The following is a 57,671-nucleotide window of genomic DNA, read 5'->3' as shown; positions in this document are numbered from 1 at the left end:
GCCCTTGAGCATTGTCAGCCAGCCCCTACAGTCGGGAAGCCGCTCGAATGGCAGATGAACGGCCACCTATCTAGGTACAATTGACCACTGATTATTAGGTGACTGGTCATTCGAGCAAACTTTTAATTAGAAACGGTAATATTTTATGGCATTTGAGTACTGAGAAGATCGGTTGAATATTGCTCACTAGCTTCAATGGCAATTAGTTTTGAAATGAGTTGATGAAATTGCGTCGTTTAGAATTCGAGACTTTCTCATCTCAAACGAGTAGAGAAAATTCTGACAGGTTTCGTGAGGCTGCTGATTCAAAAAGTTAAATCATGGCTAAGAAAGTTTAGCAAACGTTAGAAACCAGCCTGTCAGTTGAACATCAAAATTTTCGTGTACCAAGGAACCAACGACTAATCCAACAAAAAGTTGGGCCCGCCCATGTCTGCCTTTCGAATACCATCCCGTCTGGAAGGTGTTTCTGACAATGCTCAGCGATGAAATTCCACTTAGCAAGCGTTGTGTGCTTGGTTAGTGGAAGACCAGTATTTAAGACGTGGGCTTTCGGCTTAAATCTGTGTCCATCGCGTTCCAGCGTTGTCAGAAATACCTGGAAGGCGGCGTAGGAAGCATCCACAACAGCATGTTTACGGTAACTCGCACTTTTTCCAGCGGGTCTCAGCTGGCTGTTTTTGATTTTAAGGATTGGCGCGTTTTAATCATCTTTAATGCTAAAGAATAACTAGCACAACGCGTAAGGTTATGTTTTAGGGCGGCTGGCGCTGGCTGCAAAGCACTAAAGTCGCCGTTCAGACCCAATGGACGTTGACCTTAGTAAAGTGAGCGACTAAATCATGAAAATGGCGTTGACAATTTTCAGGCCGCGTGGTTAAATAGAACCATTCTCACTTTTCTCTAATCATAATCTTATTAATTAAAACGCAGGAGGATTACATATGGAAGCAACCACTAACGCGGATACCGCGACACATAAGATGAGTACCATGGATTACGTTTATAAAGTTTCAGCCGGTGTTTCTAATGCTATTTTAGTTTGTTTGGGAATTGGCCTCTTGTTACAGTCGTTGGCGAATTTTGTTCACTGGACGGCATTATATCAAGTGGGTGCAATTGCGCAAGTGTTATTAGGGCCAGCCTTTGGCGTTGCGATTGCGACGATGCTCAATAGTAATACCTTAGTCACGTTTAGTGCGATGATTTCGTCGACGATTGGTGCGAACGCCGTCTTCTTTTCACAATCAGCGACGAACGGGGTGACGGCAACGGGCCATACTTTGGCACAAGCGGCGCAAAGTTCGATTTTTACGACTGGTCAACCGATTTCGGCCGTTGCTGCCGGATTAGTAGCCGTCTTGGTCGGTAATTATTTAACTGGAAAGACGCCGCTAGATATGATGCTGGTCCCATTGGCCGCAACTTTTGTCGGCGCTGTGGTTGGTTTAGGCTTAGCAGCAGTGACGACGCCGGCCTTGGTGTGGTTGAGCAAGTTCATTGCAACGTCAATGAAGGTGAACCCATTGATTGGGTCGATGGCAGTTTCGTTAGCTTGGGCCTTATTCTTGATGACCCCGGCCTCATCAGCTGCGCTAGCCGTGGCGGTCATGTTGGATCCCGTTTCGTCAGGGGCGGCCTTGATTGGAACGACGGCACAATTCGTCGGCTTCACGATCATGTCATTTCGGCAAAATAATCTCGGTGCTAACATTGCGCAGGGAATCATCACGCCCAAGGTCCAATTTCCCAATTTGATCGTTAACCCGCGTTTAGCGATTCCACCAATGGTCGCGGCCGTAATTTCCGCACCGGTGGCGACGATCGTCTTTCATTTTTCTACCAGCTATAAGTTGGCTGGTTTAGGCTTAAACTCGTTGATTGCGCCGATTTCTTTGGCTTCCACCAACTTCAACAGTTTCATGGTCTATCTCCTAACTGGTGTGGTCATGCCAGCAGTCATTTCAATTGTGCTCTACCGGGTACTGGTCGCTGCTAAGTGGGTCGAATCACGGCAGCTCCAGTTGGAAGTGGTTTAGACAATTAGTATCGGACTAAAAAATAGCTCAACTAAACTTATCTTTAAGTTTAGTTGAGCTATTTTTTTACAGTGATTGTCTTTCAACGATTTGAGTGGCAATTAAAACTTTCAATGGCATCCGTTGGGGATGGAGAAATTGATCTAAAAGTTGCTGAAGTGCTTGATGGGCAATTTGCTCAATTGGGACATGCACCGTTGATAATTCCGGGGTAACGAGAGTGCCTTCGTAAATATCGTCAAATCCCATGATTGCGAGTTGATTAGGAATACTGAGCTTAGCCTGACGTGCAATCTTCAACAGGCGCAAGGCGATATAGTCGTCTTCGCAAAAAATCGCACGTGGTAACTGGTGGTGCATGAAGCGATCCATATTGAGGCCGTTCGGATTGGTTTCTGTGGGCGAAATGAAATAGAAGTTATCGTTACTGATCGAGACGCCGGCTTCTTTTAATGCGGCCCGAAAACCGCGTCTACGTTCAGCAAAGTTGGACATGATCTTATCTGACGCAAAGTAGCCGATTTCGCGATAGCCCTGACTTAAGATGTACTTTCCGGCCATTTTTGCACCTTGATAGTTATCCATCGTCACAAAATCAGCATCAATATCTTCGAAGTAGGTGTCGAGAAAAACCACGTGTTTGAGATGCTTCTTTAATAGTTCAGTATTTTCTTGATTGAGGTCAGTTCCGAGCACTAAGAAGCTGGTTGCGGTCGTTTTGAGTTCGCCAATGCGCTGGTCGAGTTCCTCTTGGTTGATCGTGATCGTTTTTAAACTGCCATTAAGGGCGCCGACCTCGGCGGATAGACACGAAATCAGCGAATTAAAGAAGGGCAGCGTCCGATAATTACTCTTGACCACGCCGCTCGTTGTCACGACTAGAAAGGTGACGGTGCCGAGGTTGCTGGTAATGTCCTGACGCTTTTTTCGCAGTGGCTGGTAACCGTGTTCTTTCGCAATTTTAATGATTTTCGTTCTGGTCTGGTCGCTGATGCCAGGTTTTTCGTTAAGTGCCAATGAAACGGATGCCTTTGAGACTCCCGCCATTTTTGCAATGTCACTGATTTTAATCGCCATCTGATTATCTCCCTTGTAACTAAAATTATACTTAACTAAAGCAAAACTAGCAAATTTGGTTGAGCTATTTTAGTGGTCATTTTAGAATTGAATTTGTAAGCGATAACAAATACATTGGAGGTTTCATTATGACACAATCAATTAAGCTTGGATTTGCACCCACACGGCGAAACATTTTTTCTGCAGATGCTGCGATCGAATACGCAAATTTAACGCGGGATAAATTAGATAAAATGGGTGTCAATTATGTTGACATCAAGGAAGTCAATGATGATGGACTGCTCTACGATGACGCTGGCATGGAAAAAATTGCCGCTAAGTTTAACGCCGAAAAAATTGATGGCCTGTTTCTCGCCAATGAAAACTTTGGGACTGAATATGAATGTGCCCGGTTAGCCAAAAAATTGGACGTTCCAGTCTTGCTGTGGGGACCGAAAGATGAAGCACCGGCAGCGGACGGCTCACGTCTGCGCGATACCCAGTGCGGATTATTCGCAATCGGTAAAGTGTTACGCCGATTCCAGATTCCTTTTACGTATTTAGTTAATGTGGACATCGATGATCCCGAATTCGAACGCGGTGTTAATGATTTTATTAAAGTATGCAATATCGTCAAGACGTTCAAAAATACGCGCATCTTGCAAGTTGGGCCACGGCCGTTTGATTTCTGGTCGACGATGGTCAACGAAGGGGAATTGCTAGAAAAATTCAATATTTCATTGTCCCCAATTCCAATGACTGAACTAGTTGAAGAAATTCATGACTTACAAGATAAGCATTCAGCTGAGATTGAGACCACGATTGCGACCTTAAAGCAAGTCGCCGATATCGATATTAGTGACAAAGACTTAAATATGGTGGCGGCGTTGAAGGTTGCATTATCACATAAGATGACGGAATACGGCTGCAATGCGGGTGCCATTCAATGTTGGACGGCATTACAAGACGAAATCGGTATTTTACCGTATGCCTCTGAATCCTTACTTCAAGATGAAGGCACACCAGTGACCTGTGAAACGGATATTCATGGTGTGATTTCTGAATTATTAGTGGAAGCGGCAACCATGGGTGATCAAAAGGCGATCTTCGCGGATGTCAACTGTCGCCACCCAGAAAATCCAAATGGTGAATTATTACAACATTTAGGTGTCTTCCCATTCTCAACGGCTAAGAACAAGCCATCATTGCCAAAATCACATTTTGTGTTTGATTATCCTGGCTCAGTGGCGCTTCAAGCCCAAGATGGTGAGTATACGTTATGCCGGTTTGACGGCGATAATGGCCAATACAATTTATTACTAGGTAATGCCAAGTCCTGCGAAGGCCCTTACGAACAAGGGACGTACTTATGGCTACAATTCGCTAACTTAAATCGTTTTGAAACCAAGTTGGTCTACGGCCCATACATTCACCATATGGCAGCGGTTCGCGCGGATGTTGTACCCGTCCTATATGAAGCTTGCAAGTACCTTGGCGTGACACCTGACTTCTACGATCCAATTGAAGATGATGTCAAGGCATACTTACGTGGTGATATTAAGTCGATCGTTAAGTAAAGGAGCAGATTAATTTGAGAATTGATGAACTTAAGCTGAAAGCGGCACAAATTCGACGCGCCACCTGGCAAATGATTTATCAAGCCAAGACTGGTCATACTGGTTCGGATTTATCATGTACGGACATTTTGGTCGCATTATATTATGCGGTCATGAACCAGACGCCGGAGACTTTTAATGATGATAATCGAGATCGGTATATTCAATCGAAAGGCCATGCGGTTGAAGTTTTATATAACGTGTTGGCAGACCGGGGCTATTTCCCGAAAAGCGATTTAGCGACCTATTCTCAATATGATTCGCCATATATTGGCCATCCGACCAACCATGTCAACGGTATTGAGTTGAATACGGGATCGTTGGGCCATGGACTCGGACTAAGTGTCGGTATTGCGAAGGCGGCTAAGTTAGATCATCAGGATTATCACGTCTATACCTTGATGGGTGACGGTGAACAAGCAGAGGGTTCTGTATGGGAAGCCGCAATGGCCGCGGGTAGTTTTAAACTGGACAATTTGACGGCGATTATTGATCACAATCGATTACAAATCAGTGGGCCGACTGCTGAAGTGATGAATAGTGAACCATTGGCGGATAAATATCGGGCTTTCGGCTTTGATGTTATTGAAATTGATGGCAATGATATGGCACAGTTGGTCGATGCATTGGCAACACCGAATACGCCACTGCGGCCCAAACTGATTTTAGCTGACACGATTAAGGGCCGCGGCATTAGTTTCGCTGAAAATCGGGCAGAATGGCATCATAAAGTTCCAACTGCTGCCCAATATCAACAAGGATTAGATGAACTGGATGCGGTAATTGGGAGGTTACAAAATGACTAAGAGTGCAAAAGTCGGTTCAGTAATTTGCGATGAATTAATTACTGCGGCTAATCAAGATCATAATATTTTAGCGCTGACTAGTGATTCCCGCGGTTCAGCGTCACTAACGCCATTTGCAACGCAATTACCTGATCAACTGGTTGAGATGGGTATCGCGGAACAGAATTCTGTGACGGTCGGCGCCGGTTTGGCCCATAGTGGCAAACGGCCATTTGTCTTCTCACCCGCGGCATTTTTAACCATGCGGAGCATTGAACAAGTCAAAGTTGATGTCACTTATTCGGATACCAATGTGAAGCTGATCGGTATTTCAGGTGGTAATTCGTATAGTGTGTTGGGAAATACCCATCACTCTTTACAAGACCTAGCGATTACCCGTGCATTGCCTAATTTGGAAGTGTACATGCCCGCAGACGAGTATCAAACTCGCGGGTTGATGCGGTATTTAGCCAAGTCGGATCACCCGGCTTATGTGCGGATTGGTAAGCAAGCACTGCCAGACATCTATGACAATCAGCAACAAGCCTTTCGTGGCCCTGGTCAGGCCAATATCGTGATGGATAATGGTAACGACGTGGCCTTAGTGGCAGCGGGCGAAACCGTTCAAATCGCGGTGCGGACTGCACGCAAATTAGCTGAACAAGGCGTCCAAGCCAAAGTGATCGACTTGGTGAGTGTTAAACCATTGGATCGCGCGTTACTCAATCAAGTCGCTGACCAAGTCAACTTGATTACCACGATTGAAGAACATTCTATCTATGGCGGCCTAGGTTCGGCAGTAGCTGAGGCGCTAGCTATTCGTGGCGATACCCGCGTGGATATTGCTGGTTTCCCAGATGAACCGGCAATTGCGGGGACCCAAGCTGAAGTGTTTGCACATTACGGCTTGGATGAACAAAGCCTGACTAAACGCATTATGGCGAACTTAAATCAATAAGTGAAATTTTTGAATTGAATTAATAGGGCAGCTTCTGGATTTCAGCAGGTAGCTGTCCTTATTTGTAAGATGAAAAGGTTGGTGAAAATAATGAGTAACTATGTGATTGGCATTGACCAAAGTACACAGGGGACTAAGGCGTTATTATTTGATGATTTGGGGAACATTGTTTATAAGCAGTCACGAAGTCATGCGCAATTGATTAATAAGGATGGCTGGGTCAGTCATGATCTGGACGAAATTTATCAAAACGTGATTCTACTCATGAATGACCTGGTTCAACATGCGGGTGTCCCATTGCAGGAAATCGTTGGCGTGGGGCTGTCTGTTCAACGGGAAACAGCCGCGGCTTGGGCAAAAGGCACCGGTAAATCGCTAACTAAAGCAATCGTCTGGCAAGATGATCGCGCTGTCGATATCGTAGAACAGCTGCAGCGAGCGGGCTTGGCCGAAGCGGTCAAAGCTAAGACGGGGCTGACCTTATCCCCTTATTTCACTGCGGCCAAGTTATCTTGGATGCTGTCAAATGTGCCGGCAGTCAAATCCGCCGCCCAACAGCATAACTTGTGCATGGGAACGATGGATAGTTGGTTGTTATACCGCTTGACCCATGGCAAACAGTTCAAGACGGAACCGTCAAATGCGTCGCGGACGCAGTTACTAGATATTCACAGTGTCCAGTGGGATCAGCAGTTGTGTGACGCATTTGGCGTCCCGATTGACGCATTGGCATCGATTGAACAGTCGAATGCGCTGTTTGGTGAGACGGATTTCGATGGCATTTTTCCGAAACCATTACCGATCCACTGCATGTTAGGTGATTCTCAGGCAGCCTTGTATGGGCAAGGCTGCGAATCCGTAGGGGACGTGAAAGCCACGATTGGTACGGGTTCATCGGTCATGATGAATATTGGCGATCAACCTGTGCAATCTTCCGATGTCGTGACCTCGATTGGCTGGAAAATAAATGGGCGGATGACCTACGTTGCAGAAGGCAATATTAATTATGCGGGTGCCGTCATTCGCTGGCTGGTACACGATTTGAAGCTGATCGATTCGGCTAATCAAGCTGAATCATTGGCACGCCAGGCAGTCCCAGAAGATCAAACTTGTTTAGTACCCGCATTTTCGGGACTTGGGGCACCGTATTGGGATTCAAGAGCGAAAGCGACGTTAACGGGGATGACGCGTACGACTGGGCGACCGGAAGTCGTTCGGGCAGCACTGAATTCTATCGCGTTTCAAATCAATGATATTCTGACAGCGATTGATGAGAAACTCGGCATCAAGACGCAAATTCTGAAAGTGGACGGCGGCGTTACGGCTAATGGCTATTTAATGCAATTTCAAAGTGATATGTCAGATGTGATCGTCGACGTCCCGGATATTGAAGAATTGAGTGCGTTTGGGGTTGCTTACTGCGCCGGGCGCGCGTTAACGGTTTATGGCAACTTAAAACTTAATACAGTCCTGCGCTATCATGAATATCATCGTTCGATGGATTCGACCAGAAGACAGGCTATATTAACTCAATGGCGACAAGCGATTGCGCAAGTTTGTCAGGTGCGGAATGTTGAGGCAACGGTATGAGTGTTTTGAAGTCAGTGATTTCACTGGGTGCACCCGTCTTAATGCCAATTATTTTCTTCGTCATCGGCCTACTATTTCGCGTTAAGATTGGCAAGGCTTTTGAAGCCGCGTTATTAGTCGGCGTCGGTTTTACCGGATTAAACATGGTGATCGACTTGCTGCTTGATAATTTAGGACCGGCAACCAGTGCAATGGTGAAACGATTTGGCGTTCACTTGACTGTATTGGATACCGGTTGGGCGAATGCGTCACAGATTGGTTGGAGCTCAGCGCTCATGCCTTTAGCTGTGTTTGTATTCCTACTATTAAATATCTTATTGTTCGTGGTCAAATTCACCAAGACGATGGACATTGATATTTTTAATTATTGGATTTTCTTAGTCGTTGGGACGGTCATGTATGTTGCTTCAGGTAGCTTTGTCATTGCTTTCGTGATTATGCTGCTACTATTCGTGCTGATGTTAAAAGTCGCGGATTGGACTGGGCCAACGATTCAGAAGCAGTTCAATATGGCGGGGCTCTCATTTCCACATCTCACCAACAGCCCTTGGATTCTCTTGGCGTTGCTGGTTAATTGGGTCGTTGACCGGATTCCAGGTCTAAATAAGGTCAAATTAAGTTCAGCCCAAATTAACAAACGGTTTGATGTTTTGGGAGAACCATTAGTTATTGGCTTTATTTTAGGCGTCTTGATTGGTGTACTAGCCGGATTTTCAGCCCCCAAAGTCATGGATTTGGCGGTTAAAGTCAGTTCCTCCATGTTGTTGTTGCCTAAAATGGTGGATATTTTGATGGAAGGCCTGAAGATTATTCGTGATGCGGTTGAAAAGATGCTGAAGGCCAAATATCCGGATAGGGAAATCTTCATTGGGATGGATGTTGCTCTGATGGCTGGTGATCCATCAGTCATGGCGACTGGACTGATTCTCATTCCGATTACGCTATTGTTGGCCGTTGTTCTACCCGGCAACCGTGTTTTACCGATGGTGGACTTGTCGTCAATTATTTTCATTTTGCCAATGATGGCCGCTTATCTCAAGAAGGATTTGTTGCGAATGGTTATTGCTGGAACGATTATGATGGCGTTGATTTTGTACATCGGGACCGACGTCGCTTCGTTTTACACCGCGGCAGCGCATATGACCGGAGCAACGGTACCCGCCGGAACGTCCGAAATTATTAGTATGAATTCGGCGGTGACGAATCCGTTGGGCTGGCTCGCAATTAAGTTATCACAATTATTAGGACATGTTTTTTGATAACTGGCGAACGATTAATGTTGCTGCAGTTAATTAGTTAGGAGAAATTGAAATGTTTGAGTTATTACAAAAGAAGAATCCCACCTATCATATTTATCGAGTCACTGATCCGGAATTCGACCAGTATGCTAAAGTTCTCACACTTTCGGATACAGATGCGGCGCTGGCAGCTTTGAAGGCGACCCCAATGCCGAAGCAAGATAACGAGTATGTTGCCTCGGATAAAACCCTTGAACAGTTAGCTTTAAGTACGACGATTCAAAACAAACTATTCGGTGGCTTACCAATTCAGGTTGGTTATTGCAATGGGCATACAAGTAAAATGAATTGTTTAGAATGGCATCAGACACCGGAACTCAACTGGTTCACCAATGACGTTGTACTATTTTTCGGTGATGTCCGAGAAATGAGCAACAATCAGTATCAGACCTCTGATACAAAAGCCTTCTTGATTCCTGCGAATACCATGATTTTGTTATATGGGACAACACTACACTATGCGCCATGTCAGGTGACTGCCCAGGGTTATCGGTGTTTGGTTGCGCTGATCAAAGGTGTTAATTCGATGCTAAATGATGATGCAAATCAGGCTCAATCAGCCTTGTTGGCCACTGATAAGTGGTTGATTGCCCATGCTGAAAGTCACGAGGCCAATGAAGGTGCCGTGGTTGGTCTGTTGGGAACCAATTATGAAGTGAAGATTTAGTCTGTCGAGGTGAGTGGCCAATAGCGACTAGGCCAATGTGTGCCGGTCGCTCAATTAGGTGTCTCGCGCACTTCGATTTATTCACAATATATTTCAAATTGATAGAACAAGATTTTGCTGAGCTGACTTCCAGCTTGCAAAATCTTTTTTTAGGAGAAAATCAACTATTTTGTAAACAACTGGGAAGTTAGCAGCTGAACGACACATTTAATCAGTGATTTGCTATGGTAAATAGTTGTGATTGACGCCCTAAATCAACTATAGTAAGGGTAACTTGGTTGAAACGAGATGATCCGAATGGACTTTAAAATTAAACGGGATGGGCTGGCGTTACAAGCTCGGCTAGAGAAACCGGCAGTTGCCAGCCAGACGCTGGTCATCTTGATGCACGGTTTTACGGCTGATATGGGCTATGACTCGAGTCGAATCGTGCCACAACTCGCGCAAAGTTTGTTGGCGGCTGGATTAGCGGTATTGCGTTTCGACTTCAATGGCCATGGTCGCAGTGACGGCCGTTTTCAAGATATGACCGTGCCCAATGAAGTCGCGGATGCTAAAGCTGTGTTGGATTACGTACAGACGTTGAACTATCAGCGCTTAGTCGTGATTGGCCATTCGCAGGGCGGAGTGGTAGCTAGCATGTTAGCCGGCTATTATCCAGACTTAATTGATCACCTCATCTTGATGGCGCCGGCAGCGACGTTAAAGACGGATGCCCAAAAAGGTGTACTACAAGGGACGACTTATGATCCGCGCCATATTCCGGCGGTGTTGCCGATTCGTGATGGCTTTAAGGTTGGCGGATTCTATCTCCGGACGGCACAAACGCTGCCGATCTACGAAGTCGCTCAGCAGTATACGGGACCAGTTGATTTGATTCATGGGACCAAGGATGCAGTCGTTTCACCAGAGGCTTCTGAAAAATATCACGCGGTTTATCAACAGAGTCAGCTTCATCGATTACCTGACGCCGACCACGGTTTCACGGGCGCCGCGCGGGAACCAGCCATCCGATTGGCAGTTGCCGCAGCACAATCTGACCAGTAGTCGTGATAAAACACGGTTAACATAGCCTTTTAAATCATGACTGATTGCGCGTTATTTTTGAACACTGAAGGTAATGACTAGTCTCAACAGTTGGTTATTAGCCCGAAGTTTAGGTTTAACCAAAATTACCTTAATTTTTGGCCCCAAGACGACTATACTGAAGGTGGTTAGTTTTCTGAAAGAAAGGTGTGCATGATGAAAAGCGAAGCACAAGGTATCATTCAAGATTTGTATCAGGAATTGGCACCAACCGCGGTCAACGAAGGGATTCGCGCGGAACTCTGCAAAGCACACCAGCAGTTGCAAGCGACACCTGAGTTAGATGAAAGTTTGCTCAAAAAGTTGACGAATTATATCACTTATACGATCTTCACCCAGCAACTGCGGCTGACACCAACACAGAATTTGTTAGTGAGCGAATTGTTGTCACTAAGCCATCGCTTGAGCGCCTAGGGATGGTTCATCGGGCGTTGAATTGCATGTGAAAGGGCACTAAGGACAATCGGCTGAAAGGGTGGTTCAATGACTCGTGGACGTGCAATGTTCAAAGCGTTAGTGACGGCTAGTTGGCTGATTGCCGCGGTACTAGCCGTCTACCAAGGCGGTCGTCAGTTGGGTCGGCGTTGGTTTAAATGAAACACTAATTGGTTTTAATATTTTCACAATGATAATGGTAAGCAAAGAGCCGCATAACGGTAATTCACACAGATGGATTGTCGTTATGCGGTTTTTGAGTATTGAAGCAATAATAGTCTTGCGGGACAATCAGCAGATCAGCGTGGCCGACACAGCTGGTGGCCCCAGCAAAGCCCAATCCAATCTCCATTTTACAAACTAAATCCCCACCCAACAAACTCCACCACTGACTGTATTATTCACGAATGGAATAATACAAGTGCTGAATCCGAATTGAACCCGCTTACGTCTGGCATTATGATGGTCTTGTAAATTTTAAAGGAGATGAATTGAAATGGCAGAACAACCATGGGATTTACGCCGGGTACTTGATGAGATCAAAGATGATCCCAAGAACTATCATGAAACCGACGTTGAAGTAGATCCAAATGCGGAACTTTCTGGTGTTTATCGGTATATTGGTGCTGGTGGGACCGTTGAACGGCCAACACAAGAAGGTCCAGCAATGATGTTCAACAACGTGAAGGGTTTTCCTGACACGCGTGTCTTGACTGGTTTAATGGCTAGCCGTCGTCGGGTTGGTAAGATGTTCCATCATGATTACCAAACGTTAGGTCAATATCTTAACGATGCAGTTTCAAATCCAGTTGCACCGGAAACGGTCGCTGAAAAGGATGCACCGGCTCACGAAGTCATTTACAAGTCAACTGATGAAGGCTTTGATATTCGGAAGTTAGTTGCAGCGCCAACTAATACGCCACAAGATGCTGGTCCATATATCACGGTCGGTGTTGTCTTCGGTTCAAGCATGGACAAGTCCAAGAGTGACGTTACGATTCACCGGATGGTTCTTGAAGACAAGGACAAGCTCGGAATCTACATCATGCCTGGTGGCCGTCATATCGGTGCCTTTGCCGAAGAATATGAAAAGGCCAATAAACCAATGCCAATCACGATCAACATTGGTTTGGATCCTGCCATTACCATTGGTGCCACCTTTGAACCACCTACCACCCCATTTGGTTACAACGAATTAGGGGTTGCTGGTGCCATTCGGAATCAAGCCGTTCAATTAGTCGATGGGGTTACCGTTGATGAAAAGGCGATTGCACGTTCTGAATACACGTTGGAAGGCTACATTATGCCTAACGAACGGATTCAAGAAGACATCAACACCCATACGGGTAAAGCGATGCCTGAATTCCCAGGTTATGATGGTGATGCTAACCCAGCCTTACAAGTCATCAAGGTGACGGCGGTAACGCATCGGGAAAATGCCATCATGCAAAGTGTTATCGGACCATCCGAAGAACATGTCAGCATGGCTGGTATTCCAACCGAAGCAAGTATCTTACAGTTAGTTAACCGCGCCATTCCTGGCAAAGTGACTAACGTTTACAATCCGCCGGCTGGTGGTGGTAAGTTGATGACCATCATGCAGATTCATAAGGATAATGAAGCGGATGAAGGGATTCAACGGCAAGCAGCCTTATTGGCGTTCTCAGCGTTCAAGGAATTGAAGACGGTCATTTTAGTTGATGAAGACGTTGATATTTTTGATATGAACGATGTGATTTGGACCATGAATACCCGTTTCCAAGCTGACCAAGACTTGATGGTCTTATCTGGCATGCGGAACCATCCATTGGATCCATCAGAACGGCCACAATACGATCCAAAATCGATTCGTTTCCGTGGGATGAGTTCGAAGTTGGTTATCGATGGCACTGTACCATTCGATATGAAAGACCAATTTGAACGGGCTCAATTCATGAAGGTCGATGACTGGGAAAAGTATTTGAAATAAACCTTAATACTTGCTACGACTAGTTATGCCGTCAATAACGAATCGCACAAGTTAACTTTAATAACGTGAGGAGCCGCCAGACCACGGAAGCGTCCTGGTCGGGTGGCTTTTTACTGTCAAAATGAAGGGAGCATTTAACTCGTGAACAAGAAAACGATTGGCTTTTTGAGTGGGATCGCTGTGTTTGCTATTATCTACTTCCTACCGATTGCCGGCTTATCTGCTAAGGGCCAAATGGACTTGGCACTTAGTCTGATGACCGTTGTGTGGTGGGCGACCCAGATTGCTCAACCAGCATATGTCGGTGGGATTTACCTGATGTTACTGATTATTATGAACGTTGCGACACCTAAGCAAGTCTTCTCGTCGGCGTGGACCGGTTCGATCATGTGGCTCGTGATTGGGGCTTACTTGATTGCCGGTGCCGTTAACGAATCTGGTTTGGGCCAACGAATCGCATACGCGTTTATTATTAAATTTGTGCGCAGTTGGAAGGGAATCGTGATTTCCATTTTCGCGTTGACCTTCATCTTAGCGCTCTTGATTCCACATCCATGGCCACGTGCATTCATGATTATGTCGGTCATTACGGTGGTTGCCGAAACGGCTAACATGCCAAAACGGGATTTAGCCAAACTAGGACTGGCCGTCTTTGCGGCTTCCTGTCCACTGTCTGGGGTCTTCTATACTGGTGATACGTCTTTGAACCCATTAGCTGTTCAAGCTTCTGGTCAAAGTGTCAACTTTGTGTCTTACTTCGTCTACATGGGTGTCCCAATGATCATTGCGGCCGTCTTGACGATGTTCTTGTTCCTATTCTTGTTCAAGCCTAGTCAAGAAGTTCACATTGATGTTGAAGCTTTGAAGCAACAACAATCTCAACTCGGCGCCATGACTGGTAAAGAAATCCGGACGATCGTTTGGTTGGTTATTGCGATTGCGCTATGGTTAACCAGTGGGATCACTGGCCTAGATGTTGGTTGGTTGACCTTGATTGTCGCCTTAATGATGAGTCTACCGGTTATTGGTGGTATTTTGACTGCTAAGTCATGGGAAGGTGTTCCCGTCAATGTGCTGGTCTTCTTGACCTCAGCCATTGCGATTGGGAATGTCGGTGGCGTTACCGGGATGAACAACTGGATTGCCAAAACGTTGATTCCAAGCAACTTGCCAACGAACATTTACTTGTTAGCAATCGTGATTACGGTCTTCGCCATGATTATCCACATGTTCATGGGTTCCGTTATCGCGGTTATGGGGATTACGATCCCTGCGTTTGTGGCAGCGACTGCTCACATGGGAATTTCACCATTGGCAGTTTCACTGTTGGTCTTCTCAGTTACCAACTTGCATTACATCTTACCGTTCCACAACTTAGCCGTCTTAGTTGGTAGCGACCCCGATACCGGTGGTGGCTATACGCAAAAAGACGTCATGCGGTTGGGGATTCCGTTGACTGCTGTGGTCTTCGTCGTCGCCATCGTTGAAATGTTCTGGTTCCACTTAGTTGGTTTGGCATAAGCCACGGTTTAGCACCAAAATTGAGAATTGAATTGATTAAAAAACGCTTTTCAGATTTGGCCCAATTGTGGTCAGCTGAAAAGCGTTTTTTATGTTGATTAATGTTTCATTGTTGGTTGTGGCTTGATACCATGGGCGGTTACCGTCAAGTAATCGATTAAATCAGTCAGTAGTTGATTACCTGAGCGTTGTGGATAGACGAAGTTCAGCTGACTGATCAGTGGGACGGCGAGTGAACGCATGACGACGTGTTCAGTCATGAATGGTAGCACTGAAGAGAAAGGTCACGTTGCTATCGTCCAGCATGCCTAGCAGTGTTTCAATATGCGTACTTTCAAAGAAGAAGTTTGGCGTCAACCCTTGGCGGCCAAACAGGTCATTGATGGGCTCATAAACGCCAGAGCCAGGTGGAAGCGTCGCAATTTTCTGTTTGGCGAGGTCTTGAAGGCGAATGACCGACCGATTAGCGAGGGGATGGTCCCGGGATAAAATGATTTTTAACTCGTCGGTCAGCAGTGGTTGCTTTTGAAAATCAGTCGGCTGCAGCTGGTGGGTCTGTGTGTCCCGAATGATGGCGGCTTGTAATTCGCCGGCCGATAGCCGTTTCACGACTTGGTCGCCTTCGTCTTCAATAATCTTGATTTCAACGTCGGCGTGCTGATTATCAAAAGCGGCAATCTTTTTAGCAATGTTATATTGGCCCGAGACCGGAATGGATCCAATCACCAGGTTTTTAGAAATTGTCGGTCGATTGGGGGCGAGGTCGTGCATCATGTTTTCGTAATCGCGGATGATTTTGTGGGCGTGATGATAAAAGGTCTCACCAGCGGGCGTAATTTGGAGGCGGCGCTTATTATGCGTGTCGATTAATTGGAGGTTAAGTTCGTTTTCCAAGGCGCGCATCCGTTTGGAGAGCTCTGATTGCGAGAGATGCAGTTCTACGGCGGCGTTCGAAATGTGGCGTAAATCGTACACCATCACAAATGCTTGCAGGTCATTAATGGTCATGTCAGTCACACTTTCCTTAAGTTAGCTTCTATTTTAACACCGATGTGGAGTGCGGCCTAATTATGTGACAGTTATAATCTGCGATAAATTTAGCAAGCAAGTTACGGTGATTGAAATATAAGTTAATTTTTTTCACGATAATGGGTTTCTGATGGCATGATAGCGGCTATTGACGTTTGTGGCTGTGAATTATTGAGACTAGTGTGCATAACCGTGGTGTGACAAGCTCGATCAAAAGCCGCTTTCATGAAAAAATATAAATATTTTCAATTGGCCCGACTGGTATTTGACAGTGGTTGCGGATTAATAAAACGCCGTGCTCTCGGGATTGCTTGTATTTAGATTTTCTTCAGGCACAATGAAAATAGACCTGTAAGGGGACACCTAAAATTGATTCAGATGATTCAGGTGTTGGTCAATACTTTTTTAAAGGATGGGTTTTCGTATGACAAAGGCACTAAAAGTTGCAATGGGAATGACGATGTTAACTGGAGGTTTGATGGCTCAAGGAGTCGCTGCCAGTGCGGCCATCACGACCAAACCAGTTGTTTATACTGCTAAAAGCACGCAGACACCGGATTCAATCGCTGCTCAAGTCGACCGCCATTCAGCGGTCCAAGCTGCACAAGCGCGGGTAGACGTAGCCGATCAAACATATACGAACGCTAAGCAAGCCTTGACCGCTGCCAAGAGCGCTGCTCAAGCAGCTCAAGATGAGCTTGTGGCTGCTGATGGCGTTTTGGCAAAGAATCAACAGATTCAAGATGCAATGGCCGCGTTGCATGACACCGCAGTTGCACGTCAGACGAAGGCCAAGCAAGCCGTTAACACTGCCACGGCTAACCAGGCAACGGCTCAAACGGCTGTTACAACTGCCCAGGCAACTGTGGATCAATTAACAGCGAACGTTAAAACCGCCCAAATGGCAGTTGACAAGGATAATAGTGCCGCCAACCAAGCTGCTTTGGACGCTGCGAAGGGTAAGTTAACGACGGCTCAGACTGCATTGACGGCGGCACAAGCCAAGTTAACTAAAGCGACAACTGCTTTAACGGCAGCTAAAGAAGAACGCGCTAACGCCGATATTGAAGTCAGCGGGACTGCGGTTGATTATCGCGTGGCTAAGAAGGAACATGATACGGTTAAACCTCGGGCCGCTGTCGAAAAAGCAGAAGCGACAGTTAAAGCGGCACGCAACCACGTCGATTCAGCCAAAGCGGAAGTGAGAGCTGCAGAAAAAGAGCGGACGGCGGCCCAAAGTGACTTAACGGCATTACTGAACGAGGCTAAACAGCCCGCCCTGATGATGGTAAAGGTGGACAAACACCGGCGAAGCCAACAACGGACCATGGTAATGACAAGGGTGGACAAGCACCAATCGACCAATCAACTGGGCATGGCAACAACTCGAATGGACAAACACCGGCCAACCCAACAGGTCACCATAATAACCACACAGATGGACCAGTTGGCGGCGCACCCCAACCAACTGTGACGCATTCAACGGATCAACCACAAGTTAAAGGAACGGCTAATCCACATGTAAAGTCGGCCTTAAGAACGACGACTAGTCCAGTTGTGACGAAGCCAGTCGCAACGCATCCGATTGCAACACACCCAACGAGTACAGCTAAGACCACAACTAGGACTGCAACTTTGCCACAAACTGATGAACGTACCAATCAAGTTGTAACGGTATTAGGGTTTGTATTGTTAACGGCGATGAGTTTATTTGGTTTTAAACGGCAAAGCAACAAACGTCACACGACTGATTAATGAAACGAGTGGGCACGGTCAAGTGTGACTGAGCGACAATTAGAATGATGTTAGCAAGCGCCAATATCATTCACTAGAATTAGAATTTAGCGAAGGGTTCTTTCGAAATTTTGATGCTTTCGAAAGGGCTTTTTCGTGCTTTCGAATGCCTATTTTTGATTAATAAAAAAACGCTAAGAACGCCGGTTTTTCGGCCGGAATTGCTTGCTTGAAGGCTGGTACTGGACTACTATGAACATGGTTTTAGAAAGCCACAAATATTTACCAAATGAGGAGTTGAGTTTGTGATGATGATGACTGGAATGATGGTTCTATTTGTATTGTTAGTTGGCTTAGTTTTAAGTGGGATTTTCTTCCGATACATGAATACAACGGCCGGTATCTCATTCAGCTCACTGAAGTTGGCTGATTTGCGGATGGAACTCTTGAACGTGGTACTTATCATCGGACTACTGGTGTGGGCACTATTTTTGATTCACTAGATAAGGTTTAGCTATTTTTTCAAAAGTCCGGCTGCGGCCGGGCTTTTATTTTGCCGTCAGAATGGCGAATGCGGCACCAAAATACTTGCACTTAGGGGCCGAACATCGCTATTATGAAGAGGTGATTATTTTTAGAAGGGAATGAAGTCACTATGACGCAATCGGCATATTGGCAACAGATTGCCACTAAGGCGCGCGCCGCTAACCGGCCGTTCTTCAGTCTTGCACCGATGGAGGCCGTGACGGGGTCCGTCTTTCGCCGAGTGGTGATGCGTGCGGCGGCACCAGATGTTTTTTATACCGAATTCACGAATGCGCTGAGCATCACTCACCCCAAAGCCAAATTTACGACACGTGGACGCTTATACGTGGACGAATCTGAAAATCCACGGCCAATCGTCCAGCTATGGGGGAATAATGGTGTTGATTTCTCAAAAGCAGCGGCTGAAGTTAAAAACCAGGGGTACCAAGCAATTGATTTAAACATGGGCTGTCCAGACATGGCGGTCATTAAGAACCATAGTGGTAGCGATTTGATTCGCCACTTTGACCGGGCCAAAGAAGTCATTGAAGGTGCCCGCCAGGCCGGTCTACCAGTCAGTGTCAAGACGCGACTAGGCTTTGAAGATGTCAGTGAATACGAGACCTGGATTCCATTTTTACTTAAACAACAAGTGCCCGTCCTGACCGTCCATGTGCGGACTAAGAAGGAAATGAGTAAGGTACCCGCGCATTATGAGCTGATTGACCAACTGGTTCAGATGCGTGACACTCTGGCACCAGAAACGCTCTTACAAATTAACGGCGATGTGCTCAATTATCAAGACGGCTTGAAGTTGGCCCAAGCACATCCGGGTGTTGATGGTATCATGATTGGCCGCGGAATTTTTCAAAATCCATACGCATTCGAAACAGTACCACAGGAGCACTCAACGCGTGAAATGCTTGAACTACTGCGGTATCAGGTGGATTTATACGACCAATTTATCGGCCTTGGGTTACAAGGACACTTCGCACCGCTCCAGCGCTTCTTTAAGATTTACGTGCGGGGAATGCGCCACGCAGCTGAACTGCGCAACGAATTAATGCAAACGAAGACGACCGATGACGTTCGCGCTATTATTGACCGTTTGGAAGCTGAATTACCGGCTGAATAGCCTAGATCTAGTGAATAATCGTTGGTGTGACATCAAAATCAACAGTTGGCTGTTTTCGACAGTCACCACTAAAAAACGTCTCAAAGAATGTTATTCTTTGAGGCGTTTTTTTGGTCTAGCCAAGCAAGCTCATGACGATGAAAAGCCTACGCTATGGATACTAGTCGGCTGACAAGAGACAATTGATGGACGCTTATTCTGTGGCCAACGACTTGCAAGGTCAGGGCAGGCCTAAATCAACTTAAATCGCTTATCCAATAAAGTCACGCTGCTGGCAGGCAGCCCGACGACTTGAATCTCGCGTTGTTTCGTCACAAAGATGGCCCCGTAAATATCTGGTCGGTCGGCGGCCCAGCCAGGGAGGGGTTGTCCGGCAAAGAAGAGGCGGGTCGTTTCAATCTCACCATCAATGGAAGCTTTCGTAAAGACCGTGACACTTTCCAGGTCGTTTTGACGGGGATAACCGGTCTTGGAGTCGAGGATGTGGTGATACGATTGGCCGTTGAATTCGAGGTGACGCTCATAGATGCCACTTGTGACAGCGGAGCAAGCGCCAATTGTAATACTGGCAATCGCATTACCACGGTCAGTCGTTGGGTCCTGGATCCCCACGCGCCACTTGCCATCCGCATGTAGCGGTGAATCGCCGACCATCAGCAAGTTGCCGCCCAGGTTGATCATGCCAGCGCGTTGTCCGAAGGCTTCCCAGTAATCCTGGATGCGGTCGGCAATGTAGCCCTTCGCAATCGCGCCGAGGTCTAATTCCATGCCGGGCGCTTTCAAAAACACGCTCAAATCGGCGTCGTTACAGACAACCTGATTCGGGTCGATCAAGGCCAAACGGGCGTCGATCTCTGCTTGTTCAGGAACGTGTGCATTATCGAAGCCAATGTGCCAGAGCTTCACTAAAGGTCCAATCAAGGCGTTAAAGCCGAAGTGTTGGCGGCTGAGTTCGACGGCTTGGTGGACGAGGCTGTAAGTCGCCGCGCTGACTTGAACCGGATGCTGACCGGCGGCATGGTTGATCGCCATGACTTCAGAAGCGGTGCGATTAACGGTGAGCCGGTCCTCATACTGGTCAATCAATTGGCAGGCGGCGGTCAAATAACGGTCGCTATCACTGCCGAACAAAGTCAGGTCAATATCAGTTCCGAGTGCGTGGTGCGCTTGATGGCGCCGCTGTTGTGCAAATGCTGGAATCGCGGGGTCGTCGTTATAAGTTAAAGTGGTCATAATACCAGTCCTATCTCTGAAATGCCAGCTTGTTCAGTAAGCTGAACTAAATTAGTTTTCCCGCTAGGTGGTCCAATTCGTGTTGAATGATTTGAGCAGTGAAGTCGTTGAACCGTTGTTGTTGGGGCTTGAAATGTTGATCTTTATATTTCACGGTAATCTGATGATAACGTTGCGTGGACCGTTCGCCTGATAACGATAAGCAGCCTTCAGTTGTCTCGTAAGCACCATGGTGGTCAATAATTTTAGGATTGATCATTGCAATCGCAAATGGGCCTAGTTGGACAACGATAATCTGTTTGTTGACGCCAATCATGTTGGCGGCCATGCCGACGCAGTTATCCGTGTGCGCGGCCAGTGTTTCCAGTAAGTCGGTGACGACCGGTGCGTCGGCCGGGGTGGCAATCGTCGCGGGGACACTTAATGCGGCGGGGTCGTGAACAATGGGTCGAATCATATCAGTTCCTCCATATCGTGGGTTTATTAGTTCAATTATAGGGAGCGGTTCACCGAGAAGCAAGCCGTTCGCAGGTGTGAGCTCAAAACACCCCACGCAATCTGTCTGCGTGGGGTGTACTAAGTCCTTAATTATTAACTTTAAAAGTCGGCGTGAGACTGCTGGTCTTTAAGGCCTGAGTCGTCGTGGTTGGTATCTTACTCCGATTCGGTCGCCAGTTCGGGTCTTTGACCAAGGTTGTCGCCGTTCCCTGATAATCGAGCGTCATACTGTTGGCATTATTGAGTGTTAGCACGGCGGTCGCCTGCTTGATTTTTACAGTCAGCTGCGTCTCATCCAGCTTGAAATCAGTATGGTTGCGCGCAGGTGATTTACCGGCTTGAAACAAGCCAAGCTGGTGTTCGGTATTCAGATATAGGCTCGTTGCGGGATCTTTGCTCACCCAGCGTCCTAAAAAGTCGCGGGACGTGACGGATTGCACGGCATGGACTGTTGACGTTGTTGGTTGAACCGGCTTAGCGGTAGGTGATGTCTTTGATTGGCACCCGGCGAGTAGACCGCTAAGCAGTAATCCCACAATTATGCCTCTAATTTTTTGCATAATTATTCTCTCCTCCAAATGCCCATTTTCCCCTGTAGGGCTTATTCACCATTATAGCGAATATGTCATCTTATTTAAACTAAATTGTCATACTCATCGTGAAATAATTAATTTTAAGCGATTTGATTGTATTGTGCTTAATTGGCGGCGAATGATCTCGACCGTTTTTGGTCATGAAAAAACGTGAAAGCCACTAAGACGGGCGTTCGATTGAAGGTTAAGAATATTGACTAAATATTCACAATGAAAGTGTAAACTGATACAGAAAATAATTTTAAAATATTCCAAAACTACGCCAATTCGATGGCTAGTGAGTCTTGCTGTACGCAACTGTATTTATCAGGCGATTTGAGCCATAGGCATTTTTAATAAAATGAGCTACTATATATAGTATTGATTCAAACGGAACGTACTATCAATTGTATGGACTTGATGACTTTGAAAAGTGGGGAATGTAAGATGCTGACAACGACAACTAAGGATATTTTAGACGAATTACGGCCACTACCGGTCACGAAACGGGGCGGAGCACAAACCAAGTTTCACCCCTATAAATTAGACTTTGTCTTACACCAGTTATTAACGACTGAGGATGAGGTGCGCGTCGTTAAGCAAGCCCTAGTCGCTTATTATCGGGATGCGGACGGCATTGACACCCGGGAACTCCGGACGACACTGATGCAGATCTTGAATGCTCAGGGCTTGACTCAAGCGGCCCAAGCTTATCAAGACTACTTTGATGCTGAACAAGAACGCTTTGCGGCGGCAACGAATGTGCAGGGACGGATTGAAAAATTATTCGAACGCGATGCCAGCGTTGTGCATGAAAATGCAAATAAAGATAGTACGATTTTTAATACCCAACGTGATTTGGAAGCCGGCGCTGCTAGTCGGGCACTAGGTCTGAAGATGTTGCCAGATCTAGTCGCTAAGGCCCATTTACGTGGTGATATTCACTGGCATGACCTCGATTATTCACCGGTCACGCCTGAAACGAACTGCTGTCTGATTGACTTTGACGGCATGTTCAAGCACGGCTATAAGATTGGTAATGCGGAAGTTGCCTCGCCACGGTCGATTCAAACCGCTACAGCCCAGATGGCCCAGATTATTGCCAACGTTGCGTCGCTGCAATACGGTGGTTGTTCTGCCAACCGGGTCGACCAGTTGTTAGCCCCCTATGCGGCCATTAATTATCAAAAACACTTGGCGGATGCTGAAAAGTGGGTCGCTGAAGACCAGCGCGAAGCCTATGCTAAGGCCAAGACGAAAAAGGATATCTACGATGCAATGCAGGCCTTGGAATATGAAATCAATACATTATATTCATCACAAGGGCAGACGCCGTTTACGACCGTTAACTTTGGTTTAGGGACGAGCTGGATCGAACGCGAGATTCAAAAGGCGATTCTCCAGATTCGAATCAAGGGTCTCGGTAAGGAACATCGGACCGCAATCTTTCCCAAATTAATCTTTACGATGAAGCGCGGCCTGAATCTCAGTCCCAACGACCCGAATTATGATATTAAGGAACTGGCCATCGAATGTTCGACGAAGCGGATGTATCCAGATTTGTTGATGTATGACAAAATCAAGGAATTGACTGGGAGCTTCAAGACACCGATGGGCTGCCGTTCCTTCTTGCAAGGCTGGCGTGACGAGAACGGGGTGGAAGTCAACTCTGGTCGGATGAACTTGGGCGTGGTAACGGTCAACTTGCCACGCATCGCACTCGCTGCTCATGGAGATCAACAGCTGTTCTGGGAGATTTTTGAAGAGCGGATGCAGACTTGTCATGAAGCGCTAGCTTACCGAATCGAACGGACGAAGCAGGCTAAGCCGGAAAACGCACCGTTACTGTACATGTACGGAGCATTTGGCAAACGGTTGCCAGCCGGTGGTAACGTTGACGAACTCTTCAAGAATCAACGGGCGACGATTTCTCTCGGTTATATCGGGATTTATGAAGTCTGCACGACATTCTTCGGTCCTGACTGGGAAAATGATACGCATGCTCGCGAGTTTGCCGAGACGGTCGTCAAGGCCTTACGTGACAAGTGTGCTAAGTGGGCGGCTGAAAGTGGCTACCATTACAGCTTGTATTCTACGCCAGCTGAATCGTTGACCGATACCTTCTGTCGCGACGATATTGCCAAGTTCGGCCGGGTCGCGGATATTACGGATAAGGAATACTACACGAATAGTTTCCACTATGACGTCCGCAAACACCCGACCCCGTTTGATAAGCTGACGCTAGAAGAACGCTTCCCGAAGTACGCCTCGGGTGGCTTCATTCATTATTGTGAATATCCAAATCTGACGCAGAATCCTAAGGCCCTAGAAGCAGTCTGGGATTGGGCCTATGACCACGTCGGTTACCTCGGGACCAACACTTCCATCGACCAATGTTTCAAGTGTGGGTTCAAGGGTGAATTTAAGGCAACTGCCCGTGGGTTCGTGTGTCCCGAATGTGGCAACCATGACCCGAAATATTGTGATGTGGTCAAACGGACGTGTGGCTACCTCGGTAACCCACAACAACGGCCAATGGTTCATGGTCGTCACGTTGAGATCGCGTCCCGTGCTAAAAATATGTCTCCGGAGATGATTAAAAATGCCGCGCGCTACGAAAGGACCAAACAATCCGATGCCCAAAGAATGGCTGGCAAAGGACTTAAGTGAACAATATGTTGCTGATTACAAGGCATTTAACTTTGTTGATGGGGAAGGGGTCCGCTGCAGTCTCTATCTGAGTGGCTGTCCCTTTCATTGTCCCGGTTGTTATAATGTCGCCGCTCAGAATTTTCACTATGGGCAGCCCTATACGACTGAGCTTGAAGACCAGATTATCGAGGACCTTAGTCAGTCGTACGTGCAAGGCCTGACCTTGCTCGGCGGCGAACCGTTTTTAAATACGCAAGTCGGTATCCGCATCTGTGAACGGGTCCGCGCCGAATTTGGCCATACGAAGGACATCTGGTCATGGACTGGGTACACTTGGGATGAGCTTCAACAGGATTCGGAAGACAAATTAAAGATGCTATCGCTGATTGATATTTTGGTCGATGGTCGTTTTCTGCAAGACCAGATGGATCTCTCACTGCAGTTCCGTGGGAGTGCCAATCAGCGCATCATTGATGTCCCTAAATCATTGTCAACTGGCGATGTCGTTATCTGGGATAAGTTGGTTAAATAAAATTGAGCAATTAAAAATGACGTTGTAACTTAGTTGTTACGACGTCATTTTTGTCGTGGACTAAATATAACGGTTACATATTAGAATTGATTATTTTTTTGGTTAATGTCTGCAACTATGTCTCGATATTTTAGTTAAAAGCGGTTATCCTTTACAGGAGTAGTCAATATATATTGACATAAAGAATCTAATTAAAGCGAGGTTTCGTGAATGTATCGTTTCTTTGTTCAACCTCAAGTTGACCAGCGGCGTCGGGCCGTGTTTGGGTACGAATTATTATTGCGTAAAGAAATGGATGGTCGTTGGGCAGTACCGCAATCATTCACTGAACTACCGTTAGACAAGCAAGCGGACTTGTTAGCACAGTTAGCCGGACAGTTGAAGACTAAGGCGACCAATCAAGTGTTGGCCTTGAATCTCAACCGTCAGCAGGCGGAAGATGACTTAATGTTAGGAACGATTATTTATCTCAAAAAGCGGCTCAATCCGGCTGCGCTAACGATTGAGTTAACAGAAAGTCCGTCATTAGCCGAAATTCAGAAATACAGCCTCTTCTTTCATCAGTATGGGATCAAACTGAGTATCGATGACGTTGGGACTGGCTCTAACACATTTGAAAACATTCAGCATGCATTACCATTTGTTGATCAAATCAAATTTGCCATGCAAAATCTGCGGATGAGCGGACAAGCCGAACGTATTCCTCGTGAAGTGGCGTTTTGGCGCGATGTGGCACAGGACTACCATTTAGAATTCATTCTGGAAGGTGTCGAAGACCAAAAGGATCAAAAAATGGCGGAACAACAAGGCATCGAGCGCCATCAAGGCTATTACTATGGCAAGCCTCGCTTGATTGCTGATGATTGTCAATTCGTAAATGGCAGCTGCTAGGAAAGGGTCCTGACAATGACATGGTCTTATTGGCGAATTTCGCCGTTTGTAACAAGTATCTTTTTTATCCTCGGGGTGTTGACACTCTACTGGGTACTGTTCAATTGGATTACGTCCTGGTTCCATGCCCGTCACATTAACATTGATGATGATACGATCAATGCTCGGCATGGCGTCATCTACATGTTGGTCTTCGTATTTGTGATGCAACTGTCGGTCATCGGCCAGGCGAATAGTTGGGAGTTTGTGAACTTTCACCTGATTGCCGTCATCTTCTGTGCCTTCTTCCTCAACATTCGAATGCCGTATTACACATTGTTACCAGTGGTCATTGTGTACATGGTTTTCGACCAATCGATTTTCTTCTGGGAATCTTGGAGTTATGCGGCCGTGTTCGTGGGTTTCTTCTGGAGCCTGAATTACTTACGGCTGTGGGTGCAGAAGCATGCGCATAGTTGGGTCTATTACTACGGGACGGTTGGCTTCTTCGGCGGTGTCTTGTGGGGCTTGATTAAAGTCAAGTACTCGCTGAGCTGGGAGAACACGTTACAGGAGTACGGATACCTGCTGATTTTTGCCGGTTTACTCTACGCCTACGTCAATATGCTGACACAGGATAGTGAGATCAAACTGCGACTCGCTCAGTTTGCCAGCCACGACGCATTGACGCAAACGGAGAACTTCGCGGCCTACACGGAGCATATCAAATATTTATTTGATGACAGTACGGCCAATAATTTAAACTTATCAATGATGATGTTTGATATTGACCACTTCAAGCACGTCAACGATACCTATGGTCACTTGGCTGGTGACCGCGTCTTACAGGAAGTCTCGGAAACCGTCCAGACGGTGTTGAGCGAAAATGATCCAAAGGTTAAGCTGTATCGGACGGGTGGCGAGGAATTCAACGTCCTATTTCCTGGCTATGATCTAGTCAGCACGCGTGCCATTGTTCGGCAGATTTTTGCAGCAGTTAATCATTTGGTCGTTAAGTACGGTGACCAAGAAATTGCCGTCTCGATATCGGTCGGTGTGTCAACCTTGCATCAAGCGGATGACAGCCCCGTCGATTTTTATAATTGGGTCGACCAGAATCTGTATTTCTCAAAACGCCATGGTCGCATGCGTGTGACGGTTGATCAGTGATAATCGATGGTCAGTTGGTCATTACACTTTTTAATAAGCAAGTCAATGATAGTAACTTTGAATCTTCAGCATTCAAGGTTACTTTTTTTTTACGCTCAATTCAAAGTCGATAGTGGGATGTCGCTTGACTGTCCACAGATGGCTGATACGGGCATTCTGACTTCTGCCGATAATTTCCGGTATTGCGGCGTTAGTGAATAAAGCGCTTCATAGCTTGTTCGTTAATTGAGTTTACGAATGAACCTCTGCAGGCTCAAACTACCGTTAAAACTGTTGATTATGCTGGTATTCTGGTTTTATTATGGTAAAGTTTATGTTGAAAGGATAACAGTCAATGGCTTGAACTAATTGATTTACACTCGGTTGAGGGCAAGTTTTTTGGCAGCAGATTATCAGCGTGAGGTTCAGTAGTCGACACATCATTTAATGATTAAGGAAGTGAGAAGTGTGCCAGTAGTTATCAGCTCATTGATTCCCGTAGTTGCGCCGGTCAAACGCCAGATTATTAGTGTGACGACGCTTGCCAACACGGTACATCTATATGGGCTACTTGGGTTTAAAAAACAAATATTCCCAGTGACCGACCAAATCGTTGCGCCCTTTGGTGGGGTCATCACCGCTGTGGCTGTCGATGAACGGCGGGTCGGCTTTCGTGCCACGAATGGCCTGGTCGGCTGGTTACGAATCGGACAGTTAACAAATCAACTGGAATCATCGATGATTGATTTTAAAGTCAAACCAGGCGACACCGTGGTTGCAGGACAAGTGATCGCGAATCTGGTTTCAATACTGGCACGCCGTTTGCAGCCAGTCGAAACTGCGCTCAAATTGACGATCAAACGCGCATTAGACCAGGGACGTGAACGTCTGCTGGTCGCGAGCAATCATGTCGATCCAACCGGTACTGTGATTTCAGGCATTACGACTAGCATGGCTGGTAATCACCGGGTCGCAACGATCGGACCACCGAGCTGGGATTAATGTCAGACAATAAGCAATCGACGTTCCTAGATACGGGGTGTGTCTAGACGTCACGCTTCGACGCAGTCCTAATATGGACAGTAGTGGCTGAGGTGTGCGTTTTGTATAACGCAGATAGGGGCAGTCCCGGCGTTGTTCGGGATTGGTTCACAAGGTCGTCGTGTTGACAGACACGGCGTCGCTGATGGTATTAAGGTATTAAGGTAAATCAGTAGGAATAGCAGTCATTGGTCAGCGACTAAGTTTTGGTAGACTTATCTGCACAGCTGCTATTTAACAAACTGAACTGGGACGGTCGTGATTGACGCCCGTTCAGGCAACAGTTCGGTTTCTAGAATTACGACGGTCAAAGGTTAGGGCCAATGTTACTCAGGTGGTTATGGGGGTATAACGACCTGGGCAGTGGTTTAACGTCGCGTATAAACCTAATGAATGTACGAAAGTTTGGTTAAAGGCGAATCGCTTGCTTTTACTTGGCAGTCCAGCTTATCATGAAGATAAACTGTGAAGGAGTGATTCGGATGAGCGCTATGACATTTAACCAGACTGAATTATCCAAATATAATGGTCAAGATGGTCAACCCGCATATGTGGCGGTTGATGGTGTTGTTTATGATGTAACGGGGGTTGCAGCATGGGCCGGTGGTAAGCATCATGGTAATCTTGCCGGTCAAGAATTAACAACGGTCATTGACACGAAATCCCCACACGGTCGTAAAGTATTGAATAATTTGACAGTGGTTGGCCAGTACGTGGCTGATTAAATTAACGAAGACCAGTTGCCTAGCAGCTGGTCTTTTATGATGCCTTTTTTGAGGGGAGCGTCTAATTGATGAACAGACGTGCATGAGGTTGTCGTTGGAATCAGTGGGGTTACATTTGAACTGCTCATTAAATGATGTGATTCTTATCGGCTTATTGTCATAATCTCATATTTGTTAGCCGTTATTAAAGTAGTAATAACGCCGTTAAGCCAGTGTTATCAGCGGTAGTAAGTGTAGTGGTTATGTTAACACCTTGACTATTTATACTGCAATATAAAATAAATTATATAAATGGTTGAATGTTGTGTACAATAGCGTGAAAATAGAGTTTGAATTAAAGGATAACTAATTAAAGAAATTAGGTGGGGTTCACGATGGAACGTAAACAAACACATTTTAAGATGTATAAGATTGGCCGTCGGTGGGTATTTGCCTGTGCGACGGTCTTAACATTAGGACTCACAACGCTTGGGGCGCGGGCGGATTCAACCACGGCCAACACTGATACGGCCGCTGCAGCCACAACCAGTGCGACGACTGATAAGTCAGTGAACAATCAAAGCCAAACGTTGAAGACGACGGTTGCGTCTGACGCGACGACTGATACTAGCAAGTCAGATCAAGCAACAAGCACCGATACGGCGTCTCAAACCGCAACAACTGACGATGATGCGACGCAAACGACGGCGAGCTCGTCATCTGACAGCCAAAAAGTGGTCAGCGGCACGACTGATGCTTCGTCAACAACCTCGCAGACGACCCAGTCAGTAGCGGGGACTACTAAGCAAGCTGATACGGCGGACAAATCGACGACTAAGACAACGGCTGCCGATGCGACGGCCACGACCACGGCTGCCAAGGCTAGCACGGATACTGACGCGACCAAATCGTCGACTAGCGCAGATTCTGACGATACGACCAGCACTGATAGTAACAATGCAAAAGCCGCAACGACGGACACTGATACAGCCAGTGCAGTAACGGCAACCACCGATACCACTGCCGCTGAGACCAGCACGGATACTAATGATACAACCGCTACCACGAATTCAGCCAAGACGACTGCTCAAATGGTTAGTGCGCAAACCGTTGCGACGACGCTTAGCCAGGCTGTGACGCAGGCCAATGATGCGGTGGCGGATGGTGGCAATGTCACGGACGACTATCCTGATTTACATAACATGCTCGGGGTCTCGTCACAATTTCACATTTTTGCTCGCGAAGCGGAACTGCACGCGCACACTAATGGGAATATTGCGGTTCAAAACCTAGTCGGCAACGTTAACTTTGGGACGAATATCATTGAAGAATTGTTGGATAAGGATATTTCTTACATTCAAAATATCACCAACATTGCCGGTAGTTCGTTTGTCTCGGCTGGTGAAACTCGTAGTAATAAGGTCATCTTTGGCGAAAATATCGATATCGATGTCTCCAATCCTAATCGGCCAATGGTCAACGGCGTTTATATCGACCATTTGCTGGCGTCTGAAGTGTATCAAGATAAAGATGGCAACGTCTATATTGATTTTGACGCGGAATTTGCCAAGCTGGAAAAACTCAGTGCCAGTTTGAGTGAACAAACTCCAGAAGCTACTTATTCTAACGATAGTTTTGATGATATGAATCAGCGGGTCATCGACGTCACGGGTATGGAACCGGACGCTGACGGCCATATCGTCATCAACTTATCCGCGGATGTTCTCAATACGAGCACACCGCTGACGATCAAGGGCTTATCGGCGGATCCTGACGGTAATACAGTCATTATTAACGTTGATACGGCCGGCAGCACCAATTATCAAGTCAATTCGCAAATCAAGATTATTTACGATGACGGCACGGAACTGAATAACCAGGAAACGGAAGACTTTGGGGATAATCACTTACTCTGGAACTTCTATGATTCGACGGCTAGTGACAAATTGGCTACCGGCGTTATCAGTGTGGACCGGCCATTCCAAGGCAGTATCTTAGCACCCGCCGCGGAAATTGATGCCAATCAAAATATCGATGGTAATCTGATTGCCAACAAAGTCAATGTTAAAGCAGAAACCCACCGTTGGGACCTCCAGGATAATGTTGATAATGAAAATGATCCTGACACGGACGAACCGGACCCTACTGAACCGGAGGACCCAGAACCTGTTGAACCAGGCGGCCCAGCGCCTATTGATCCGGAAGAACCAGGCACGAACGAGCCGGAACCGAATGAACCTGAACCTAGTGAGCCAGAAGAACCTGGCACGAACGAGCCGGAGCCTAATGAACCAGAACCTAATGAGCCGGAAGAACCAGAATTTCAAAAACCAGTTCATCCGACGTTAGATGTTGAAATGCCAAACTTTGATGAAGATGAAGAAGAAGCCGAGCCTGACGAAGAAACGCCAGTCGAAGAACCTGAAGTTCCAGACGAAGAGACGCCTGATGAAGAAGAACCAGTCGAGGAGCCTGAAGAACCGGACGAAGAGGCGCCAGACGAAGTTGAGTATCAGAAGCCAGAACATCCAATCATTGACGTTGAAATGCCTGATTTTGATGAAATCGACGATGAGGCTGAAGCCGAAGAAGCGGAAGAAGAATTTGAGGATGAAATCGAAGACGAGATTGAAGCGGGCGTAGAACCTGATGAAATTGTCGATCAAATCGTCGATGAAGTTGAAAATGAAATCGATGCTGGCTGGGTCACTGACGAAACCGTTGAGGAACTAGAAACGGCATTCGAAGAAGTCCAAAAAGAAGCGGTCACTGGCGACCAAATCAATGACGAAGAGACCCTACTGAACTTGATCGATCAGGCGATTGCACAAGCGAAAGCCCATCACAATTCAGCGTTAGTTGCAGAGTTGCAAGCACTTCGGACCAAAGTTGCGGCGGCTTTAGCAGTGGCACAAGGCAAGTCGCTGCCACAAACGAGTGAAACGTCGAATCAAGCCATTTCTTTAGCTGGAATTGCCTTGGCAAGCACGTTAATGCTAGGCGCGTATGCCAGTCGACGCAAACGGCAAAACTAATTGAAATAAGTGAATCGTGGTACTAGAATCGCTGCTGCCAGTCATCAAGTTTTGACTTGATAACCAACAACCAGTGACAGAGAACCTGAATAGATACGGCTGATAATGCAGAAATAAATGGCATTATCAGCCGTATTTTTGTCAAAAAAATGTCACTAAACCAAATTGGTCTAGTGACGCTCAATTTTCTCTACTCCATGACCGACCTAATCCTTTGACCCCAAATGCGCCACCAGTGAAACGTGGTCTAAATACTAACCCCCATTAGTATTTATGATAATTATTATAAAGACTCTTGAGAATTAGTCAACTTTTATTCGAATATATTTCGCAATTATATTGAAATCTATTTCGAACCTGACTGCCGACAAATTCGAGATGGTCTAAAGTCAATGGGGTCAAAGAAAATCCGCAGGTCAGTGATTGACCTGCGGATTTGTCAGTTGGTAAGGTTCAATTACGAATTAATTCATTGAAGTTAAATTCGTTCGGAATAAAGTGGGATTCGGTGTATTCGATCTGGCGGCCCTGGTCGTTGAACGCAATGCTGATCATGTTGCCGACACAATTATTCGTACCGAGTGCGAGCAACTGATAGTCGAGTGGGGTTGCCGTTTCGACCCGTAACATCCGCTTAACTACGGCAATTTTGAGTCCGTTTTTTTGAAAGTGACGATAAATCGACTGTTCAGCGATTTCCTGGGTCAACTCGGGGATGCGTTGGGCATTAAAGTAGTTGATATCGAGGACGGCCCGGACGCCATCAACGACTCGAACCCGTTGAATGGCGTAGACTGGAATACCAACTTCGAACGCCGTCTGGGCACTGAGCGCTTGGTCGACGATCCGCCGTTGGAAGCTGACCACGTCCGTCCGGTAATCCAAATGACGCTCGGCATTCAGACTTTGTAGCCCGTTCAAATTATTTAGGGCCAGATTAAACTGCTGCGTTTGGGGCGTGTGTTCCAGTAAGACAACACCGCGGCCCTTGACGGAGTACACTAAGCCGTCAGCGGCCAACTGTGCGATCGCCTTGCGGACGGCATAGCGACTGCTGTGGAATTCTTCAATCAATTCATCTTCAATCGGTAGCCGCATTTTGACACTATAGCGTCCCGTGAGAATTCGTTCCTTTAGAGCTTGATAGATTTCATTAAATGATGCGTTAGCCATACAAGCACCTTCGTTCTGTTTGTGATTAATTTAATTATACCAAATAATTATCCTTTTGGTGTAAATAACCGAATAAATATTGATATTTATTCGAATATAAATTGACAGTCATGCAAATGCCCCATATAATGTAAGCGAACACAAGTTGTGGTCAGTACGAGGGGGATGGGGAACATGCAAATCGAACAACAAACATTGAATGCGGCTCAGCAGCCGTTTCAAGTCACGGCCTATTGGCTAGACCAAATCAGTGATTTTGAAACAGCCGTGGATTATCCGCTGATGATCATATGTCCAGGTGGTGGGTTTACGTACCATTCTGGACGTGAGGAAGCACCGATTGCGGCGCGGATGGTGGCAGCCGGCATGCACGCCATCGTGTTGAACTATCAACTGATTGCGGGGCATCAGACTGTTTATCCCGCGGCATTACAGCAATTAGCCGCAACTATCGATTGGGTGACCCAGCAGGCGACCCAGCATCATATCGACACGCAGCGCATCGTACTCGCCGGCTTTTCGGCTGGCGGACACGTGGTGGCGACGTTTAATGGGGTCGCGACACAACCGGAACTGCGCGCCCAGTATCAGCTAGATCAGTATGCCGGGCACCATGCCGCCGTGATTCTCGGCTATCCAGTGATTGACCTACAAGCTGGTTTTCCAACGACTGCGGCTGAGCGAGAACAAATTACGACTGATCGGCAATTGTGGGCGGCTCAGCAATTAGTGACGGCGACTAGCAAACCTGCGTTTGTCTGGCAAACGGTCACCGATGAACTAGTGCCACCGCAAAATTCACTGGCGTACGTGCAAGCCTTGCTCGCACACCAGATCCCGACTGCGTACCATCTATTTAGTAGCGGGATTCATGGGTTGGCACTAGCTAACCACGTGACTCAGAAACCAGGTAAGACCAAGTATTTGAATGCGCAAGCCGCTCAGTGGCCAGAATTGGCCTTAGCTTGGTTGCAAGAACGCGATATTTTAGCAGGCACATTTTAATGCTTTAGCAGGCACATTTTGACGGTAGCAGCGCCCGGCGACAGGAGACTGTCTGGTCGGGCGCTCTTTTTGTCAACGCCCCTGACACGAATTAATGTTCTGCGGTATAATAATACGAATAAGCTTATAAAGAGGAGCGATAGTAGATGGCAACTAATCAACACCTTGTGATTATTTCCTTGGATGCCTTGGGTTTTCGGGATTTGCGCGAGCATCAAGCAGAACTGCCCGTTTTGAATCGCCTAATGACTGGGGGTACGTGGGTTAAATCAGTGACTGGGATTTATCCGACACTGACTTATCCGTCACATACCACGATTATTACGGGTCAGTACCCCAATGTGCATGGAATCGTCAATAATACGAAATTACAACCAACGCGCCGCTCGCCTGATTGGTACTGGTATCAAAAAGACGTGCAGGTGCCGACATTATATGACTTAGCGCGGCAGCAAAAACTAACAACGGCCGCGTTTTTATGGCCAGTCACGGCGGGAAGCAAGATTACATACAACCTCGCTGAAATATTCCCAAACCGGATCTGGACCAACCAGGTGCTCGTCTCACTCAAAGCGAGTTCGCCACTGTTCTTACTAGAAATGAACCATAAATACGGGCACTTGCGGAATGGTATCAAGCAGCCACAATTGGATGAATTTATTACGGCTTGTGCGGTCGACACGCTGACCAACAAACGGCCAAACCTCACGATGATTCACTTAGTCGACATGGACAGTATGCGCCATCGCTATGGGGTGCGTTCTAAAGAAGCAATGGCGGCCCTTCAACGGTTGGACCGGCATGTCGGTATGCTGATTGAAGCCACCAAGCGTGCCGGGACGTTTGAAGACACCAACTTTGTCATCTTAGGCGACCATTATCAAATCAACGTCGATCACATGATTCATTTGAACACGCTCTTCGCGCAGCGCGGCTGGCTGACGCCTCGTCAGGACCAAACCTTTGAAAACGATTGGCAGGTCATGGCGAAGACGGCGGATGGCTCGACCTACATTTATACCCGGCCTGGTTTTGACGAATTGGATGAATTGCGTTCGTTAGTCAGTCAAGTCGAAGGCGTCGAAACCATCATTACGGGTGCAGAAGCGGCGCAACGTGGGGCTGACCCAGCGTGCGCGTTGATGGTGGAGGCTAAGGAAGGCTACTACTTCACGGATGAAAGTCGCCGGCCACTCGTGGTCGAACCAGTCCATCCCGATACGTTGGGCCAACCCGACCGCTATCACGGGGTTCACGGCTACGATCCAACCAAGCCAGATTATCAAACGACGCTGTTATTCAACGGACCGGCTGTCAAGGCGGGCGCCACGATTGATTCAGCTAACTTGGTTGATGAAGCACCGACCTTTGCCAAGTTGCTCGGCTTACAGTTTGCAGGACCAATGCCTGGTCAACAACTCGACATTTTCAAGGAGTAAAATAGATGAAATTTAATAAGCAGCAGTGGAGTTGGATCTTCTATGATTGGGCCAACTCCGGCTACGGAATCATTGTCACAACGGCGGTCCTGCCCGTTTACTTTAAGGCGGTTGCCCAGAGTAACGGGGTCACACCCGCCAACGCGACGGCGTATTGGGGCTATGCCAACAGTATCGGGACGTTATTGGTCTCGATTTTAGCGCCGGTGCTGGGGGCGTTAGCAGACTATCCGCATGCGAAGAAACGGATGTTGAACATCTTTTCCACGCTCGGCATGGTGATGACACTTGGTTTAAGTGTCGCGCCGACCAGTGCCTGGAAGTGGTTGTTAGGCATTTATATCCTGTCAATCATTGGCTATTCGGGTGGTAATCTGTTCTACGATAGTTTTCTGACGGATGTCGCACCGAATGACCAGATGGACCGCCTGTCATCGTACGGCTATGGCTTCGGCTACCTCGGTGGGGTGCTCGCCTTTATCTTGTTCTTAGTCCTCCAACTCACGAGTGGCTTTGGCCTACTTTCCAGTTACGGCGTGGCCCGCAGTAGTTTCGTGCTCGCCGCGGTCTGGTGGATTATCTTCTACGTGCCATTGCTTAGAACTGTCCATCAAAAATACGCCTTAGCGCCGAGTGCCCATCCAGTACGGTCTAGTTTTCAGCGAGTATGGTCGACTTTGAAGCATATCCGCAATTATCGGGCCGCCGCCTGGTTCTTGGTGGCGTACTTCTTCTATATTGATGGCGTCGATACGATTTTCACCATGGCGACCTCAATTGGGATGGACATGGGAATCACGACGACTACGCTGATGCTAGTATTGTTGGTCGTTCAGTTGGTCGCTTTCCCATTCTCGCTACTGTACGGCTGGTTGGCCAACAAAACGTCGACTCGAGCCGGGATTTTGTTAGGCATTCTCATTTACTTGGGAATTTGCTTATACGCCTTGCGCTTAACGACTGCCACTGATTTTTGGATTTTGGCCGTATTGGTTGGAACGAGTCAGGGTGGGATTCAAGCCCTCAGCCGTTCCTACTTTGGCCGGTTGATTCCAAAGACTAGCGGTAGCGAATTCTTTGGTTTCTACAATATTTTAGGTAAGTTTTCAGCCGTCATGGGACCAGTCTTGGTCGGTATCGTGACCCAAATGACTGGTAAATCGACGATTGGTGCAGCCTCGTTGAGCATTTTATTCGTCATTGGTTTGGCGATTTTCTTGGCGTTGCCGCATTTGAATCAGAATAAGTCGGTGTGATGGTAAGTATTTGGCGTTTAATGTGTGGAGAATTCAAAAACCATTAATAATGCTAGAAATAACACCGCTATAAAAATCTAAAGTCTTACAATCTAAATAACGACGTCCCGCCAACACTACGAACAGCAGTGTTAGTGAGACGTCGTTTTGATTATTCATCTCTATTTTAAGTGTGTTCCTCGCGATAGGCCCGTGCCTGTTGTGTTCGGACACGCCGAATTGCGAATATAGTGTTGTCGATTCGCGGCTGGTGACGCGCTTCGAGGGCAAAGATTTCATCTAGTAGCGTATTACCGGCCTGCCAGTCGCCAAAGTATAACGCCCAAATTCCGAGCCAAAATTGCTGGTCGAGACGGCCATCCCAATTGAGTTGCTGACTGGAAATGGCCGTGAGCTTGGCTCGTAGTTCACGGGCTGCGTCAAAATCATGAAAGTTCAGTTGGACTTGAAAGCAGGCGCCATAATAGGCAATTAAATCATTTAGAACGTGGAAAGGGTCACCCCAAGTCGTTTGATAGCGAGTGCAATTAGTCACCATTTTAGTGGTGAGCGGTGTTAATGCCGGCAGCCCTTCGACAGTGGCGACGATTGGTACCAGTAACTGGATTAATTTCAATTCCTGACGGGTCCAAGTCTTAGCTTGCCGCAAATGGTCAAACGCTGGGCGAGTGGCCGAAGTGAGGGGAATTGAGCGATGATCATAGGTCTGTAATAGAATGCTGGCGTAACTCGCGACTAGCTGTTCGTAAGCGCGGTCGCTATGTTGATGGTCACGTATCCAGTCGGCCATCGCAGGAAAGTTTTGGGCGCGATAGGCCTGCTGAATCGTCGCCAAAGCCTGTTCATAAGGCGACAGCTGATAATTCTGGTGAATAAACCGTAACTCGTCAGCTGAGATGGCCAGGTTATCTAAAATCGCAAATAACTTGCTAGCGCCGATGTCATTTGCACCGGATTCAAACCGGGAGGCAAACGAACGTGAGATGATGCCGCTATAGACTTCCTGCTGTGTAAGACCCTTTGTTAACCGAATCTGATGAATCGTTTCGCCAATTGTCGCCATCGCAATCTCCTTTATGTGGCATATATGCAACCTACTTGTTGATTGTACCACGCTGCAGCAGGGTAAGCTAAGGCTATTAATTTAATGGCGGTGATCAACATGATTCAATTATTATTACGAAATCGGACGTTGCAAACAATTCTGAGCGCCAATTTTTTCACGACGCTGGGCGTGAGCCTGTTCAATATTATCCTGCTGACCTATGCGAAAGGATTCTCAAATCCTCACTGGTTCGTCTCCGTCGTCTCGGTCGCAACGGTGGTGCCATATGTCTTCGGTGGACTGACGGGGCGGTTTGCTGACCAGACGCAAAAGAAAACGAATTGGCTGATCAGCACCAAACTGGTTCAAGCGGGGCTGTACTTGATTTTGGCACGTATTATCAATCAGGAGACGGCTTGGGTATTTTACGTCGTAGTTGTGATTAATTTTGTTTCCGACGTGCTCGGTCGCTATGGTGGTAATCTACTGACAATTGTGATTCAAGCGCGCATTGCACCTGCCAGCCGGCAACAAGTGATAGGCGTTAATTCCAGTGTGGGGACGCTAATTGAACCCTTGGGGCAGACGCTGGGGGTCCTGATTATTGCCCAAAGCCACAACTATGCACTTGCTGGGATAATCAACGCGCTGACTTTCATTCTGGCAGCAGGCTGTTTATTGATTGGTCGCACGACGATCAAAACGACCGAAACGATGGTCACGTCACCGCAGCAGTTGCCCGTCTGGCCGGTAATCCAGCGTGTCATGCGCAACGTGACTGGGATGGACGCGGTGAGTTATCTCGCTAATTTAATGATTTTAAACGTGGCCACGATGAGTCTCGACGCCATTTTGAATTTGAAATTCATCAGTCTAGCACCCCAACTGCACGTCAGCTATTCGGTGGCGATTTTGTTAGTCAACATCGTGTTGATTGCCGGCAACGTGTTGGGCGGTGTGACCAAAACGACCTGGTTTGACCGTTGCTCATTATATCAATTGTTGTTGGTCGCAATCCTGGCGCCAGCGCTGACTTATACCATTTTGTTGTGGTGGCCGCGACTCACTTTGATTTTAGTCGGAATGTTTGCGGTGGGCTTTATTAGTGGCAAACTAGACCCGAAGATGTTTGCGATTATGATGCGGGAGGTTGAACCGGAATTGACCGGATCATTTTTCGGCACAATTAGTTCGATCGTTACGTTGGCGGCACCGGTCGGCAGTGTCGGAATCGTCTTGTTATACAACTTGGTTGGGACCAACGCCTCCTGTCTGCTGGCGATTGGTCTGTGCTTGGTGGCATTCGTTTGGGCGATTTATGCACATCGATTCGCGTCAATTTAAGTTTATTCAGGTCAACTGAATAATCGACCGGTAAAGTCAATAAGCGTGCCATCTCGAACTTATGACAAGTTTCGAGATGGCACGCTTATTATTATTGAACTGCTTTTTCAATATTAAATTGTCGTTAATTGCCGGAATAGCCTAACCGCGACAACAATCGTGAAACCAGTTGAGCTGCCAGGCAGGGTCATCACTTCAATGCCCGCTACATCCACGCCGTTAAGTTATTTCCGAAATAACGCCAGATGGGCCTTCAAGTATTTTCCAGTCACACTATCGGAATTTTCACTAACCGCAACCGGTGTCCCAGTGGCGACAATGTTTCCGCCATTGATACCACCAGCGGGGCCCATGTCGATCACGTAATCGGCGTTGGCGATGACGTCCAGGTCATGCTCGATGGCAATGACCGTGGCGCCCTGTTGAATCAGTTGGTTGAAGACTTTGACCAGTTGTTGAATATCCAAGGGGTGCAGGCCCACGGAAGGTTCGTCGAAGACAAACAGGGTTCCGGCCTGACGTTTGCCAATCCGGGAGGTCAGCTTAAGTCGCTGAGCTTCACCACCAGAGAGTGCTGGCGTACTTTCACCTAACAACAGGTAGCCGAGTCCCATGTCATGCAGAATCTGGAGCGTGTTTTCGATGGCGGTCTGGTTTTCAAAGACGGGGAGCGCTTCGTCCACGGACATATCGAGGATGTCGGCAATCGAATAGTCATGCCATTTTACCGTCAACGTTTGCTTATTGTAGCGTTTGCCGTGACATTGTGGACAAACTTCAGTGATGTCTGGTAAATACTGGACGTCGAGTGAAATCTGGCCGGTTCCGCCACAGGTTGGGCAAGCGCCGGCAGCCACGTTGTAGGAGAATTGACTGGCCGTCCAGCCGTGGTCTTGCGCTGCCGGGGTGGCCGCAAATAGCTTGCGTAACTGGTCCAAAATATTGGTATACGTCGCAACGGTTGAGCGGACGTTTTTCCCAACCGGGACCGAGTCGACCGTGACAACGTGGCGAATATGATTGGCATCAAACGTCTTGACGTGCGCTGGCAGTGGGTGTTTCTGCGCGCTGGCAGTCAATGCAGGAATCAAACTATCCAAGACCAGCGTGGTTTTGCCGGCACCACTCATCCCCGTGACAGTCGTGAAACGGTTCTTAGGAATCCGCGCCGTGATGTCCTGGATGTTAAAGTGATGGGCGACCTCAATTGAAAGCGCGCCTTTTTGCCAGAGGGCCTTGTCCGTGAGCACCGGCCGCTCGCGCAGTTGCACGCTACCATTGAGAAACGGTGCGATCAAGGAATTCGAATCCTGTTTGATAGCGGCCACGGTACCCTGACCAACAACCGTACCACCGTGTTTGCCGGCGCCTGGACCGATTTCGATGACATCGTCGGCCGCACTAATAATACTGGTGTCATGGTCCACGACAACGACTGAGTTACCTTGGGCGACTAAGCCGCGGAATGCTTTGATCAAGCCGTCGACGTTGGCGGGATGCAGCCCGACGGAAGGCTCATCGAGGACGTACAAGACGCCGGTCGTCGCACTTCGCAAGGTCCGCCCAAGCTGAATCCGTTGCAATTCACCAGTTGAGAGGGTCGCGCCGGGCCGACTGAGTGTTAGGTAATCCAGGCCCAGTTCTTCCATCGGCTGCAGGCTTAGTAACAATTCGTCAACCAGTGATTGTCCCAGATGGTGCATTTTAGCGGGTAGCCAGGGGACGATCGTGCCTGCGAACTGGTGCAGGTCAGCAACGGTCATGTCGCTGACTGTTGCGATATTTTCACCATTCAATTCTTGCTTCAGGAGTTGGGGATTGAACCGGGACCCGTGGCAATCCGGACAAGTATCGAACTTGTAGAAGCGATTCAGCCGGGTGATGGCGCGTTCGTTTTTGGTCGTTGCCATACTGTCTTCGACGGCGGCAAAGGCGTTCTCATACACCGCGTTGTCCATATGGAAAATCTTACCCTTAGAACTCGGAATATTAATGGCGACCGTTTGCTTCGGGCCGTGTAAGACGCGTTCCTTATCGCTGGCACTGAGGTCCTTGTAGGGGATATCGATGGGAATCCCAATCTCGCGGGCAACGATCGGCATAAAATTACGGCCGGGGAGGTGCCAAGAAGCAACAGCGCCTTCCTCAATCGTCTGGTTCTCATCAGCGATAATCAGCGATGGATCGATTTGACGCACTTGGCCTAAGCCACCGCACGTTGGGCAGGCCCCCGCTGAATTAAAGGCAAAGTCTTCAGCGCCAGGTGCCCGAAATTCAACGCCACAGGTCGGACAGGTGACATAGCCGTCATTTTCGGCGACATCCAGCGTTGGCGGCATCCGGTGCCCATTGGGACAAACGGTTGAACTAAGTCGTGAGAAGGCCAAACGGAGAATGTTCAGGCTTTCTGACATCGTGCCGACCGTTGAACGGACGCCTGGCACCTGAGGCCGTTGGCGTAACGCTAGTGCGGATGGCAGGTATTGTACGGAATCGACACTGGCTTTGCCGACTTGATTGATTCGCCGGCGCGTAAAGGTTGAAAGCGCATTTAAGTAACGGCGGGCCCCCTCTGCATAGAGCACGCCCATTGCGAGTGATGACTTACCGGAGCCACTCCGGCCGGTGATCGCAACGAATTCGTTCAGTGGAATATCAATATCGAGATTTTTTAAATTATTGACGTGTGCGCCCCACACTTGAATGTGGGTCGGTAACGTTGTTTGTGGCATCGTGCACGTCTCCCTTCATGTCACTTTCCATGCTACAACAAAAGTCTCGTTTTGCCTAAAAAAGCGCCGCAATTGTCAGCTACCCGGACTGGCGGCGAGTATGATACACTTAGGCTAATCATTAAATGGGGATATGGGGTGAAGTGTATGTGGAAAAAGGGACGAGTCAACTGGTTGGCCCTGCTGGGATTTCTGGTGGGACTCTGCTGGTGGGCGAGCTTAGCCTTGCCGGCGTCGGCGGATTACGATATCAATCAGTATCAAGTTAACGTGGCGATTCAACGTGATGGCAGTGCGAACGTGACACAGACGGTCAATTATCAATTTGATGATGACTATCACGGGGTCTTCAATGTTCAGGATTTACGGGGCATTCAGGGCGCCAAGCTGCAAAAGGTCACCACGCAACTAAACGGTGGCATGGTGATTCCGGCCAGTGCTGGTAATCTTGAGAATAATAATACTTATGAACTAACGCAAAACACCAAGCAGATGCGGGTCAAACTCTATCGGTCGGTACAAGATGGGGACCGCTTGCGGGTGGTTTATCGCTACCAACTGCAAGGCGTCGTCACAAACTATGCCGATACGGCGGAATTGAACTGGAAAGTCATTGGTAGCGGCTGGGACGTGCCATTAGAAAATGTCAAAATCGTGATTCAGTTGCCGGCTAAAAACGTGCAGGCCTTGCAAGCATGGACACATGGTCCGTTGAGCGGACAGACGACGGTCAATCGCCAGGCTGGGCGGGTCACGATGACGTTGAAACACAATCCGGCCAACCAGTTTGTTGAAAGTCATCTTCTATTTCCAACGACGGTCACCAGCGCCAATGCGCGGACGGAAACGACCAAGCGCAAGGCGGCCGTGCAGCAGCAAGAAGCCAAGTTGGCGCAGGAAGCTAATGCTAAACGGCGGCGTAATCGGCTGATTAGACAGGTGGCTTTTGGTGTCGCGGTCGTTGCGTGGCTAGTAGCGATCGGCGGTTATAGTTGGTGGTTTGTGCGCCACCCGGCCAAGCGTCATCAGCAGCCGATTCCAATCAATCACTCGTTTGAGGTGCCACCGGTGACGCCGGCTGTTGCGGAATCACTATGGGCACAAAAATCACCGAATACGGATGCCTTGACGGCTGAAATTTTACGTGCAGCGGCTGAGCGGGAACTTACGATTGAGACGCTTGAAGGGAAGCGGCGCCCAGATGTGCAGTTGACCCAGTTAAAACCAGTTACGAACTCATTTCTAGCGCATTGTTTTGACAAAGTCGCAGTCGACGGTCACTTCAAACTGACCGACCTTAAAAAGTATGGCAAACGAGACAAAGCTGGACGGCTCGGCAAGTGGTTCAGCAAGTGGCAACGTGAAATCAATCAGGCGGTTGCTAACTATCAAGACGAAAATAACTATCAGATTCGGAATCGCTGGTTGACAGCGGCAGTCGTGGTCACAATTTTGGGTGGGCTGGCGACAGTGGCCGGCGGATTTGTCAGTGCCACTGTCGCGATGATCATGGCCGGGCTTGCGGTGCTAGCGGCCATTATTTTCTGGGTCAGCTGGCTTGTTCAGCGCAAACGCATTGCCATCAATACTGATGAAGGGTTGGCATTGCGCAACCAGATTAACGGCTTGCGGCGGATGCTCAAAGACATCGGTCATTTCAATACAGCCGAAGTTGGTGACTTGATTTTATGGGAGCAATTGTTACCCTATGCGGCTGCCTTTGGACTGGCCAACCAAGTCACCAAGCAGTTAGCCATTGATTTTGGCACGGAAGCGCTGGCGACTGGGATGCTGATTTACTACCCACTGTTTTACGGTTACGGCGGGGTGGACTTTGACCTGTCTGGTGCCATCAACGACAGCTTTAGTGGCGCCTTGGATGCTTCCGGTAGTGCGAGTTCGCCATCCGGTGGTTCTGGGGGCTTCTCTGGCGGGAGTTCCGGTGGCTTTGGTGGCGGTTCTGGCGGTGGCGCGTTTTAATGAAAAAAGCCTTGTACTTTGCGGCTAATACCGGTAATCTAAGGGTTAGAAAAGGCTTACACGAAATGGATGATTAGTGATGACGATAAAATTGGTAGCAACGGATATGGATGGGACATTTTTGAACGACCGCGGGGAGTATGACCAGAAGCGGTTTGCAAAGGATTACGCGGCTTTACGGCAACGTGGGATCCAGTTTGTGATTGCCAGCGGACATCAGGCGGCTGAACTCGCGACGACTTTTAGCGACTATCCGGATATGTGGATGATTGGTGGTAACGGTGCAGAATTATGGCAACGGGCAGCTGGGCTAACAGCGACGACGTTTAGTCCAACCGCGACGCAGCAAATTTTGACGGCGCTATCGGCGTATGACGACTTACAGATCGCGCTCTGTGGCACTGAGACGGTCCACGTGCTCAAGTATGCGGACCCCCAGTTCGTTGCCAATATGCAGCAATACTACTATCGGGTCGCGACTTGCGATGACCTGATGGCAGTGACGGATCCCGTGGTGAAGTTCGATATTATCTGTCCACCGGCGCTGACGGATCAGCTCGTCTATGAGTTGACGCCCAAACTGGCCGGAATTGCGGTGCCAGCATCGGGCGGCCAGGGGAGCTTAGACTTGATTCAACCTGGTATGCATAAAGGCCGAGCGCTCAAACAATTGGGTGCCCAACTGGGGATCACGGCGGATGAAATGTTGGTCTTCGGTGATGGGACGAATGACTTAGAGATGTTCCATTACGCGGGGCACGCGGTGGCGATGCACAACGCGCCAGCCAACGTGCGTGCTAATGCGACAGCGGTCACTGGCACCAACATTGATAATGGGGTGCTGGATTACATTGAGAAACATTTGTTATCCTGATGATGGCACCCTTATTTAAAACGGTTGGCGTGCTCATCGAAGTGGTATTCGGAAGCTGTAAACGGGGCCGCTTGTTGGTGGCTGAGTGGGCGCGCCAGTCGCGTCGACGAGGACCACTGGGTTTTCGTGCAATGTCGGACTTAGTAAGGTCAACGATGTAAATTCATGCTGATTTTCAGAAAACTAGCCGTGGTTTTAATTGCCAAAGCAGTTGTAAGCATGCTAGAATTGTATTCATATAATTAACGACGCAGAGGTCTGGAAGGTTCACTTAATTCCGACCTCTTTTCTATCGGACAATTTCAATCATAAAAAGAAGAGGTAATGCAATGCTCACCGTAAGTAATGTTAGTATGCAGTTTTCAACACGTAAGCTTTATGAAGCTGTCAATTTAAAATTCACGCCGGGAAACTGCTACGGCGTTATTGGCGCAAATGGCGCGGGTAAGTCCACATTTTTGAAAATTTTGGAAGGTAAACTTCAGCCGACGACCGGGACTGTCTCAATGGGCCCCAACGAACGGATGTCTAGCTTGAACCAAAACCACTTTGCCTTTGAAGATGAAGAAGTCTTATCAACGGTGATCCGTGGTCATGAAAAGTTGTATGAGATCATGACTGAAAAGGATGCCCTATATGCCAAGCCGGATTTTAGCGATGAAGATGGGATTCGGGCGGCTGAATTAGAAGGCGAATTTGCCGAAATGGACGGTTGGAACGCGGAATCTGAAGCCGACCAACTCTTGCAGAACCTCGGTATCGATGAATCGATGCAACATTTGAAGATGAGCGAGTTAACGGAACCTCAAAAAGTGAAGGTGTTGTTGGGACAAGCCTTGTTCGGCAACCCGGATGTGCTCCTATTAGACGAACCGACCAATGGGTTAGACGTGCAGTCGATCAGTTGGCTGGAAGACTTCTTAGCCGGCTATCAGAACACCGTTATCGTGGTTTCCCATGACCGTCACTTCTTGAACCAAGTTTGTACCCACATGTGTGACGTTGATTTTGGTAAAATCACGTTGTTTGTCGGGAACTATGATTTTTGGATGGAATCCAGTCAGTTGGCCGCTAAGCTGCAGGCGAACGCCAACGCGAAGAAGGCTGACCAGATCAAGGAGTTGCAAGAATTCGTGGCGCGGTTTAGTGCGAATGCCTCAAAATCCAAACAAGCAACTTCCCGTAAGAAGCAGTTGGAGAAGATCACGCTGGATGATATCAAACCATCGTCACGGAAATACCCATTCATTAAATTCACGCCAGAACGTGAGATTGGTAATGACTTGGTCCGGGTCGAGAACGTTTCAAAATCAATCGAAGGCGTTAAGATTCTTGACAATATTAGTTTTACCTTACGACCAAATGAAAAGACGGCCTTAATCAGCCGCAACGACTTGGCGACGACCACGCTGATGCAAATTATTGCGGGCGCCATGGAACCAGATAGCGGGACCGTCACTTGGGGCCAAACGACGTCCCGGACTTACTTGCCAAAGGATATCAATGAAGAATACGCCGGTAACGATATGCCGATTATCGACTGGCTGCGGCAGTTCGCTTCCAAAGAAGAGAGTGACAATACGTTCTTACGCGGCTTCTTAGGGAAGATGTTATTCTCAGGGACCGATGTGGAACGCAACGTCAGCGTGCTCTCCGGTGGTGAAAAGGTTCGGGGCATGTTGTCTAAGATGATGTTAGGTCGGGCCAACGTCTTGTTACTCGACGATCCCACTAACCACTTGGACTTGGAATCAATCACCGCACTGAACGACAGCTTGATCGACTTTAAGGGCGCCATTATCTTCACGTCCCATGATCACGAATTCATCCAAACGATTGCCGACCACATTGTTGAAGTCAGCGCGAAGGGTGTCGTTGACCGCGGCGACACGACTTACGATGAATACTTGGCCCATGAGACGACTCAGGGTCGGGTCCAAGACCTGTACTAAACTAGGGGCCAAACGGTAGCGTTGATGTGGCGCGGACTAAAGATTAAAGTCTGAAAGCTGAGCTGAGTCACAGTCGCGCACCAATTTAAGACGGCGGCAAGCGGTCTATCATTAAATTGATCGATCGATGCGCACAATTTTATTAAACAAAATGACATGAGACAATCCCGCAATCTGTTATGATTAATGCATATCAGATTGGGGGATTTTTTAATGGCGCCAGAAATTGAACAATTATTACGCCGCTGGTACGTCGGCCAGTTGCTCATCTTGTTTGTGGCGGGCTTGGTGCAATTATTTGTCACCAACAACGGCTTTTTCTTTCCCGCTGGTGGGATGGTCCTGCTGGTCTGGGGGCTGTTTGCCTGGTGGCCGGTGGCTGAGGACGACCAAGAACAGTGGTGGCGATTGCGCCACGTGAACTATTACGTCCAAACGGTTTTGCAATTTACATTATTTCCAGTGTTGCTGGCAAATCTGCTGGCTCTACTGAGTCAGGTCTCCTGGTTAGACGAACAGGGCCTGATTGCCGTGGGCTTGGCCTATTTGCTGGTGATGTTTGTTCCGGTCGCATTTGTGGTCACACGTCCAATTGAATCCGTGATTGGACGAATTGCGGTGCTGATCACCGCAATCTTTAGCGGCGTCGTTAGTGCACATTCAACGTTTTTACTGTTACCGATTCTAAAAGCACCGGCAGTCTTTGAGATGGTCAGTGATACGGGTATTTTAGGGGCCTTTGGATTTGTCATCACGATTTGGGTGTTGATGCGCGCTTGGGGCCTCAAAAGACCAACGGCGCGATTTAATCGGTATGCTCAGGCCGGCCTGATTGGCTTGATCGTGATAGTCGGGGCCGCTTTTAGTCTCTGGAATGCGTTTAGTGCTGGTGGGTCGTGGGCAACGACGTTCATTCATTGGGACTTTCGGCTGCGCTCAGCAACTTGGCAGATGTTTCTGAGTGGTTTAGAGCCCGGTATTGCGGAAGAATGGCTGTATCGGTTTGCCGTCTTGACCCTATTGTTGCAGGCCTTCCGTCACCGTAAACATCAACTGGACTGGGCAGTCTGGCTGAGTGGTGGCTTATTTGGGCTGTGGCATATCACCAATGTCTTTGCCGGCCAACCACTTTCAGCGACCATCGAGCAGATGATTTTTGCGGCTACGCTGGGGTGGTTCTTAGCCATCGCTTATTTGTATTCCGGTAGCATTTTGTTCCCAATGGCGATTCATGCTGCGATTGATGTCCTAAGTATGATGGCCTCTGGCAGCCAAACGATGGTGAAACCGGACGCGTTTGAATGGCAGACGATTGGGTTCACCGTCATTATCTTTGTTGGCCTGACCATCTATTTCTTGACCGGGTCCCGCCGGCAGGTCATGCAGGAGCGCGTTAATCAACGGTTGATGTGAGTGCCGGTTAAGCTGGTCATTCGGAATTCGGCAGTTGCGGTTTGTTCGTGAAAACGGGGCAAGTACTTCTTGACCAAATGTGGAAAGACTTGTTAGACCTAATTTTGGCTGGTTTAGACCAGTTGTAACATTTTTGTAATCTTCGTGTTATCCAAACGCAATGCAAGCTCGCTATACTGAGGACAGAGTTATGGGAAACATACATACGCTTTGTCAGCGGGTTCAGGTTGGGAGCCGGATCGATTTACTTTGTCAGGACATTATGAATAAGCAATTATTGATAATGATAAGTAGCTCAGTTAGTTGAATCACAACGTGTGACAAGCATTAATACCTCTCGGGATGGGCTGGGTCCATGACGAGGCACATACACAATGGCAAGCATGAGTTTGCAGGTCGATCATAGTAAGGGACGGTTGGTTACCGGCCCTTTTTTTGTACGACGAAATTTTGAGGACGGATTTAGGAGGACAAGATGGAATCACAACATGAAACGCTGGTACGGCTGTTACAGGCAGACTTGGTTCCAATTGCGCACGTCTCATTCAATCAGATGTATACCGGTTATAGTCGTCGCTACGGTACTGTGATTTTTGTTAAAGTTTTTGTCCCAGACCGTGAACGTAAATTTAGAACTGAGCAGCAAGTGACCGCACAGCTCACAAACCGAGTCTTAGCTGGTTTTCAATTAGCAAGTCACGAGTGGGTATTGGTGTTACGTGATTGGCAACTAACGCCTGTACCGAAAACGTTGACTCCGGCGCTCGTTTACCAAATGGGCCGGCTAGTCTCTCAGTTTCATCGTGCAGTCCAGCTTCCGACAATCCAAAATCTGATGCCAGTTCTGGATTTCGATGGGATGGTGGCTCGAGTCGATCGGTTAGAGACTAGTCCTCATTACAGTGAACTAGTGACTCTATTACAGTACTTCCTTGACCACCAGACGATGCTTAGAACGGCACTAGCACAGCAACCAGTCGTGACCTTACATGGGGATATGGGTACTCGTAACTTTCGCTACCATCACGGTCAACTAGTCCTGATTGATTTTGAACGTGCTCGGCGCGGATACGCGCTCGAAGATTGTTTAAAATTCTTTTTTGAGGATCTTCAGCAACGTTCTGTTCTGATCCAAGCGTTTTGGGCAGGTTATGGCGCAGATTTGCAAATGCCGCCATTAGTGAAGCAGTGGTTACTGTTACAGTGTAGTACTGGAATATTCACGTACCTCAACCAGATTGCCGACCCCAGTTTTGAAGCTGTCGGAGTTGAGATGCTGGCACAGGTTACCTTACCAAATCACTAAGGCTGGAACGAATTAGTTTACATTAGCAAGTAAATTATTATAATTAACCCATCAATAATAATTTGGGGATGAAATTTTGGCACAGTTTGAAACGGAACGGTTGATATTACGACCAATGACAACTGCGGATCATGATGCGTTGGCGGACATGATTTTTGATCCACAGGTCGTTGCCTATCTACGTTATCGACGGGTTCAGAGCGCGGACGCGTTCGAGCAAGTATTCACGGAGCACTTTTTGGCGGACAGGACTCGAGTCTTCGGTATCGAGCGGCGTCGTGATCATCAATTGATTGGCTTTTATGAATTTCATGATGCCGAGGCTGGCGGCGAATTGACCTATGCGTTGCGACCAGATGCGTGGGGTCAAGGCTACGTCGCCGAAGCCGGCAATCGCTTGATGGGATACGGCTTTGAAACGCTGAATTATCAGACTATCGAGGCTCATTATGCGAGTGTTAACCCTAATTCTGGTCGGGTGATGGCCAAGATGGGCATGCAGGATGCCGGTGAATTGCACACTTTCACGAGTGACCGCGGTGAACTCATTCACGTCATGCGTTATGTTTTGACCAAACAGGCCTGGCAACGGCTCAGCGCCTAAGTGATGGCCTAGCGATACTAATTGAATCATGATTGAAATACAGCGACTAGTGACTTCGGACAGAAGCAACGGTGGCTGTATTTTTGTGTTTCGGATAAGTTTCAGTGCAATACTAGCGCCATTAAGAAAGTGATGATTGTCGTTGCATACTAATTAGCGTATTCTTAGAAAAACACCAGATTTAAAATTGACGTGCAACGGATAAAAATACTTAAGGACGTGAGCAAATGGCGGCAACAATTAAGATTCGACCGGTACAACCAACGGAACTGACTACTTTATGGCAACTCGGATTCAGCGACTCTGAGGCGGCCTGGACGCAATGGAATGGCCCTTATTTTCATGACCAGTTACCGACCCAGCACGATTTTGAAACGATTATTGGGCCACGAGACTGGCTGATTCAGCAATATAATTGGGTAATTACGCGTGATAATCAAATCGTGGGTAGCGTCAATTGGCACTTTGTGGATGGTGAGCTGCAGCGGTGGTTGGAAGTTGGCATCACGATTTATGACCAAGCACATTGGGGCGAACATATTGGTCGGATTGCGTTGACGCAATGGCTGACACATTTGTTTGACGAGGTCACAACGCTCCCACACATTGGTCTAACGACTTGGTCCGGTAATCTGCGCATGATGCACGTTGCGGAGGCGATTGGGTTGAAGCAAGAGGCACGAATCCCGCAAGTGCGCTTTTGGCAAGGCCAGTATTATGATTCGGTTAAGTACGGGATATTACGTACGGATTGGCAGACTAAATAATTAAAGAAAACATTTGTTCCCCTACCGAAAGTACGGTATGATATTAATGTACTTAAAAAAGATAGGGTGGAAGAGAAATCATGATTAAATTAATGCGGCGCGTTGGCATAGCGGGTCTCTTAAGTTTGACGCTCTTACTCGGGGGCTGTCAATTAACGACGGGTACGAGTTCGACGTCATCGAGTGAATCGACGGCAGCTTCTTCGCAGACGACGGGGAACGGCAATACGCAACAAACCTATCAACAACTCGCCAAAATGACGTATAAATCAGGCGGGGCGGCGGCCATTAAGGTCAATAGTGGCAAGAGTACCTTGGCGGCAAGTCAGTGGAAAAAGTCCAAAATTGATTATGGTAATTTGGATTCTTTGAATAGAACGACGACGGATACGGCTTATTTGAGTAAGGCTAATTTAGGTCGTTCAGAAGGCCGGACTGCTCAGACTTGGAGTCCAACGGGATGGCATAATCAGCCAATTACGGTGAACGGCAAGCGGGTTTATCCACAAAATCGTGGCCATTTGATCGCGTACACGTTATCCTTCAATTTGACTTCTGACGGTCAATATCGTTCTGGTGAGGATGGCAGTCTGGATAATCCGAAGAACCTGGCAACCCAGACGGCTTATTCCAATCAGAAAACGATGCAGATTTACGAGGATCAAGTTCGGACGGCACTGGAACAAGGTAAGAAAGTCATTTACCGCGTGACGACTGTCTTTCGGGGTAATGAACTGATGCCACGTGGTTATTGGTCACAGGCGATTTCAACGGACGGTAGCGTCAACTTCAATGTTTATATCTGGAACGTTGAACCGGGTGTTAGCTTCGATTACGCGACCGGCCGGGGCAAGGCCGATAGCAGCATGCAAGTTGCGGGCGCCGATAAGGTCAACAGTAGCCAGAACACGAACGCGAGTCGTTATTCGCAATCAACGACCACGACGAAGCAGGTCGAGCGTGAGTTAGTAAAGTATGGTTATAAATACGTCAAAAAGGCGCTGAACTAGGCGTGGAGACGGACTTCAAGCCCTGTGTGACGGGCATTGTGCTTTTTGAATACAACCCATCAATACAACAGTTTTCACGATGTGTTGTGTTTTGCGACAATCTGATTAAACTAGGACTGGCAAAGTTTGGGTGAGCGGTTATACTGTAGTTATTCGAGTTACTTAACCGCCGTTAATTTGCTGATGTATCTGTCATTATTAACAAGTAACGCGATGTCTTAAATCATGGGGCCTTCCCAAACACCTGTGATTTTCCATACAACGGCCCCGGCTCCCAACCGGGCGTTGCTATCAATCGTTATGATTGCTAGTACTAATTACCCTTGGAAACGTCTGACTGCGTGGTCAGGCGTTTTTTTGTGGCAATTTAATCGAAAGTAAATGAAATTGCAGCAGCACTGACTGTTCGTGAAATGACGGTGAATTCGTCTTTGCCAGCAGACGAGTGTTCATTTAATTTGTCCCAAATTGCGACAGATTTTTAAGTTTGTCGCGTTTGTCGACAAACGGAATTTAGGTGTTGCAAACGGATTCAAATAGTTTTATCATTGATACATTCGAACATTAGAATATAAGAATATAGGAGGCTACTAGCATGGTTAGTAGTGAAGAAGCACTACAAGAATTTCGGGAAACGATTCCGATTTTTGAAGTTTTAGCGGATGAACGTCGTCAGCAGATTATGATTGAGCTGTCACAGCACGCGAAGGGCATGACTGTTGGTGAGCTGACTGAGCGGATGCACATTTCTCAGCCGGCAGTGTCACATCAGCTGAAGACTTTGAGAGAGCGACACTTTGTCGCCGTCGAACACCAGGGGACTCGTAATTATTATCGGGTGACGTTTGACGCGCCATTGACGCAGGTCGAGCATTTGATTCATACGCTCAAAGCGGATCTAGAATTGAAACCGTACTTGCACTAAACTGAATGAACGCCAGCAATCGTTGCACGGGGATGCAGCGGTGTTTTTATGGCAACTATATTCTTCTATTCGAATATAAGAATTTAAAAAAACGGGGTGATGGGTATTTCAATTCGTACGGAGCTGGATTTACAGCGAGCGATGTACCAATTGTTGGAGCAACGTTCAATCTCACAAATAACGGTTGAGCAAATATGTAAGCAGGCATTTATACATCGCAGTAGTTTTTATCGATACTATACCGATAAATTTGATTTACTTCGGCAGATGGTCATGCACACGTTAGACGAGTTACTGGCAGTTGAACGGACAGATACGATGGGTTCCGCCATTATGTCCGCGTTTATCGGCACCCACACGCAGGTGCTCCGCCACTTATTGGTGACGAACAACGAAGGCGACAATACGCGTTCACAGCAGGTGATCAACGACTGTTTTGTCACAGTCGCTCAGTCCGGGGCTGATGATCGGGTGTTCGCCATGATTCGCGACTCCCAACATCCAGATCTGACGGCGTACCTTGTCAGCGGTGTGATAACGAGCATTGTTCAGTGGCTCAATAACGGTCATCGCGATGGTCAGGCGGCCAGCACGCAAGCGATGATTCAAGAGACGCTTGCAACGGTATTCTCGCTCGAGCAGCATATGCATTAATTATTTGAAGGAAGGTTTCAGGTTGTGAAAATGATACGCGACGAATGGCGGTCAATTCGTCATAGCAAAATACTATGGATTTCAGTTTCAGTCATGATTTTGATCCCATTCCTATACAGCATCTTCTTCTTGAAGTCAGTATGGGATCCATATGGGGATACGCAAAACTTACCAGTTGCAGTCGTTAACCAAGATAAGTCAGTGAACTATCAAGGCCAAAAATTTGCAGTTGGTAAGCAAATGGTAACCAATTTAAAGAAAAACGACGATTTGGAATGGCACTTCGTTTCAGCCAAACAGGCACAACAAGGGCTCAAAAATCGGAAGTATTATACGGTCGTCACGATTCCAAGTGACTTCTCAAAGAATGCAACGACCATGACGGATACGCATCCGAAAAAGATGAACTTGCATTATGAGACTAACGAATCACTCAACTACATTGCGAAAGTTATTACCGATACCGGCGTTTCGCGTGTCAACAAGAGTATTCGCGCCGAAGTCACTAAGGCTTACGCGTTAGCCATTTTTAAGAAGATTCGAACCGCTGGCGACGGCTATCAAAAAGCAGCTGATGGTGCAACCAAGCTCAAAGATGGTGGCGTTGAACTCCAAGACGGTTTGACGACGTATACCACCGGGGTCCATACGTTGAAGGACGGGACCACTGAGCTGAATACGAAGGTCCAACAACTACCCGCTGGAATCGCAAAGTTAGCAGATGGCGGTAGTGCGTTGAAGACCGGTCTGGATACTTTGAATAGTAAGACTGGGACACTAGCTAGTGGCGTTAGTCAGTTGAAAGATGGTTCTGGGCAAGTGACTAATGGGCTTGGAACGCTGAATGGTAAGACTGGGGCGTTGGCTAGTGGCGTGAGTCAGTTAGCAAATGGCTCTGGACAAGTTACTGCTGGGCTGTATACGCTGAATGGCAAGACCGGGGAGCTGGCCAGTGGTGTTAGTCAGTTGAAGGACGGTTCTGGGCAGGTGACAAATGGCCTGTATACGCTGGATGGTAAAACTGGCAAGCTGGCCAGTGGTGTCAGTCAGTTGAAAGATGGTTCTGGGCAAGTCACAAGCGGTCTAGCTACTCTGACCAATTCGGCAGGCATGTTGATCGATGGATCTGGAAAGATTACAACTGGATTGACCGTATTGCAAGGAAAAGTGGTCCCAATGGTCAGTGGTGTCGATCAACTGACTAATGGTTCGACAAAAGTTTCTGATGGCTTGCAACAACTTGGGTCAAAGTTGCCAACATTGCAGATTGGGTCACAATCGATTACTGAAGGTCTGTTGAAGCTAGGCAATAATGCCGGAACGTTAGCGGATGGCGTTAAATTATTGACAGATGGTTCAGGCGAGGTCACCACTGGATTAGAAAAGTTAAACGGTCAAACGGGTACAATTAGCAAAGCAACTGATGATTTAGCAAACGGCTCAAAACAGGTTAAAGTCGGTGTTGCCACATATACTGATGGTGTTTATCAGTTAACGACTGGTTTGACGAAAATGAATAGTCAAACGGGAGAATTAACTGATAGTGTTTCGCAACTTTCAGATGGTTCGACAACATTGGCTAGTGGTGTTGCAGATTATACAAAAGGTGTCGCAGCTGCTAATAATGGTGCGAGCCAGTTGAAGTCAAATACCAGTGACTTAAGCAGTTCGGTTAACGCGTTATCAACCGGTGCTCAGACAGTAAATTCGAGCGTTAGTGATCTACAAACAAATAGTGCTAAGATTTCTGATGGGTTGAATCAGTTGTCAGAAGCGGCCACTGATTCCGCAACCAAAACGAAGATTGAAACCTTAAAGACTGAAATGGCACAGTTTGAGCAGGCGTTGGCAGCAAGTCAAAAAGAAATTGCCACTAATAACAAAAACAGTAGTAATAGTGATGCATTAAATACTGCATTGAAGTCGTTATCAACGAATGTGGATGCTTTAAACACTTCCAATTCGGCCACGCAAACTGATATTACGTCACAAATAAACAGCAAAATCGACGGTCTCAAGTCATCACAAAACCTGACTGATGCCCAAGTTGCTGCGATTAAAACGAGTCTAAAAGATGTTGGGCAGAGCACGACGACTAATGATAATGCCCAACAAGTTCAGAACGTGAAGAGTAGTCTATCAAAGGTAGAATCATTAGTTGCAGAGAATAGCTCAGCAACCAGTAATTCAAACGCAGACTTAGTAACTGAATATGGGAAAATCGAAGCTGGGATGAATGCCATCATCTCAGACATTAATTCCACGACTTCGGGAATTAGTCAGTTTGCTAATGGCTCTCAACAACTAACCGATGGATTGAAGACATTGCAAACTGGTACAGCTGGGTTAAGCAGTGGATTGGCACAATTGAATGAGAAAGTTCCCGGATTGGTGAGCGGCATTGAATCGTTGTCAACCGGTACAAGTGCATTGACCACACAGTCTGCTAAGCTGAACCAAGGCGCAAGCAACCTGACTGATGGCCTTTCCAAGCTTAATGGCACTGTTCCAACCATTACTGGGTCAATTAGCCAATTAAGTAACGGTGGAGAACAACTGAATGGCCGCTCAACTGATTTGAATAAAGGAACGACGCAACTGGCAACCGGTGCTTCAGCGCTAAACGGTCAAATTCCAACACTGGTTTCAGGCGTTGAACAATTATTCAGTGGTTCTCAAACCGTTACAGGTGGCTTGAAGACCGTCAACGGTAACGTTCCCGCGATGATCACTGGTATCAATCAATTGAAAGCTGGTTCTCAAGCAGTTACTGATGGTATCGGCACAACCCAGGAAGCAGTCGGTAAACTACAAGTCGGTTCTAACCAAATCACGACTGGCTTGGTAACGATGAATGGTCAGGTTCCTCAGTTAGTAAGTGGTGTCCAACAATTGAAAGATGGTTCTGGTAAGGTGACGACTGGTTTGGTCGCTCTAGCCAAGGGTGGGCAAAAGCTTTATATTGGTTCAGATCAAGTTACAAATGGTCTAATTGTACTAAATGGCCAAGTGCCAGTTCTTACGAGTGCAGTGCAACAACTCTTTGCTGGTTCAAATAAAGTTACAAACGGTCTAGTCACATTAAATGGTCAAGTACCCGTTTTAGTAAACGGCGTACAACGACTCTTAGCTGGTTCAGACCAAGTTACAAATGGTCTGATTGTGCTAAATGGCCAAGTGCCAGTTCTTACGAGTGCAGTGCAACAACTCTTTGCTGGTTCAAGTCAAGTTACAAATGGCTTAGTCACATTAAATGGTCAAGTACCCGTTCTAGTAAGTGGTGTGCAACAACTTGATACCGGTGCCGGTCAGTTAAACAGCGGCTTGCAAACCCTGCAAGGTAGCACTGGGCAATTGACGAGTGGCGTTAGTCAACTAAATGACGGTGCCACCCAGCTTGATAACAACTCTGCCAAACTCTTATCAGGGACGAAGCAGCTCAAGGATGGTAACAAGACGCTCGCCACTTCCTTACAAGAGGGTGCGGATCAAGTTAACGCAACGCCATTAAAGAACGCGAATGCGAAAATGATGGCAGCGCCAACCAAGACGTCTTACAAAGACTATACGCACGTGCCAAATTATGGTCACGCGTTAGCACCATACGTTCTGTCATTGGCGCTCTACGTTGGGGCAATCGTCTTCAACTTCGCTTATCCAATTCGGCGGATTGCGGATGATGATGGTACACCAACGCAATGGTTCTGGAGTAAAGTCGCCGTTGGTGGTCCCGTGGCACTTGCCATGGCGGTCATCGAAGCGACGGTATTGCTTGTCGCTGGTTTGAAACCAATCAGTGTGCCAGAATACTACTTGACGGCAATCATGATTGCATTTGCGTCAATGTTCCTGGTCATGTTCTTATCGATGCTATTCGATAATCCAGGACGGTTTGTTGCGATGGTTATCTTGATGCTACAACTTGGTGGTTCTGGTGGGACCTTCCCAATGGAAATTACCAACAAGTTCTTCAACGTTATTCACCCGTACTTGCCATTAACGTACTCGATTCAAGCGTTCCGGCAAGCATTGACAGGTGGTTGGGGCAGTGGTATCTTCTGGTCATCAATCATTGTCTTAGCAGGGATTACGATCGTGTCGTTAGGGTTACTGTGGGCTTCCATGGTCTTCCTCAAACAACACGATATGCAAGAACCCGCTGAGGCCGAAATTCAGATGAAAGCTGGTAAGTAATTACTGGTGATTTAAAATTATCGCGCTTCCAAGACGAAAAACCGCGTCTTGGGGCGTGATTTTTTGTCTTGCTAGACAGCAGAAGTCCAGATTTAACGGGAGCGTGCAGGCGGCAATTTTCCAAGATTAGGTGGTTATCGCCTATATATCAGGATGTGGCCTTGTTTACTTGTGGTCAGACCAGTTGCTTCAAACCCCATATTGACAGGTTAATTATGCGTTCTAATATTCAAAAGTCGTTATTCTCGTCCACCAACTCTTTTTTCACC

General features: G+C 47.5%; 46 protein-coding genes. 37 read left to right on the top strand and 9 right to left on the bottom strand.

Going from position 1 to position 57,671, the window contains the following annotated elements:
- The first annotated feature begins 944 nt into the window (after window positions 1–944).
- The gene (locus KGF65_RS11915; protein WP_056952779.1) at window positions 945–2,039 is read left to right on the top strand and encodes a PTS transporter subunit IIC; all 1,095 of its coding nucleotides are present in this window, start codon (window positions 945–947) and stop codon (window positions 2,037–2,039) included.
- Window positions 2,040–2,105: 66 nt separating this feature from the next.
- Here KGF65_RS11915 and KGF65_RS11910 read toward each other — a convergent pair whose 3' ends face one another.
- Entirely contained in the window at window positions 2,106–3,116 is a 1,011-nt protein-coding gene (locus KGF65_RS11910) for a LacI family DNA-binding transcriptional regulator (RefSeq protein WP_101872930.1), read from the bottom strand.
- A gap of 128 nt (window positions 3,117–3,244) precedes the next feature.
- On the opposite strand from KGF65_RS11910, the gene KGF65_RS11905 reads away from it, so the two are divergent.
- From KGF65_RS11905 to KGF65_RS11860, 10 genes are all read left to right on the top strand, one after another.
- A complete protein-coding gene (locus KGF65_RS11905; protein ID WP_101872931.1) occupies window positions 3,245–4,672 on the top strand; it encodes an L-fucose/L-arabinose isomerase family protein in 1,428 nt (475 codons plus the stop codon).
- 14 nt (window positions 4,673–4,686) lie between these two features.
- The gene (locus tag KGF65_RS11900) at window positions 4,687–5,517 is read left to right on the top strand and encodes a transketolase (protein ID WP_101872932.1); all 831 of its coding nucleotides are present in this window, start codon (window positions 4,687–4,689) and stop codon (window positions 5,515–5,517) included.
- Window positions 5,510–6,454 carry a transketolase family protein gene (locus tag KGF65_RS11895; protein ID WP_105924161.1) on the top strand — a complete coding sequence of 315 codons (945 nt, stop codon included), beginning with the start codon at window positions 5,510–5,512 and terminating at the stop codon, window positions 6,452–6,454. Before KGF65_RS11900 ends, KGF65_RS11895 begins: the two co-directional genes overlap by 8 nt.
- A 90-nt stretch (window positions 6,455–6,544) precedes the next feature.
- On the top strand, window positions 6,545–8,044 hold the full coding sequence (glpK, locus tag KGF65_RS11890) for a glycerol kinase (RefSeq protein WP_105924160.1): 1,500 nt from the start codon (window positions 6,545–6,547) through the stop codon (window positions 8,042–8,044).
- A complete protein-coding gene (locus KGF65_RS11885; protein WP_216748549.1) occupies window positions 8,041–9,303 on the top strand; it encodes a PTS galactitol transporter subunit IIC in 1,263 nt (420 codons plus the stop codon). The genes glpK and KGF65_RS11885 overlap by 4 nt, the downstream gene beginning before the upstream one ends.
- 52 nt (window positions 9,304–9,355) lie before the next feature.
- Window positions 9,356–10,009 carry a DUF4867 family protein gene (locus KGF65_RS11880; RefSeq protein ID WP_105924159.1) on the top strand — a complete coding sequence of 218 codons (654 nt, stop codon included), beginning with the start codon at window positions 9,356–9,358 and terminating at the stop codon, window positions 10,007–10,009.
- A 288-nt stretch (window positions 10,010–10,297) separates the two neighbouring features.
- Window positions 10,298–11,056: an alpha/beta hydrolase gene (locus KGF65_RS11875; RefSeq protein ID WP_216748548.1), complete on the top strand. Its 759-nt coding sequence runs from the start codon at window positions 10,298–10,300 to the stop codon at window positions 11,054–11,056.
- Between the two features lie 192 nt (window positions 11,057–11,248).
- Window positions 11,249–11,509 (top strand): bacteriocin immunity protein, encoded by a 261-nt coding sequence (locus KGF65_RS11870; RefSeq protein WP_225083501.1) that lies wholly within the window; start codon window positions 11,249–11,251, stop codon window positions 11,507–11,509.
- Window positions 11,510–12,026: 517 nt separating this feature from the next.
- Window positions 12,027–13,499 (top strand): UbiD family decarboxylase, encoded by a 1,473-nt coding sequence (locus KGF65_RS11865; RefSeq protein WP_050340183.1) that lies wholly within the window; start codon window positions 12,027–12,029, stop codon window positions 13,497–13,499.
- Window positions 13,500–13,640: 141 nt separating this feature from the next.
- A complete protein-coding gene (locus tag KGF65_RS11860; RefSeq protein WP_050340184.1) occupies window positions 13,641–15,020 on the top strand; it encodes an SLC13 family permease in 1,380 nt (459 codons plus the stop codon).
- Window positions 15,021–15,118: 98 nt separating this feature from the next.
- On the opposite strand, the gene KGF65_RS17085 is transcribed toward KGF65_RS11860, so the two are convergent.
- Window positions 15,119–15,280: a hypothetical protein gene (locus KGF65_RS17085; protein ID WP_253954435.1), complete on the bottom strand. Its 162-nt coding sequence runs from the start codon at window positions 15,278–15,280 to the stop codon at window positions 15,119–15,121.
- Complete coding sequence (locus KGF65_RS11855) at window positions 15,273–16,028, bottom strand: LysR family transcriptional regulator (RefSeq protein WP_253954436.1); 756 nt, start codon at window positions 16,026–16,028, stop codon at window positions 15,273–15,275. The genes KGF65_RS17085 and KGF65_RS11855 overlap by 8 nt, the downstream gene beginning before the upstream one ends.
- Window positions 16,029–16,473: 445 nt before the next feature.
- Here KGF65_RS11855 and KGF65_RS11850 point away from each other — a divergent pair, with 445 nt between their 5' ends.
- From KGF65_RS11850 to KGF65_RS11835, 4 genes are all read left to right on the top strand, one after another.
- Window positions 16,474–17,523, top strand: a complete 1,050-nt coding sequence (locus KGF65_RS11850; RefSeq protein ID WP_216748547.1) for a cell surface protein — start codon at window positions 16,474–16,476, stop codon at window positions 17,521–17,523.
- Window positions 17,520–17,804, top strand: coding sequence for an LPXTG cell wall anchor domain-containing protein (locus tag KGF65_RS17440; RefSeq protein WP_216748546.1), 285 nt, complete (start codon window positions 17,520–17,522; stop codon window positions 17,802–17,804). The genes KGF65_RS11850 and KGF65_RS17440 overlap by 4 nt, the downstream gene beginning before the upstream one ends.
- A 287-nt stretch (window positions 17,805–18,091) precedes the next feature.
- The gene (locus KGF65_RS11840; RefSeq protein WP_216788201.1) at window positions 18,092–18,286 is read left to right on the top strand and encodes a hypothetical protein; all 195 of its coding nucleotides are present in this window, start codon (window positions 18,092–18,094) and stop codon (window positions 18,284–18,286) included.
- A 152-nt stretch (window positions 18,287–18,438) separates the two neighbouring features.
- Window positions 18,439–19,443: a tRNA-dihydrouridine synthase gene (locus KGF65_RS11835; RefSeq protein ID WP_105924157.1), complete on the top strand. Its 1,005-nt coding sequence runs from the start codon at window positions 18,439–18,441 to the stop codon at window positions 19,441–19,443.
- A 231-nt stretch (window positions 19,444–19,674) separates the two neighbouring features.
- Here KGF65_RS11835 and KGF65_RS11830 read toward each other — a convergent pair whose 3' ends face one another.
- From KGF65_RS11830 to KGF65_RS11820, 3 genes are all read right to left on the bottom strand, one after another.
- A complete protein-coding gene (locus KGF65_RS11830) occupies window positions 19,675–20,676 on the bottom strand; it encodes an FAD:protein FMN transferase (protein WP_101872941.1) in 1,002 nt (333 codons plus the stop codon).
- 46 nt (window positions 20,677–20,722) lie between these two features.
- On the bottom strand, window positions 20,723–21,133 hold the full coding sequence (locus tag KGF65_RS11825; RefSeq protein WP_101872942.1) for a peptide deformylase: 411 nt from the start codon (window positions 21,131–21,133) through the stop codon (window positions 20,723–20,725).
- Window positions 21,134–21,260: 127 nt separating this feature from the next.
- On the bottom strand, window positions 21,261–21,734 hold the full coding sequence (locus KGF65_RS11820) for a hypothetical protein (protein WP_050340190.1): 474 nt from the start codon (window positions 21,732–21,734) through the stop codon (window positions 21,261–21,263).
- 459 nt (window positions 21,735–22,193) lie between these two features.
- Here KGF65_RS11820 and nrdD point away from each other — a divergent pair, with 459 nt between their 5' ends.
- From nrdD to KGF65_RS11785, 7 genes are all read left to right on the top strand, one after another.
- Window positions 22,194–24,416 (top strand): anaerobic ribonucleoside-triphosphate reductase, encoded by a 2,223-nt coding sequence (gene nrdD / locus KGF65_RS11815; RefSeq protein ID WP_050340191.1) that lies wholly within the window; start codon window positions 22,194–22,196, stop codon window positions 24,414–24,416.
- Entirely contained in the window at window positions 24,349–24,930 is a 582-nt protein-coding gene (gene nrdG / locus KGF65_RS11810; RefSeq protein ID WP_050340192.1) for an anaerobic ribonucleoside-triphosphate reductase activating protein, read from the top strand. Before nrdD ends, nrdG begins: the two co-directional genes overlap by 68 nt.
- A 210-nt stretch (window positions 24,931–25,140) precedes the next feature.
- On the top strand, window positions 25,141–25,821 hold the full coding sequence (locus tag KGF65_RS11805; protein WP_050340193.1) for an EAL domain-containing protein: 681 nt from the start codon (window positions 25,141–25,143) through the stop codon (window positions 25,819–25,821).
- Window positions 25,822–25,836: 15 nt separating this feature from the next.
- Window positions 25,837–26,970, top strand: a complete 1,134-nt coding sequence (locus KGF65_RS11800) for a GGDEF domain-containing protein (protein WP_216748545.1) — start codon at window positions 25,837–25,839, stop codon at window positions 26,968–26,970.
- Between the two features lie 447 nt (window positions 26,971–27,417).
- A complete protein-coding gene (locus KGF65_RS11795; protein ID WP_050340195.1) occupies window positions 27,418–27,951 on the top strand; it encodes a PTS glucose transporter subunit IIA in 534 nt (177 codons plus the stop codon).
- 521 nt (window positions 27,952–28,472) lie between these two features.
- Window positions 28,473–28,715, top strand: a complete 243-nt coding sequence (locus KGF65_RS11790) for a cytochrome b5 domain-containing protein (protein ID WP_065674859.1) — start codon at window positions 28,473–28,475, stop codon at window positions 28,713–28,715.
- Window positions 28,716–29,089: 374 nt separating this feature from the next.
- Entirely contained in the window at window positions 29,090–31,729 is a 2,640-nt protein-coding gene (locus KGF65_RS11785) for a collagen-binding domain-containing protein (protein WP_216748544.1), read from the top strand.
- Window positions 31,730–32,182: 453 nt separating this feature from the next.
- Here KGF65_RS11785 and KGF65_RS11780 read toward each other — a convergent pair whose 3' ends face one another.
- Window positions 32,183–32,902, bottom strand: a complete 720-nt coding sequence (locus tag KGF65_RS11780) for a UTRA domain-containing protein (RefSeq protein WP_101872945.1) — start codon at window positions 32,900–32,902, stop codon at window positions 32,183–32,185.
- Between the two features lie 174 nt (window positions 32,903–33,076).
- Here KGF65_RS11780 and KGF65_RS11775 point away from each other — a divergent pair, with 174 nt between their 5' ends.
- The 3 genes from KGF65_RS11775 to KGF65_RS11765 all read left to right on the top strand — a co-directional run bounded on the left by KGF65_RS11775 (window position 33,077) and on the right by KGF65_RS11765 (window position 36,602).
- Window positions 33,077–33,907, top strand: coding sequence for an alpha/beta hydrolase (locus KGF65_RS11775; protein WP_105924154.1), 831 nt, complete (start codon window positions 33,077–33,079; stop codon window positions 33,905–33,907).
- Between the two features lie 146 nt (window positions 33,908–34,053).
- A complete protein-coding gene (locus KGF65_RS11770) occupies window positions 34,054–35,346 on the top strand; it encodes an alkaline phosphatase family protein (protein ID WP_050340397.1) in 1,293 nt (430 codons plus the stop codon).
- Window positions 35,347–35,351: 5 nt separating this feature from the next.
- Complete coding sequence (locus KGF65_RS11765; RefSeq protein ID WP_105924153.1) at window positions 35,352–36,602, top strand: MFS transporter; 1,251 nt, start codon at window positions 35,352–35,354, stop codon at window positions 36,600–36,602.
- A gap of 166 nt (window positions 36,603–36,768) precedes the next feature.
- Here the strand turns inward: KGF65_RS11765 and KGF65_RS11760 are convergent, their stop codons facing one another.
- Window positions 36,769–37,665, bottom strand: a complete 897-nt coding sequence (locus tag KGF65_RS11760) for a helix-turn-helix domain-containing protein (RefSeq protein WP_122211072.1) — start codon at window positions 37,663–37,665, stop codon at window positions 36,769–36,771.
- 99 nt (window positions 37,666–37,764) lie between these two features.
- Between KGF65_RS11760 and KGF65_RS11755 the strand changes: the two genes are divergently transcribed.
- Window positions 37,765–38,991, top strand: a complete 1,227-nt coding sequence (locus tag KGF65_RS11755; RefSeq protein ID WP_101874286.1) for an MFS transporter — start codon at window positions 37,765–37,767, stop codon at window positions 38,989–38,991.
- Window positions 38,992–39,215: 224 nt separating this feature from the next.
- Here KGF65_RS11755 and KGF65_RS11750 read toward each other — a convergent pair whose 3' ends face one another.
- On the bottom strand, window positions 39,216–41,723 hold the full coding sequence (locus tag KGF65_RS11750; RefSeq protein WP_216748543.1) for an excinuclease ABC subunit UvrA: 2,508 nt from the start codon (window positions 41,721–41,723) through the stop codon (window positions 39,216–39,218).
- A 147-nt stretch (window positions 41,724–41,870) separates the two neighbouring features.
- Here KGF65_RS11750 and KGF65_RS11745 point away from each other — a divergent pair, with 147 nt between their 5' ends.
- From KGF65_RS11745 to KGF65_RS11695, 11 genes are all read left to right on the top strand, one after another.
- Entirely contained in the window at window positions 41,871–43,703 is a 1,833-nt protein-coding gene (locus tag KGF65_RS11745; protein ID WP_101872950.1) for a DUF2207 domain-containing protein, read from the top strand.
- Between the two features lie 79 nt (window positions 43,704–43,782).
- Window positions 43,783–44,577, top strand: a complete 795-nt coding sequence (locus tag KGF65_RS11740) for a Cof-type HAD-IIB family hydrolase (protein WP_050340415.1) — start codon at window positions 43,783–43,785, stop codon at window positions 44,575–44,577.
- 329 nt (window positions 44,578–44,906) lie between these two features.
- Window positions 44,907–46,529, top strand: a complete 1,623-nt coding sequence (locus tag KGF65_RS11735; protein ID WP_216748541.1) for an ABC-F family ATP-binding cassette domain-containing protein — start codon at window positions 44,907–44,909, stop codon at window positions 46,527–46,529.
- Between the two features lie 213 nt (window positions 46,530–46,742).
- Window positions 46,743–47,942 (top strand): CPBP family intramembrane glutamic endopeptidase, encoded by a 1,200-nt coding sequence (locus KGF65_RS11730; protein ID WP_216748540.1) that lies wholly within the window; start codon window positions 46,743–46,745, stop codon window positions 47,940–47,942.
- Between the two features lie 475 nt (window positions 47,943–48,417).
- Window positions 48,418–49,248: a phosphotransferase gene (locus tag KGF65_RS11725; protein WP_105924151.1), complete on the top strand. Its 831-nt coding sequence runs from the start codon at window positions 48,418–48,420 to the stop codon at window positions 49,246–49,248.
- Between the two features lie 76 nt (window positions 49,249–49,324).
- Window positions 49,325–49,852: a GNAT family N-acetyltransferase gene (locus tag KGF65_RS11720; protein ID WP_050340273.1), complete on the top strand. Its 528-nt coding sequence runs from the start codon at window positions 49,325–49,327 to the stop codon at window positions 49,850–49,852.
- Window positions 49,853–50,079: 227 nt separating this feature from the next.
- Window positions 50,080–50,619 (top strand): GNAT family N-acetyltransferase, encoded by a 540-nt coding sequence (locus KGF65_RS11715; protein ID WP_101872954.1) that lies wholly within the window; start codon window positions 50,080–50,082, stop codon window positions 50,617–50,619.
- Between the two features lie 80 nt (window positions 50,620–50,699).
- Window positions 50,700–51,629, top strand: a complete 930-nt coding sequence (locus tag KGF65_RS11710; protein WP_101872955.1) for a DNA/RNA non-specific endonuclease — start codon at window positions 50,700–50,702, stop codon at window positions 51,627–51,629.
- 595 nt (window positions 51,630–52,224) lie between these two features.
- Entirely contained in the window at window positions 52,225–52,554 is a 330-nt protein-coding gene (locus KGF65_RS11705; protein WP_003639594.1) for a helix-turn-helix transcriptional regulator, read from the top strand.
- A 99-nt stretch (window positions 52,555–52,653) separates the two neighbouring features.
- The gene (locus KGF65_RS11700) at window positions 52,654–53,208 is read left to right on the top strand and encodes a TetR/AcrR family transcriptional regulator (RefSeq protein ID WP_101872956.1); all 555 of its coding nucleotides are present in this window, start codon (window positions 52,654–52,656) and stop codon (window positions 53,206–53,208) included.
- Between the two features lie 24 nt (window positions 53,209–53,232).
- Window positions 53,233–57,402, top strand: coding sequence for a YhgE/Pip family protein (locus KGF65_RS11695; protein WP_216748539.1), 4,170 nt, complete (start codon window positions 53,233–53,235; stop codon window positions 57,400–57,402).
- Window positions 57,403–57,671: the final 269 nt, after the last annotated feature.

This window comes from Lactiplantibacillus sp. 30.2.29 (assembly GCF_018991255.1).
Lineage (GTDB): Bacteria > Bacillota > Bacilli > Lactobacillales > Lactobacillaceae > Lactiplantibacillus > Lactiplantibacillus pentosus.
The sequence above is the reverse complement of the archived record's forward strand: the minus strand, read 5'-3'. Positions and strand labels throughout refer to the sequence as shown.

What these genes read in the sequence shown, in the direction of transcription:
- KGF65_RS11865 (WP_050340183.1), top strand. Translation starts at nt 12,027, where the DNA reads ATGGCAGAACAACCATGGGATTTACGCCGGGTACTTGATGAGATCAAA.
- KGF65_RS11880 (WP_105924159.1), top strand. Translation starts at nt 9,356, where the DNA reads ATGTTTGAGTTATTACAAAAGAAGAATCCCACCTATCATATTTATCGA.
- glpK (WP_105924160.1), top strand. Translation starts at nt 6,545, where the DNA reads ATGAGTAACTATGTGATTGGCATTGACCAAAGTACACAGGGGACTAAG.
- KGF65_RS11805 (WP_050340193.1), top strand. Translation starts at nt 25,141, where the DNA reads ATGTATCGTTTCTTTGTTCAACCTCAAGTTGACCAGCGGCGTCGGGCC.
- KGF65_RS11885 (WP_216748549.1), top strand. Translation starts at nt 8,041, where the DNA reads ATGAGTGTTTTGAAGTCAGTGATTTCACTGGGTGCACCCGTCTTAATG.
- KGF65_RS11750 (WP_216748543.1), bottom strand. Translation starts at nt 41,723, where the DNA reads ATGCCACAAACAACGTTACCGACCCACATTCAAGTGTGGGGCGCACAC.
- KGF65_RS17085 (WP_253954435.1), bottom strand. Translation starts at nt 15,280, where the DNA reads ATGACTGAACACGTCGTCATGCGTTCACTCGCCGTCCCACTGATCAGT.
- KGF65_RS11740 (WP_050340415.1), top strand. Translation starts at nt 43,783, where the DNA reads ATGACGATAAAATTGGTAGCAACGGATATGGATGGGACATTTTTGAAC.
- KGF65_RS11725 (WP_105924151.1), top strand. Translation starts at nt 48,418, where the DNA reads ATGGAATCACAACATGAAACGCTGGTACGGCTGTTACAGGCAGACTTG.
- KGF65_RS11785 (WP_216748544.1), top strand. Translation starts at nt 29,090, where the DNA reads ATGGAACGTAAACAAACACATTTTAAGATGTATAAGATTGGCCGTCGG.
- KGF65_RS11745 (WP_101872950.1), top strand. Translation starts at nt 41,871, where the DNA reads ATGTGGAAAAAGGGACGAGTCAACTGGTTGGCCCTGCTGGGATTTCTG.
- KGF65_RS11875 (WP_216748548.1), top strand. Translation starts at nt 10,298, where the DNA reads ATGATCCGAATGGACTTTAAAATTAAACGGGATGGGCTGGCGTTACAA.
- KGF65_RS11825 (WP_101872942.1), bottom strand. Translation starts at nt 21,133, where the DNA reads ATGATTCGACCCATTGTTCACGACCCCGCCGCATTAAGTGTCCCCGCG.
- KGF65_RS11770 (WP_050340397.1), top strand. Translation starts at nt 34,054, where the DNA reads ATGGCAACTAATCAACACCTTGTGATTATTTCCTTGGATGCCTTGGGT.
- KGF65_RS11775 (WP_105924154.1), top strand. Translation starts at nt 33,077, where the DNA reads ATGCAAATCGAACAACAAACATTGAATGCGGCTCAGCAGCCGTTTCAA.
- KGF65_RS11715 (WP_101872954.1), top strand. Translation starts at nt 50,080, where the DNA reads ATGGCGGCAACAATTAAGATTCGACCGGTACAACCAACGGAACTGACT.
- KGF65_RS11870 (WP_225083501.1), top strand. Translation starts at nt 11,249, where the DNA reads ATGATGAAAAGCGAAGCACAAGGTATCATTCAAGATTTGTATCAGGAA.
- nrdG (WP_050340192.1), top strand. Translation starts at nt 24,349, where the DNA reads ATGCCGCGCGCTACGAAAGGACCAAACAATCCGATGCCCAAAGAATGG.
- KGF65_RS11735 (WP_216748541.1), top strand. Translation starts at nt 44,907, where the DNA reads ATGCTCACCGTAAGTAATGTTAGTATGCAGTTTTCAACACGTAAGCTT.
- KGF65_RS11800 (WP_216748545.1), top strand. Translation starts at nt 25,837, where the DNA reads ATGACATGGTCTTATTGGCGAATTTCGCCGTTTGTAACAAGTATCTTT.
- KGF65_RS11830 (WP_101872941.1), bottom strand. Translation starts at nt 20,676, where the DNA reads ATGACCACTTTAACTTATAACGACGACCCCGCGATTCCAGCATTTGCA.
- KGF65_RS11780 (WP_101872945.1), bottom strand. Translation starts at nt 32,902, where the DNA reads ATGGCTAACGCATCATTTAATGAAATCTATCAAGCTCTAAAGGAACGA.
- KGF65_RS11760 (WP_122211072.1), bottom strand. Translation starts at nt 37,665, where the DNA reads ATGGCGACAATTGGCGAAACGATTCATCAGATTCGGTTAACAAAGGGT.
- KGF65_RS11790 (WP_065674859.1), top strand. Translation starts at nt 28,473, where the DNA reads ATGAGCGCTATGACATTTAACCAGACTGAATTATCCAAATATAATGGT.
- KGF65_RS11730 (WP_216748540.1), top strand. Translation starts at nt 46,743, where the DNA reads ATGGCGCCAGAAATTGAACAATTATTACGCCGCTGGTACGTCGGCCAG.
- KGF65_RS11710 (WP_101872955.1), top strand. Translation starts at nt 50,700, where the DNA reads ATGATTAAATTAATGCGGCGCGTTGGCATAGCGGGTCTCTTAAGTTTG.
- KGF65_RS11895 (WP_105924161.1), top strand. Translation starts at nt 5,510, where the DNA reads ATGACTAAGAGTGCAAAAGTCGGTTCAGTAATTTGCGATGAATTAATT.
- KGF65_RS11915 (WP_056952779.1), top strand. Translation starts at nt 945, where the DNA reads ATGGAAGCAACCACTAACGCGGATACCGCGACACATAAGATGAGTACC.
- KGF65_RS11835 (WP_105924157.1), top strand. Translation starts at nt 18,439, where the DNA reads ATGACGCAATCGGCATATTGGCAACAGATTGCCACTAAGGCGCGCGCC.
- KGF65_RS11840 (WP_216788201.1), top strand. Translation starts at nt 18,092, where the DNA reads ATGATGATGACTGGAATGATGGTTCTATTTGTATTGTTAGTTGGCTTA.
- KGF65_RS11820 (WP_050340190.1), bottom strand. Translation starts at nt 21,734, where the DNA reads ATGCAAAAAATTAGAGGCATAATTGTGGGATTACTGCTTAGCGGTCTA.
- KGF65_RS11855 (WP_253954436.1), bottom strand. Translation starts at nt 16,028, where the DNA reads ATGACCATTAATGACCTGCAAGCATTTGTGATGGTGTACGATTTACGC.
- KGF65_RS11910 (WP_101872930.1), bottom strand. Translation starts at nt 3,116, where the DNA reads ATGGCGATTAAAATCAGTGACATTGCAAAAATGGCGGGAGTCTCAAAG.
- nrdD (WP_050340191.1), top strand. Translation starts at nt 22,194, where the DNA reads ATGCTGACAACGACAACTAAGGATATTTTAGACGAATTACGGCCACTA.
- KGF65_RS11850 (WP_216748547.1), top strand. Translation starts at nt 16,474, where the DNA reads ATGACAAAGGCACTAAAAGTTGCAATGGGAATGACGATGTTAACTGGA.
- KGF65_RS11705 (WP_003639594.1), top strand. Translation starts at nt 52,225, where the DNA reads ATGGTTAGTAGTGAAGAAGCACTACAAGAATTTCGGGAAACGATTCCG.
- KGF65_RS11765 (WP_105924153.1), top strand. Translation starts at nt 35,352, where the DNA reads ATGAAATTTAATAAGCAGCAGTGGAGTTGGATCTTCTATGATTGGGCC.
- KGF65_RS11755 (WP_101874286.1), top strand. Translation starts at nt 37,765, where the DNA reads ATGATTCAATTATTATTACGAAATCGGACGTTGCAAACAATTCTGAGC.
- KGF65_RS11905 (WP_101872931.1), top strand. Translation starts at nt 3,245, where the DNA reads ATGACACAATCAATTAAGCTTGGATTTGCACCCACACGGCGAAACATT.
- KGF65_RS11700 (WP_101872956.1), top strand. Translation starts at nt 52,654, where the DNA reads ATGGGTATTTCAATTCGTACGGAGCTGGATTTACAGCGAGCGATGTAC.